This window comes from Streptomyces sp. NBC_00390 (assembly GCF_036057275.1).
GTDB lineage: Bacteria > Actinomycetota > Actinomycetes > Streptomycetales > Streptomycetaceae > Streptomyces.
In genome coordinates this window covers 8459981-8517651 of the sequence record NZ_CP107945.1, presented here as the reverse complement: position 1 = coordinate 8517651, position 57671 = coordinate 8459981, and the positions used below count along the sequence as shown (strand labels likewise).

Here is a 57671-nt window from a genome sequence, read left to right as displayed (position 1 = left end):
GATGAGGTGGACGTCCGACAGGCAGACGCCTGCGGCCTTCACCTCTATGAGGACCTCGCCCGGGCCGGGCACGGGGACGGGGACCTCCTCCACGGCGAACTTCTTGCTGTCCAGGTGGAAGCGTCCGGCGAGCATGGTGTCCATGGTGCTCTGCTTTCTGTGAGCGGCACTCCCGGCGGTTCGGGCCGATGGGTGCCGTGTGGTGCCTCGCGGGTGAGTGGTGGCCGGGAGGGTGCGGGGTGTCAGGACCGCCGCACCCTCCCGGCGCCTGGGGGTCAGGCGAAGACGTCCTGCTGGTAGCGCTCGTCCGCTTCCAGCTGGGCGAGCCACTGCTGGGCGGCCTCGTCGTCGCTGCCGGTGTGCTTGCGGTAGATGGCGGCGAGCGCCTCGCGCACGGCGGGTGCCATGCGGCGGCCGTCACCGCAGACGTAGATGTACGCGCCGTCCTGGATGGCCTGCCACACGGTGTCGGCGGCGCCCGCGATGGCGTCCTGGACGAACCGGGCCGGGTGGCCGGTCACCGCGGAGTAAGCGGTGTGCACCTGGGCGATCCCGGCCTGCTCCCAGTCCTGCATCTCCTGCCGGTAGAAGTAGTCGTGCTCCGGGTGGCGGCAGCCGACGAAGACCTGGGACAGGCCCGCCTGGGTGCCGTTCGCGTGCTGGTGGGCACGCTCCTCGAGGAAGCCGCGCAGGGGCGCGATGCCGGTGCCGGGGCCGATGAGGATCAGCGGCGTGGCGGGGTCGGCCGGCGGGGCGAAGGTCGGGGAGGGCACGCGCACGTAGCCGTAGACGACGTCTTCGGGCTCGAGGCCTGCGATGTAGGAGGAGCAGGTGCCGCGGTACCGGCCGTCGCCGGACAGGGCCGGGCCTTCCAGGAGGCCGACGGTCAGGCGCACGTGGCGCGGGTTGGCCAGCGGGGAGGAGGAGATGGAGTAGAAGCGGGGGCGGATCGGGCCCATCATCTCCAGGAAGACCGCCAGTGGCAGTTCGACCGCGGGGAAGCGCTCCAGCAGACCCAGTACGGAGACGCGCTTGCCCAGGATCTCGGCCTGGTAGCGCTCCTCGGCTTCGGCGGTGTCGGCCGTGTAGGCCTGCAGCTGCGGCCGGGTCCACGGGCACTGGGTGTACTCGGCCAGCGTCTGTATCTGGGAGCGGGTGGCCACGTCCTGCAGCTCCAGGAACTCGGTGAGCAGCAGGCCTGCGGTGACGGGGGTGCCCACCGGGAGGTGGGTGCGGCCGCCGGCGGGCTGGTCCAGGCGCAGGGCCTGGTCGCGGTCGACGCCGAGCCCCGCGAGGGCGCGGTTGACCAGCGCGGGGTCGTTCTTGGCGAAGACGGCGAGGTGGTTGCCGGTGTCGTAGGTGACACCGTCGGGGAGCTCGATGGTGATGGACTTCGCGGCCGGGCGCGGCGGCTCGATGCTGAAGTCCCACAGGCCGGTGGCGTCTGCCACGAGTTCCTCGTTGGCGATCACGGTCAGCGGGTAGGCCTGCTCGGAGACGATCGCCGGGCGCACGTCGGCCTCGGTGAGCATCTGCACCTGGAAGCGCGGTCCGCTCGCCTGGGAGGTGTCGGCGGCGTACTCCTCGGCCAGGGTGGTCCACAGGGTGTCCATCCAGCGGGTGGCCATGCCGTCGAAGTCACCGGCGGCATCCGCGATGCCGCGCTCGATGACGGGGGTGGCGCCGGCGGCCAGCAGGCCTTCCTCGATCCGCTTGGGGAAGGCCTGGTAGGTGGCCACCCACTGGGTGTTGCCGGCACCCAGCAGCGCGAACCGCACGTTGGACAGCGAGCCCTGCGGGAGTCCGGCGGAGAGCAGGTCGTCGAAACGCTGCGCGTTGTCCGGGGCCTTGCCGTTGTAGCTGGAGGCCACGACGGCGAGCAGTCCCTCGGTGGGCAGGTTGTCGCCCAGCTCGTCCAGGCCGACCAAGGTGGTGCCGAACCCGGAGCGCTCACCGCGGTCGGCGATGGTGCGCGCGAGGTCCTCGCTGCTGCCCAGGCTGGAGCCGTAGGCGACGGTCAGGTTCACCCCGACACCGCTGACCGCGGTCTGCTGCTGCGTGCCGTCGGTCTGCAGGTCCGCGGCGCCGAAGACGGTGCGCTCGTGCTCCTGACGGGTGCGCACGTGCAGTTCGAAGCCGCCGGGCTTGCGCGTCAGCGCCTCCTTGACGTCCATCTTGTAGTCGGTCGTGTCGGAGAACTTGAACTTCTGCAGCACCAGCGCGAGGGCCAGACGGGCCTCGGTGAGCGCGAACTGCCGGCCGATGCAGGCACGCACGCCGTTGCCGAACGGCTTGTAGGCGTGCGGGTGGTGGTGGACCCGGTTCTCCGGCAGCCACCGGTCGATGTCGAACTCCTCCGGCCGGTCCCACGCCTTGGGGTGGGTGTGCAGCGGGCCCATGAGGAGGTTGACCCGCGTTCCCTTCTTCAGCTCGTAGCGGTCACCGATGACGGTGTCCTCCAGCGGCGCCTTGGAGATCGCCGGGATGGGAGCCCACAGGCGCAGGGTCTCCTCCAGGATGCGCGGGATGACGTCCAGCTGCATGATCGTGTCGTAGTCCGGGACCGTGTCGCCGGGCAGCAGGCGGTCCACCTCGGCGTAGGCCTGGGCCAGCACGTGCGGGTTGCGCATCAGCGAGTACGTGGCGAACGACAGCAGGCCACTGGTGGTCTCGTGACCGGCGATCAGGAACGTCACCACCTGGTCGCGGACATTGTCGTCGTACAGCCGTTCGCCGGTCTCCGGGTCGGTCGCTTCCAGCATCAGGCCCAGCAGGTCTTCCTCGGCGCTGCCCTTGCCCTCGTGGCGCTCCTTGATCACACTGCCGACCAGGTCCTGCATCAGCTGGATGTTCTCGCCGTACCTCTTGGCATCGGCCTTGCGGAGCTTGGTCATCATCGGCAGCTCCTGGGAGCGCCGCAGCGACTCGATCAGCGACTCCAGCAGCGCGTTGAGGAAGGGGTGCAGCTCCTCCTTGGCGAAGGAGTCGAACCGGTAGCCGAATCCCGACAGGGCGATGGTGTCCAGGGTGAGCCGTGTGTAGTCGTCGGTGATGTTGACCGGCCGGCCCTCCCGGCTCTCCCACTTGCCCACCAGGTTCTGGGCGATCTCCAGCATCTGCCCGTAGTAGGCCTTCATGGCCCGCTGGCTGAACGCCGGCAGGAGGATCCGGTGCGCCATGCCCCATTCCTCCTCGTGCTGGTGGGCCGTGAACAGGCCCGCGCCCGTGAAGTCCCGCACATGGTTCAGCGGCGTCTTCTCGATCTGCTTGAAGAACCGCGTCTCGTCGCAGACCTCGGCCACCAGGTCCGGGTCGGAGACGAAGACCTGCTCGATGCCGGCGATCTCCATGCCGTAGATGCCCTCGGGGAACTGCTTGGACAGCTCGCCGAAGTACTCCACCGGGTTGGTGCTGGGGATCTGCGGCGTGTGGCCGAGGAAGGGGACCCCGCGCGGAGACCGGATGGGTCGCAGGTCGTTCTTGGACTGGGTGGACATGGCTTGCTCCTTCAGGCAGGGGAGGGAATCGGGCAAGGGCGCCGGTCGATGCGCGGTGCACCACGGAAACATACGCCGTATGGAATTAGTACCGTACGCCGTATGGAAAGCAACTGCAACCCCGGGGCCGCACGAGCGGCCGCCATGCCGCCGTGTGGCCGAGGTCATTTCCATACGCCGTACGAAACTGATAGCGTCCGGGGCATGGAAAAGGTGAAGCGTCCCCCGCGGGGAACCAGGAAGAGGGAGGTGCCTCTGACCGAGGCCGGGATCTATGCCGCCGCCCTGCAGCTCATCGACGCGGAGGGGGTCGAGGCGCTCACCATGCGCAAACTCGCGACCGCGCTCGATGCGAACCCGATGTCGCTGTACCACCACGTGCCGAACAAGGACGCCCTACTGCGCGGCGTGGCGAGAACGGTCGGCGCCCAGTTCCGCACCGTGACACTGGAGGACGCTCCCTGGCAGGAGCGCATCCGCCTGCTCGCCACGGATTTCCGGACGCTGGCGCACCGCCACCCCAACCTGATGGCCTACTCGTTCAGCCACCAGGCGGACTTCATCCAGCCCGAAGACCCGTTCTGGGTTGCGCTCGCCGCGATCCTGGACGCCGCCGGGGTGCCGCACTCCGAGCTCCCGCAGATCGCCGCTCTCGTGTGCTGCGTCATCACCGGTGTCCTCACCGCCGAGCTCAACGGCGCGCTCCACCGGTGGTCGCGCCTCAAACCCCCCACTGTCGGCGAAGACGGGCTCGCCCATCCAGGCCGTGACGAGAACCGCGTCTTCCGCCTGGCGCTGGACGCCACGATCGTCGGCGTGGAGAGCCATATCGCACAGACCCGCAAGCGCTGACGGAGCGGAGCGGCCGCCACGGGCTCCGCCGACGAACACTTCTTCGCCGCCTGAAGCGCCTGGGCGCAAGGGCGGCGAGCGGCGGACGTGCGCGGCGACGTTGCGTGCCTGGTCGCTCACGTGCGCAGGTTCGACCGCATCGCGGCCGGAGGGCAGACCTCCGCTTGCCGGGTGCTCGATGCCCTCACCGGGCCGACCTGATGCCCCTGCGATCGGGAAGGACCACAGTAGAGGCAGGAGCACAGGGAGGCTGCTGCGATGTCCGGAGCACCGACACAGCACACTTCAGCGCCGTATCTCCCGATCGCCGAGCACGGCCTGATCGGGGATCTGCGCACGGCCGCCCTGGTGGGCACCGACGGGACCATCGACTGGTACTGCTGCCCCTCCTTCGACTCCCCGAGTGTGTTCGCCGCGATCCTGGACGCGGACCGGGGCGGGGCGTTCGAGCTGTCCGCCGCCGTGCCGGCCGGCACCAAGCAGTTCTACTTCCCGGACACCAATGTGCTGATCACCCGGTTCTTCACCGAGGACGGGCTGGGAGAGATCCAGGACTTCATGCCGGTGGCGGAGGCCGGCGAAGCCGAGCGCCACCGGCTGATCCGGCGGGTGGTGTGCGTCCGCGGAACGATCCCGTTCCGGGCCCGGGTGGCTCCACGGTTCGGCTACGGCGCCCACCGGCACACCCTGCGGCTCCTGGAGGGGGCGGCCCTGTTCACTTCCGAGGCGCTGACACTGACGCTGACCGCCACGGTGCCGCTGGAGTGCGACGAGCAGGACGTCCGGACGGAGTTCACCCTGTCCCGGGGCGAGACGGCGGTCTTCGCCCTCGACCGGGTCACCGGGGAGACTCCGCCGCACGGCTGCCCGCTCGCCGAGGCCGAGCACGAGTTCACCGCCACGGTCGCCTTCTGGCGGCGCTGGCTGCAGCAGTCCCGCTACCGCGGCCGATGGCGGGAGATGGTGCACCGCTCCGCCCTCACCCTCAAGCTGCTCACCTACGCCCCCACCGGCGCCATCGTGGCAGCCCCCACCACCAGCCTGCCCGAGCAGATCGGCGGCGGCCGGAACTGGGACTACCGCTATGCGTGGGTGCGCGACTCCGCGTTCGCCGTCTATGCGCTGCTCAGGCTCGGCTTCGCCGAGGAGGCCGAGGCGTTCATGGGCTTCCTCACCCACCGCAACGACCGGCGCGAGGGCCCCGCCGGACCGCTGCAGATCATGTACGGCATCGACGGACGCGCCGAGTTGCCCGAACGCGAGCTCTCCCACCTGGAGGGCTACCGGGGCTCGGCGCCGGTGCGGGTCGGCAACGACGCCGTCAACCAGCTGCAGCTCGACATCTACGGCGCCCTGATCGACTCCGTGTACCTCTACGACATGTGGTGCCGGCCTCTGACCAGCGGCCAGTGGCGCGCGGTGTGCGACCTGGTGAACTGGGTCTGCCGGCACTGGGACCAGCCGGACGAGGGCGTGTGGGAGACCCGCGGCGGGCGCAAGAAGTTCCTCTACTCCCGCCTCATGTGCTGGGTGGCCATCGACCGCGCCATCCGCATCGCCCACCACCGCGGCCTGCCCGCCGAGCTCGTCCGCTGGGGCCCGGTCCGCGACACGATCTACTGGCAGATCATGGACAAGGGTTGGTCCTCCGCCCGGCAGGCGTTCGTCCAGTACGAGGGCGGCGACGTGCTGGACGCCGCGGTGCTGATGATGCCGCTGACCAAGTTCATCGCTCCCCACGACCCCGTGTGGCTGTCCACCCTCGACGCCCTCGGCAACGAACTGGTCTCCGACTCCCTGGTCTGGCGCTACGACCCCGAGGCCAGCCCCGACGGCCTGGAAGGCGACGAAGGCACCTTCTCCATCTGCTCGTTCTGGTACGTCGAGGCCCTCACCCGCGCCGGTCGACTGGACGAAGCCCAGCTGGCCTTCGAGAAGATGCTCACCTACGCCAACCACCTCGGCCTGTACGCCGAGGAGATCAGCCACACCGGAGAGCAACTGGGCAATTTTCCGCAGGCGTTCACCCACCTCGCCCTCATAAGCGCCGCCTTCAACCTCGACCGCGCCCTGGACTGACCGCCGCCCTGCGTGGCAGGAACTGCACACGGCCCTCCGTCCCGCAGGCGCGGCGCTCCGACACGAACGAGAAGGTCGCCGCAGACTTCGAGCGGCCCGGTGCCTGTCACCGCAAGGGTGAGTCGGCGGTGGGCGTCAGCACGGACTCGGCGACATCGACGATCTGACCGATGTCGAAGCCCTCCATGTCTGCGCGGAATTCGGGGCTGGACAGGTACGCCTCCAGCCGCTCCTGAACGTCGTCGGCGTCCCGGTAGGAAACGAGGGCGTACAGCTGGGACGCCGCACTCCCGGGAGCTGCCGGCCCCGTCCACACGCCGTGTGTGGTGATCCTGTGCTGGGCCATCCCGGGAATGTGCCTGGACCAGATGTCCCCGTAGGCGACGAGCGCCTCAGGGCTGCGCAGTGTGTAGACACGAAGCTGGTACTGGGACATGAACTCTCTTTCCTTCTCTTCTGTGGCCAGGGCAAAGACGCCCCTCCGCAAGGCAGTCGGGAGGCTTCTCTCAGCCTTTCGCGAACAGGTTCGCCAGTTCGACGTTCCAGTCGATGTGTCCGGACTCGGCACCCCGTGGCACCAGCGCCTCCGTGTTCTCCAGGAAGGTCCTGACGTCCTGCACGGGAACCTCGAGCAAGGCGGTGCCCGCGGGGGACCCGAGGACGATGTACATCGCTTGGTCACCACGGCCAACGGCCGGCCAGATCCGGACGTCCCCACTGCCTGCGGAACCCCTCAGGCCATCGGCCAGAAGATCACGCCCCAGGACCCATTCGACCGGCTCGTCAGCGTCGGTGGAAAAGGCGGCACGTAGGGGTCAGTGGGCTCGTAACGCAGGCTCATGCACATGGACAGCGAGGAGGTGCGCGAGATGACAAGCTGCACGGCCACCCCCTGCATCACGGTCTTCAAAGGCTCCATCGGCTTTCACTCCAAGGTGTCTCTGCCTCGGCTGCGCCCCGCCGCCGGACCGCCGCGGGCCGGCAGCGAAGAGGCAACGAAGGCCGAGGCGTTGCAGCAGGGCCCGGGCGCCGGAGCGCCGGCCGCCTGTGCGGCGGTCAGCGGCTGCCGGTCTCAGCCCGGCCGTCGTGGTGCCGGCCACGGATCTCGTCCCAGGAGCAGCCCTGCTCGAGCAGGTAGCCGACACCGTGGTCCCAGCGGTAGTCGTCGGCGTTGACGCTGACGGCCGGGCGTTGGACGGGTGCGGATGCAGAGGTCCCGGCCGAAGCGGCGCCCCCGGCACCGAGTACGGCGACACCCGCGACCGCCACGGAGGAAGCGGTGACGGCAACGCGCCTCGTGAGCTTCTTCATGGTCTTTCCTTCCCGATCGGTGCGAGCTGCACCATCGACTGCATGCAGGCGATGGGCGGCGCGCCTGGCGCGGCCAAACTTTTCCATACGGCGTATGGAAGTGCCCTCCCAGGATTACCATACGGCGTATGGAACTGTCGAGGCGGCGGAAATGGTCCGCACGACCGGCGGCGACATGAACACCTCGACGTGCTCGCCGAGGCCGCATCGGCCGCCTGGACGAAGTCCGCCTGGCCTTCGAGAAGATGCTCACCTGCATCGGCCATCCCGGGCCCTGCACCGAGGACATCAGTGACATCGGCAGACAACTCGGCAGCCGTTCCCGGGCGTTCACCCACCTTTCCCTCATCGGAGCGGCCTTCGGACTCGACCACGCCCTGGGCCGAGCCGTCGCCCTGGGCGGACGAGGTGCCCGCGATTTCCGTCTGAGGAGCCGTGGCGTGCGGGCGCCCGAGTCCGGCCCCGCCGGAAACGAGGGGGTGAGACGACGGAGGGAGCGGTGAGGATGCAGACCGTTGTGGATCTCACGCAGAGCCAGGGCCATGCGCAATGCGTGTTCCTCGCGCCGGAATGTTCCAACTGCACGGGCAGGAGGGGTTGCCGCACGCCACGGCCGTCCCCGACAACCAGGCCGAGCGCGTGCGCCAGGCCTCGGCGGCGCCCGGTGCAGGCGATCCTTGGTGCCGCTCGGCCAGGCCGAAAACCGCCGCGCTGCTCTTCATCGCCGGACACGGGACCACGGTCAACCCGATACCAACGGGGTGCTCACCCCGCTGCGCCAACCCGAGCACCTGGACCAGCTGCGCCGTGACCCCGGCCTGCTGCCGCAAGCGGTGGAGGAACCACTGCGCCACGAACCTCCCATGCCGAGGCTGCGGGGCGGCGACAGCAGGCGAGAGAGACCAGCCACCCCGGCACCTTGCGCAGGCCGCGGGAACCGGTGCGCAGCCGGCGACAAGATCCTCTTCACGCTGCAGCAGGAAGGGACCGCCGGGCAAGGTCACGGGCCTCATCCGGGGAGAGGCCGAGCATGTGCAGGATCATCTCGGCCATGATGCCTGCGACCTGGCCACTGTCGGCCTCGGGCCGGCTGCACCACAGCTCCAGGAGCGCCAGCAGGCTGCCGTTCAGCGCGGTCAGGGCGATCACCGGGTCGACCACGGTGAACCGGCCTGCGGCCATGCCCTGCTCGACGTCGCGCTTCGCGCGCGGAGCCAGCCCGTCGCCGGCGCATATCCGACCGAGCTCGCTGTGGCACAGGATCTGCATGATCTCCGGGTACGACCCGGCCATGCGCGCGCTGAGCCGCACGCCCCCGGCGAGGCGCTCGGCGGGATCATCGAGGCCGTGCAGGCGTTCGTCGACGGCCTGGGCGTACTCCTCCAGCGCATCGGCCACGGCCGCGTCGAACAGGTCCGGCTTGCCCGTGAAGTGGTTGTAGAAGGAGCCGAGGCCCACGTCCGCGCGCTCCGCGATGGCATGAATGCTGGCGCTGGTGCCACCGGACTCGGCCAGGATCTGCCGCGCGGCGCAGACGAGTGCATGGCGGGTCTCGGCACGGCGGCGTTCGAATCGGTTCCTGCGTGGGGCCGGCATCGGCATGCTCCATGAATAAGAGCAGCAGTTCTGATCAGTTCATCATTACATTGCCCGCCCCGGCTGTCCACCGTGGCCCACCCGTCCCGACGCCGCAGTGGCGAGATGCGACAGCACACGGCCATATCTGACCATTTCATCAGTTTCAGGGACTTGACGATAAAGCGATCGTATTTGACTATTTCATCAGAAGTGGACAAAGTCGTCCAAGGTTGGCAGATGCTCGCGCCGGTGACCGTTCAACCGCCGGCGAGGCCGCTCGCTGCATCGCACGCCCGGCGCGGCCGGTGAGGCCGGAAGCCCCCGGCCCTCACCGTTCCACCACGGCTACGGACCGGACCGGCTCCGTGCCTGCCGACGCTTTCTCGCACCTCCGCACCGATGGGAAGAACCGGATGACGAAGACCGACCACGCGCCCCTCGCCGAGGCGGTGAGCCCCCGAGAGACACCCGATGCGGCCATAGCGATGCTCGATGCGGAGGGGACCGTGGTGGGGTGGACGCACGCCGCTGAGCATCTGGTCGGGTACCCGGCCGAAGAAGTGGTGGGCCGGTCCGCCGCACACGTGCTGCCGCCCGCACAGGACGCCCCGAGTGCTTCGGCGTTCGCCGAGCAGTGCCGTGACCAAGAGGGCTGGTCCGGCACCGTGACGGTCCGCCACCGCGACGGCCACGCCATCAAAATGACGCTGCGGATCTCGCTGCTGCGGGGCCCGGACGCCGGCACCCGGTGGCTGGTGTCCGTCACCGACATAGGCACCCTGTCCTCGGGGGCGTCGTCCAACGGAGCTGTGCGGGACTCGCTCCTGGCCCACGCACCGGTCGGCATCTCCGTCTATGACCCGCAGCTGCGCTGTACGTGGGTCAACGACGTCATGGAGCGCCACGACGGCACCCCTCGTGAGCGACGGTTCGGACGCCGCCTGCATGACTCGCTGCCCGCCCTCGAGGCCGAAGCACTCGAGGCGGTGATGCGGCAGGTGCTGGAGAGCGGCACCACCATGGTCCACGAGTACCGGGCGTGGTCGTCGGCGGACCGGCGCCGGGAGCACGCGTTCTCGGCCTCGTTCTTCTGCCTCCAGGACGCGGACGGCTCGGCGCTGGCAGTGTGCTCCATGAGCGTGGACGTCACCGGCAACCGGCGGGCGCGCGAGCGCCTTGCCATCCTCAGCGAGGCCGGCACGCGCATCGGCAGCACCCTCGAGGTCATGCGGACCGGGCAGGAACTGGCCGACCTTGCCGTGCCCCTGCTGGCCGACCACGCACTCGTGGACCTGGTGGAGTCGGTCCCGTTCGGCATGGACCCCTCGGCGGGGACCGGCAAGGCGAGCGGCCGCCCCCATCTGATGCGCCGTGCCGGTCTGGCCTCCATCGACCTGGGCCTCCTGGAGTTGCCGTGGGTGCGCGAAGAGGTGATCCACCCCTTCCCGGACTCGCTGTTCGACACCGCCCTGCGCACCGGCAGGTCCTATCTGGAACCGGTGCTGGACACCTATTCAGGCCCCTGGGTCAACCACGACCCGGTGCGGACGCAGAAGGTCCGTGCCTCCGGCGTCCACTCCTTGATGGTCGTACCCATCCGTGCGCGGCGCTGTGTGCTGGGACTGGCACTGTTCGGCCGCTCCGAGGAGCCGACGCCGTTCCAGGAGGACGACCTCCTCCTCGCCGAGGAGCTCGTCACCCGGGCCGCGCTCAGCCTGGACAACGCTCTCCAGTACGCGCGCCAACGCACCGCGGCCCTGACGCTCCAACGCGACCTGCTCCCCCACCATGTGGGAGGCGGCGCCGCCGTCGATGTGGCCTCGCGCTACGTGCCGGCTGACATGGACCACGGGGTGGGGGGCGACTGGTTCGACGTGATCAAGCTGTCCGGCGCCCGGGTGGCCCTCGTCGTCGGAGATGTGGTCGGACACGGCATCAACGCCGCGGCGACGATGGGCCGGTTGCGCACCGCTGTCCGCACGCTCGCGGACATGGAACTGCCTCCCCACGAACTGCTGACGCACCTCGATGACACGGTCAGACGGCTGAGCGAGGAAGATGCCGACGCTGCGGACGAGACCCCGGCGGTGGTGGGCGCCACCTGTCTGTATGCCGTCTACGACCCGGTCACCCGACGGTGCACGATGGCGCGGGCCGGGCATCCCCCGCCCGCGGTCATCGACCCGCAGGGCCGTATCACTTTCCCCGACATGCCCGCCGGGGCCCCGCTCGGCCTCGGCCTCGGCCTGGTCCCCTTCGAGTCCGTGGAACTGGAACTGCCCGAGGGAACTCTGCTCGCGCTCTACACCGACGGTCTGGTCGAGTCCCGCGACGACGACATCGACGTGGGCCTGGACCGCCTGGGCGCCGTCCTGGCACAGACCGGTTCGTCCCTGGAAGACCTGTGCTCCCAGGTGATCGACACCTTGGCGACCCAGGCCCCGGCCGACGATGTCACCTTGCTCCTTGCGCGCACTCGCGGACTCGAACCGGCCCAGGTCGCCTCCTGGGAACTGCCGCACGAGCCGTCCGCCGTCCGCGTCGCCCGGCAGGCAGCCGCCCGTCAGCTCAGCGAATGGGGGCTTGAGCATCTGGTGACCAGCGTGAGGCTGATCGTCAGTGAACTGGTCACCAACGCCGTCCGCCACGGCGGCGGGCCCATCCGCCTACGGCTCATCCAGCACCAGGTCCTGACCTGCGAAGTCTCCGACAGCAGCACCAGCCACCCACGCCCCCGTCATCCCCACCTCACCGACGAGAACGGCCGCGGTCTCTTCCTCGTCGCTCAGCTGTCCCGCAGGTGGGGCTCCCGCTCCGGGGCCAACGGCAAGGTCGTCTGGGCCGAACAAGACCTGCCCTCCACAGCCGTTGCGGTGTGACGCGCTGCCGACCGGGCGGCCGACGGCCGCCACAGCAGGCCGATCTCTCGGGCCGCAGCCTCTCGTAAGGAAGCCAGGGATGGATGTAGAGAATGTCAAGAACGCCTGCCCGGCAGGCGCCTCCTTCGACGGTCTGGCAGCCGCCGTGCTCGACGATCGAGGCGCGATGGTGGGGTGGACCGGGACGGCAGAGGACCTGACGGGGTTTTGCGCCGAGGAGGTCTACGGCCGCCCCGTGCAGGACCTGGTGGCCGGCCTCCCGGACGACCTGCGCGGCGCCGCACAGCTGCCGGAATCCGGCCGGGTACGGCTGCGGCACCGCAGCGGCAGCACCATCGATGTCACTTTCCGGACCACGAAGATGGAGGGCTCGGCAAAGGTCCTCGTCCTGGCGGCACCCACCCACCACGTCGCCGACCACGAGCAGGGCGCAGCGCTCCTGCGCGCACTGTCCGCACAGAACCGGATCACGATCGCTCTGCACGACACGGCTCTCACCACTGTGCAGACCAACGCCACGCCGGACATTCTCGACGGCCGTCCAGTGGCGCCCGGCACTCGGCTGGGCGACGTGCTGTGTGCCGAGGACGCCGAGAACCTCGAGGCAGTACTGCGCCAGGTACTCGAGAGCGGTGTCCCGGTGGTCCGCAGAAAAATGCAGGTGAGCTGGCGGCACGACACGGCGCGGCAGCACGCGCTGTCCCTGTCCGCCTTCCGTCTGGAGGACGCGCAGCAACGCCCCACGGGGGTCGCAGCCCTGTACATCGACAGCGCCGACGATCTGCGTGCCCGCCGTCATCTGGATCTCGCCCGCGAGGTGGCCGAGCAGGTGGGAGGATCCCTGGATGTCGTGCGCACCGCGCAGGACCTTGCGGACGTTCTCGTACCCGCGTTCGGGGATCTCGCCGCAGTCGACCTTGCGCACTGCGTTTTCGAGGGGGAAGAACCCTCGAAACAGCTGGGCGGCGGAGACATGGGCAACGCGGCCCTTGCGCCGGCCACCGCAGTGTGGCCGGCCGGCATCACGCGCGGCGACCCCGTCCCACCCTATCCCGACCACCCCCTGCTGCGCAGCTTCCGACACGGCGAGACACTCGTCTTCGGCCTTGACGACTTCATCGCCATGGTCGGCGACCCGCAGGTGGTCGAGTATCTCGTCCCGAAGGACGCCCATTCGGTGATGGTGGCACCGTTGCATGCCCGCGGGCTCACGCTCGGCGCCATAACGGCCTGGCGCTGCGGCCGGTCCGGCCCCTTCACCGAGGACGAGGCGGATCTCATGACGCAGATCGCCTCACGGGGTGCGCTCGCCATCGACAACGCCCGCCGTTACACGCGCGAGCACAGGGCGGCCGTGGCTCTGCAGCAGCGCCTCCTTCCCCCGGCCACGACCGACACCCCGGCAGCCGAGACCGCCGGCGTCTACCTGCCCGCAGGCGGCGGAGCGGGCACCAGCGGCGACTGGTACGACGCCATTGCCCTGCCCTCCTTCCGGCTGGCTCTTGTCGCCGGAGACGTCGTCGGCCATGGCATACCCGCAAGCGCCACCATGGGCCGCCTGCGCACCGCCATCCAGACGCTCGCCGACCTGGAACTGGAGCCGGACGAGCTGCTCACCCGGATCGCGGACCTGGTCCAGCGCCTCGCGGCCGAAGCACCGCCCGGCGACCACGACGACGTCGGCGCCACCTGCCTGTACGCGGTCTACGACCCGGTCACCAGGCGATGCGCCATAGCCAGTGCCGGCCACCCGCCACCCGTCCTGGTCCGGCCCGACGGGACCACCGAAGTCGTCGCGATCTCCCCGGGACCACCACTCGCCATCGGCGGCCTGCCGTACGAGACCACCACGATCGACCTCGAGCCGGGCAGCGTCCTCGCCCTCTACACCGACGGCCTCATCGAACACCACGACCGCGACATCGACCAAGGCCTACGGCGCCTGACGGACGCCCTCGCCGCGTCCTGCCGTCCCGATCGCCCTCTGGAGGAAACCGGCCGGGCTCTCCTCGCCGACCTGACAGACCGGGCGCCGCGCGACGACGCAACGCTGCTCCTGGCCCGCACCCGCGCCGTCCCGGCAAAGAACACCGCTCACTGGGAAATCCCGGCCGACCCTGCCGCCGTCCCCAAGGCCCGGGAATGGATAACCCGCCAACTCACCACGTGGGGGCTGCCAGACCTCCTCTTCACCACCGAACTCATCGCCAGCGAACTGGTCACCAACGCCATCCGCTACGGTCGTGCACCGGCGCAGCTGCGGCTCATCCACCACAACGTCCTGGTGTGCGAGGTCACCGACTCCAGCAGCACCCAACCCCGACTACGGCGCGCCCACACCACCGACGAAGGAGGACGCGGCCTGTTCCTCGTCGCCCAACTCGCCGAACGCTGGGGCTGCCGCCACAGCCACAACCGCAAGACCATCTGGTCCGAACAACCCATCAAGCACCCCCGCTGACCGCGGCCTGCTCCGGCCCCAGTCGACAACGTAGTGGGCGCGCCGGTACACCATGCGCGCTTCGCCAAACCGGCGAGCCCGGCTCCGCCCGTGCGCTCACTCGTGGCAGGCCGACCCCGGCCCGTTCCTCACCATGCCGCGCAGCGAAGAGCCTCCGCAGGCCTGCCGCACAGCAGCCACCGTGCCGCCGGCGATGCGCGTCGGGCTCGCTGCGCCGCGACGACCGCAAGCGCCGCGTGGCCAGAAGACGGTGGGCCCGGGACACCCGCCCGTCGGGACGGGCGGGTGGCGACTGGAACGCCGTGAGCGCGAAGGCCCGACATGATGCCCGGTGCGAGAACACTCCCTACGGCGGCCCGGTCGCCCCCACAACCGTGCGTGCACCGCAGCCAGTTGGCGCACGCCCCACACCCCCAGGGGCCATAGACCATCACAGGGTCTCCGGGCGCGAACCCCGTGACACCCGGTCCCAATCTCTCCACCCATCCCGCATTCTCATGGCCGAGCGTGAAGGGCAGCTCCGTGGCGAAACCGGGTGGGGGTCCGGATGCCTCCATGATGTGCAGATCCGAGTGGCACGCACCGGCACCCCCGACCTTCACCAGGACCTGCCCCGGCCCGGGCTCGGGCACCGGCACCTCGCGCAGCTCGGGCGGTTGCTGCCATCCGACTTTAGTAGGGTCCTGGCGTGCCGTTCTCTACTGCCCCGAAGCAAGCCTCGTCTCGGGGCGTGCTTTCGTCGCTGCCGCGACCGCGTACGGGTCGCGGCAGGCTGGCCGCCGCCATCGGAGGCGGTCTCGTCGTGATCGCCGGTGGTACGTGGCTTCTGCTGGTCACCGGGCCCCAACCCGGCGACCACGCCCCCATGGCCATATGCGCCGCCGACGGCTTTACCCTGCGCGCCGACGTAGACGCGGACGGGCACCTGGACGAGATCAACGAGGGCACCAGCTCAGTGGTCTTCCGAAGAGACGATCACCGGACCGCTGTCAGAGTCGACGATGCCCGCGGGTTTTGGCAGAAGCTGCGCGGCGCATCGAAGGAGGACATGTCGACGCGGGGAGCCTTCGGCGACTTCGACGGCGACGGATACCTCGACTTGGCCGTCTTCTACAGTCAGCGCGACGAGGGCGACTCAACGCGGGACAACATGGTGGTGCATGAGGTGCATTACGGGCCTCTCGCCCGCGACCTGAGCAGCGACCGGATCGGCACCATCCGTATTGGGTCATCGTCGTTCGTGTACGAAGCACGGGCCATCGACACCAATCACGACGGCCGTGCCGAGCTGGAGGTCTTCCAGTCGGGCGGGGACGGCTCCGTCTCCCGCTACCTCGGCCGGCAGGACAGGGGCGGCGTGTCCGTGAGCCGTGAGGACACCGACGCCTACGGGGTGGCGGACCGGCCCTACCGCGAGCCCGACGCCCTCGGCTACGGCGCCTGCGAAGATCGCTAGTGCGCCAGTTCACGGACTCCCATCATGGGGAGCTTCAGCGAGCAGGTCTGTCCTACCCATGAGCGCCAGGTAAGGAAATTCAGAGAGCCTCATTCGTCGAAACAGGGGTCTCGCCGGTGGTGCCGAGCGACGGTTCTGTCATGTTGAACAGGACGTTCACCCACAGACGCCACCTGGCCGTACTTGTACGAGAACCGGGCCGTCCTTGCCTTCCACTGCAACGCGGGCCGGGCGCCTGCCGAGCTTAGTGCGTTGTGGCTAACCGGATTTCGTTCGAGGCGTGCGGCGCGGGTGATCATCTGGACAGAGGTACGGGTGCGGTCGCGGGCATGAAAGAACGGGCCCCTTGGTAGTGACGCGGTTACGACACCAGCACGACCAAGGAAGCCCGTTGCCCGATCAGTTGAGCAGTACCACTGTGCCTGCGTCCACCGCGGTCACCCCTGCGTGTGACTGCTACGTGCACCGGTTCGGTTCGATCGCTCCGGGGCTGCGGGCAGGCTGCTATCCCAGTGACATGACGGATGCGGAGTGGGCCGAGGTCCGCTCGGCGATGCCGGTTCCGGCCTGGCTGCTGAAGCGGGGCGGGCGTCCGGAGGCGTACTGCCACCGCGAGATACTCGACGCGGTGCGCTACCTGGTCGACAACGGCGTGAAGTGGACGGCCATGCCGGTCGACTTCCCGTACTGGCGGGCGGTCTACGACTTCTTCCGCCGCTGGCGGTCCTACGGCTATGTGCGTGAACTGCACGAACGCCTGCGACGTTCGGCGAGGGAACGCTCGGGCCGCAACGCCGAGCCCAGTGCGGGAGTCATCGACAGTCAGTCGGTGGACGCCTCCGAGACCGTCGGCGAGGACAGCCGCGGATACGACGGCGGCAAGTCACGTGACGGCCGCAAGCGTCACATCCTGACCGACACCGAGGGCCTGCTCCTGGAGGTCACCGTGACCACGGCCGATGTGCACGACTCCAAGGCCGCCCCCGCACTACTGGAGACGTTCATGGACCAGCCCGGCCGGCTGCTGAAACTGGTGTGGGTCGACAGTGCCTACCAGGGTCCGGCGCTGGCCAAGGCGTTCGCCCGCCACGGAGTCCGGACCGAGGTCGTGCGCCGCTCCGACGGACAACGCGGATTCGTCGTCCTGGCCCGCAGGTGGGTCGTGGAGCGCACGCTGAGCTGGCTGGCCCGCTCACGCCGCCTCAACCGCGACCACGAACGCCGCCCCGACCACCACACCCAGATGGTGTGGTGGGCCGCCGTGATCAGGCTGTCCCGGCGCCTGGCCGCAGACGCTCCGCGCTGGCCGGAGAAACGCCCCGCCCGACTGCTGCGGGCACGGGCATGAACCGTCCGTCCTTCGCCCGCACCAGCCAGCCCCGCTTCTCCAGCACGTAGGCACGGTGCCGGATCCTCTCCACCTCGTTCTTGATCTCCGCCTCCCGGCCCACCGCCCGCGTCAGCTCCACCCCGTTCACCGGCCCCGAAGCAGCCACCACCGCGGCGAACACCTCCCGGTACAGGCCGCTGAGCACCTCCTCGCCCATGCCCGACCGCCACACCGGCGGCCGCTCGCCATGCCCCGCGCCGGGGCCGCCCGATCCCACGGCAGCAGCCATCCCACCACCGGACAGCACGGAAACCGGCGTATTCACCGCGCCCTCCCCGGCCAGCACCGACACGAGCTCCTCACGCCCCACCCGGGCCCGCTCGACCCGCTCCCGCGCGGCATCCACCTCCGCCTGAGCCTGCTCCAGGACCTCCGTCCAGGACTCCAGATCCTGCCTCGCCCGCGCCTCACGCTGTTCCATCAACCCCAGCACCGACGGCATCGCACCCTCCTCGATCCACAACAAGCCGTCCGCTGCCTGCCCCTACCCCTCCGCGATCATGCCCCGCACACGACGAAGCCCCTGCTCATCGAACAGGGACTCCCTTTGCCACAACGCACTTACTTGAATCGGACTGGCCGTCAGGCGACGCTCACCAAAGCGAAGTGGTCAGTGCAGGTCGAGTGTCAAGGGCTGCTGCGCATCGGCCATGCCGTCCGCCCTGAGGCGGACGCTGGCGGTGCACGCGTTACCCCGGGTGCTTACAGTTCAGGCTGCGGCTCGCAGGATCGCCCAGTACCCCGCGCCCCTTCGGCGCTTTCGAACTGCGGCCGACTTTGCCCGACCGGCATGGGCGCTTCCTCGGCACGCCGCCCAAGACACCCGAGATCCCCTTTCATGCCGCGGTGGGCCGGCTGACAGGGGATCCGGTCAACACCGCCCGTTTTGGCCCGCAACCCTACCTGTTCCTCAGGGGTCTCCCAGATATCAACCAGCCCACGCCGCCGGGTACATGTGCGGCGTACTCGGGCACTTCTACTGATTTCGGGATGCCATGGCATCCGCGGGGAGACTTCTGCATGCATCAGCGCCTTCGTGTGGCTCTGGCCACGGCCACCGCCGCCGCGCTCACTGGTGGCCTTATCACGCTGTCTGCGCCTGCGGCGGTTGCTGCCCCTGCGAAGTACGCAGACGACTTCAACGGCGACGGATACCGGGACCTTGCGATCGGCATGCCCGGAAAGAGCATCGTCGGCAAACGCGGTGCGGGGGCTGTTCTGGTGACCTTCGGCTCCTCGTCCGGTCTGACCAGCAAGCGGGTGTTCGTCAGTCAGAACTCCTCCGGCATCCCCGGCAGCGCGGAAACCGAGGACTCTTTCGGGTCGAGCGTCACCAGTGGAGACCTCAACGAGGACGGCTTCGCCGACCTCCTCGTTGCGGCCGAAGGAGAAGGGGTGGGCGAGTACTCGACGCGGGGCAGCGTGACCGTCCTGTGGGGCGGGGCCAATCCCTTCCGCACGGCCACCACCCTGGGCAACAGCTCCTCGTTTGACGGCCAGTTCTATGGTTCGGACATCGCCGTCGGCGATTTCGTAGGCGACGAGTCCCTGGATGTGGCCGTTTCCGACGCCACGGGGCTCTGGATGTACCGAGGCGGGATCAGGCCCTCCTCCATCCCGGCCCCCACCGAGATCCCGGCGCCGTGGGACAGCGCCCGCCGGATCGGCTCCGCGAGGCTGGCCGCCGGTGACCTCAACGGCAAGACCAAGGACGAGCTGGTCGTGACGGGCACCAGCCAGGCCGACAGCAAGATGCAGGCCGTGGTCTACGGGGACAGCGTCGACGAGCCGGGCGGCTTCCTCGACCGCGGAGCGCTCCCGGGCGGCAAAACAGTGGCCGTGGGCGACCTCAACGGTGACGGCCTCGACGATGTGGCCATCGGCCTGTCCCCTCCGGATCTCGACCGCGGCGAACTTGCCGACCCCAGCAGCAAGGCCGGCTACGTGATGGTCTACTACGGCGACGCCAACGCGTCGGACGGGCTGGGCAACACCCGCCATACCTACCATCAGGGCACATCCGGCGTCCCGGGCAGCAATGAGAGCCTGGACCAGTTCGGGGAGGATCTCTCCATCGGTGATGTCACGGGTGACGGCCGTAGCGAACTCGCGATCGGCGTGTCCTACGAATCGCTGGACGGCGTCTTCCGCGCCGGCGACGTCCTGCTGCTGCGCGGAACCTCCGGCGGGCTGACGACCACCGGCGCCAAGCGCTTCTCCCAGAACTCCCCCGGGATACCCGGCGTCGCAGAGAACGCCGACGAATTCGGCGGCCAGGTGCGCCTCGCCGACTTCAACAACAACGGAAAGGCCGAACTGGCCGTCTCCGCTCCGTACGAAAACGGCGGCAGCGGCGCGATCTGGCAGCTGCGCGGTACGAGCACAGGCCTGACGACCAGCGGCGCTCTGGACTTCGGTCCCGCCGACTACGGTCTCGCCGCAGGCTCCGGCCTTGGTGATGCCCTGAACGACTGAGGCAGGGGCGGGACCGGTGCGCTTTCAGCACAGCCGCGATCGACCATCGAGAGCCTGTCACCCAGCACGTCCCCGCTTCGTCGTGAGGCGCCCGGTCCCGCCTATTCGCCCAGCCCCACCACGCCCCAGCCCCGCCGATCGGCTTCGGTGAGCACACGCCCCCAGTCCTCCAACAGGTCGGTGAACTCGTCGAAGTCGCCGACCCGCCTGTATCTGGCCTCCGAGGCCGAGGCGCTGGGGCACGGCGGGATCGCGGCGGTGGCCAGGCCGGCGAAGGTGTCGGAGTCGACCGTCGCCCGGGGATGCGACGAGCTTGCCGACGGGGCGGAGGTGCTGGGACGGGTCCGCAGGCCCGCCGCGGAGCGCGACCCGGGCCTGGTGGCGGCATTGGAGTCGCTCGGCGGCCTCCTGGATGAGGGCATCCGCCGAGGAGAGCGGGGAGGCGTAGGGCCCGTTGCCGGTCCAGGACTCAGGCAGGTTGACGAACGTGCGGGCTGCCTCTCGGCCATCTACGTGGTAGATCATGATGACGCGGCAGCGCAGTTCACTCGGCTCGATCCGCACGGTGAGCTGTGAAAGGTCCGGCTGCTCGTGCAGACCGTCGGCATGAACACTGCCGGGAGGCAGCAGCCTGGCGCAGTCGCCAAGGAGCCGGTTGAGCCCTTCAAGCAGTGTCCTGTCCGGCACCTGCTCGGGCAGCGAGCTGAGCGGGCCGCAGCGGCCCGCCGGCAGTGCCGACTCTGGCTCGCATTCCAGGATCCGAACAGCGTGCATCCATCGCTTGTGGCCGTTGCGGAGAACGGCGATCACTCTGCCGGACAGGTGGGGGTTCGTCTCCAGGGCGAGGGTCAGATCGCCTCCGGCGTCAAACGTGCAGAGTTCGGTGAACGGCGGCATGTCAGCCTCTCGAGAAAATGGAAGGGGTGGGTGCCAGGCCGGTGGGGCGGGGGTGGGCACCGCTGCTCCGACCCCGGCGGCTGAACCATGACCGGGCGGCCGGCTACCGGCGCAACACGGGCAGTCGCAGGCTGAGTACGCGGCCGGGCCACCCGGCCGAAGATGGCGCCAGGAGTAAGCCCGGGAAGAGAGCGGGCCGCAGGGGGGTCAGGTGTGCAGGGGCGGCAGGAGCGTCAGCGGTTCCGCAGCCCACACGTTGCAGCCGGGGCACTTGAACACCATCGCGTCCGGGTGCTCGTCCTTGCGTACGCAGTCGTAGCTCTCGCAGCCCTTCGGGCGAGAGAAGAACGCACTGTCGTAGAGAAGGCGGCCCTCGTCGTCGTCGACCGCGTAGAGTCCACGACGAATCCCGTGTACTCGTCACGGTGCCGTACCGGCTCGCCCTGGACGTCGCCAGGACCGTGTGCGACGAAGAACTCCATCCATGCGCCCGCGAGCCAGCCCAAAGAGCGGGAGCGGTCGTGACCGGGGGCGTGCACAAGAGCGCGCGGCATTTGACCCCCTTACCGGAGCGGCCCAATGCCAGGGGGATCTACCTTCCAGCCGCCCAATAGATCCAGCCCAGATCGCGGGCGGGTATGAACACGATCGCCTTCCACGGGAGGCGTTCAACGTCAACGGTGAAGCGCATTTCTCCGGGTTGGTCTCCGGGATCGAGCGCCGTCAGGAAGATCCGAAAGCGGCAGCACCGGGATGCGGAGCTCGTCGTCAGGGGTGACGACAGTCTCCGGCTCGGTGGTGCGCCGGCGTCGTTTCGAGGGGTCTTTGGGGCGGGCCCTCGTCCGGCCATGCGCAACGCCCTTCCCTCTAGCACTAGGGCGCGTATCGAGGCGTGATCATCGGGTGGTCCTGGTGAGGTCTTTGATCCAGATCATCGAGGCGTGCAGGTGGAGACTGGCGAGGTAGCTGTCGGGAGTCTTGTCGTATCGGGTGTCTCACCGTCCCAGTTCCGGCCTCCTGGTACGTCACGCTCTGGGGCGGGTGAGGCACGTGGAGCCGACGTGAGCCGACCGGTGCACTGATGTCCGGGCGGGGACTCATGGGACATGGCCCGGCACCCGGCTCAGGTTCCGGGGAGGATACGGCGCGTTTCGTAGGCCCACATCGCGATCTCGACCCGGTTGCGGGCGCCGAGTTTGGCCATCAGGCTGGCCAGATGCGTCTTCACCGTGCTGAGGCTGATGTGCAGTGCATCGGCGATCTCGGTGTTGGTCAGCCCGCGAGCGACGGCGAGGAGCACCTGCTCCTCGCGGGCGGTGACGGGGGAGACCGGCTGGGCCACGGGCCGGCCGGCGGGCAGGTCCGCGAATGCCTGGAGCAGACGGACGGTGACGCTCGGTGCGATGAGCGCCTCACCGTCGGACGCCGACCGTACGGCCTGCGCCAGAAGGTCCGGTCCCGTGTCCTTGAGGAGGAATCCGCGGGCGCCGGCACGCAGTGAGCCGTAGACGTACTCGTCGAGGTCGAACGTGGTGATGACGACCACGGCCAGCGGGTCGGCGACGCCCGGGCCGGCGACCAGCCGGGTGGCCTCGAGCCCGTCGAGTACGGGCATGCGGATGTCGAACAGGCAGACGTCGGGGCGTAGTTCGCGGGCCAGACGTACCGCTTCCCGCCCGTCGGCGGCCTCGCCGACCACCTCGATGCCGGGCTGGGCGTTCAGCATGATCCGCAACCCGGTGCGGATGATCGTCTGGTCGTCAGCGACGAGGACGCGAATGGACACCGCTCTCGCTCCTCGCTCTCGGCAGTTCGGCTTCGACATGCCAGCCCCGGTCGGTACCCGGGCCGGCTCGTAGTGTGCCGCCGAGCAGAGTCGCGCGCTCGCGCAGTCCGGTAAGTCCGTATCCGTCGCGACCCCGGCCGGTGCGCCGGCCGTTGTCGCGCACGCTCACCCGTACCGTGTGCCGTTCCGCGGCGACCCGAACGACGAGCTCGGTCGCGTCGACCGCATGGCGCAGCGCGTTGGTCACCGACTCCTGCACGATCCGGTAGACGGCCGCGTCCACGGCCGGGGGCAGCGCGTCCAGTTCGCCGTCGAGCCCCAGGTCGACCCTGAGGCGACCACCCGGGGTGCGCGCCAGGCGCTCCAGCTCCGCGACTCCGGCAGGGGGCGCCAGCTCGGCGCCGACCCCGCGGTCGCGCAGCGCGGCGACCATGGCGCGCATTTCCTCCAGCGTGCGCGCCCCTTCCTCCTCGACCCCCTCCAGCGCCTCGACGGCGGCGGACGGGTCGGTGCCCGCGAGCACCCGGCCCGCCTGGGCGATGATCACCATGGCCGACACGTGGTGGGCCACCGTGTCGTGCAGTTCCCGGGCGAGCTGCTCGCGCTCGCGGGAGCGCACCTGCTCCAACTGCCGCTCGCGAGCGGTCACCCGGAACCGCACGGCAGCCCCGACCACGCCGGGCAGCAGCAGGAAGACGAAGCCCACGATATTTTCGAAGACCGGGGTCTCGTCCGTGACGGAACACAGCGCGCCGGCCGCGAGGATCATCGCGCCGCCCAGCACGATCTCGCGTCCCGATCCCCACCGGGGCAGCGCGTACACCAGCACGAGCACGACCGAGCCGGTGTACAGGCCGACGGGCTCGCGCGGTGCGGCGACGAGCGAGGCCACCTGAAGCAGGATCACCGAGCCGAACGCCAGCGCCACCATCGCCAGCGGGCGGGTCCGGCGCCACAGGGGCAGCAGGCACAGCCATACGGCGAACACCACCGCCACCGGCCGCCACACGACGTTCTCGCGCAGGGTGGCCTCCAGCGCCACACCGGCAAGGCCCGCGGCGAGCAGCGCCCAGTCCCGCCGCACCCGGGCGGGCGCGTCGGGCGGCCGGGGTTCGGTCCACAGGGTTCGCAGGTCGTCTCGGAGCACGGTTCTCAGCCTAGGGACCGCGGCGTGCCGCGCATCGGCCGAAAGGACGGGTCGTCACTCCGCCCCGGGGCCGACGGATCCGCGGCCCGCGGGCCGATGCCGCGGAGCGCCCTGGCGACGAGCCTCGGCATCGGCGGCCGTACAAGGACGGCCGACGAGGTGGTTGGAGGACCCGATGCTCTCGAAAGCCCTGTTGTGCCTGGGCGCAAGCGCCGCCCGCCATCCCTGGCGGGTGATCGCGGCATGGCTGGTCGCCGCCACGCTCGCCGTCCTCGCCGCGATCGCCTTCGGCGGGCGGACCGCGGATTCGATGACCGCTCCGGGACTGGACTCCCAGCGGGCCGCGGAACTGATCGAGCGGGCCGGCACCGGCCAGGAGGGGATGACCGCCCAAGTGGTCGTCACCCCCCTCGACGGCGCTGCGACGTTCTTCGACGACGACGGCGCGCGCACCGCTCTCACGCGGCTGCGGGCCGAGGTGAAGCGGCTGCCGCACGTGCTCGGCACGAGCGACCCGGCGGGGGCACTCGACGCGGGCGGGGACACCGCCGTGCGCGGCGGCCTCGTCTCGGCCGACGGGCGGATCGCGGTCGTCCGGGTGCAGTACCCCGACCAGAGCCGGCTGTCGGCCGAAGACCTCGACGCCCTCGTCGATCTCGGCGACCGGCTGCGCCCCGAGCTGCCGCTGCGCATCGAGATGGGCGGGAACCTCTTCTACGCCTTCTCCGACCCCGACGGCGGCGCGAGCGAGCTGATCGGCCTCCTCGCCGCGGCCGCGATCCTGTTCCTGGCGTTCGGTTCGCTCGTCGCCGCCGCGCTGCCGATCGGCATGGCGGTCTTCGGGCTGACCGTCGGGGTCGCCACGATGACGGTACTGGCGGGGGTGACAGAGGTCCCCACCTTCGCACCGGTCCTGGGCAGCATGGTCGGGCTCGGAGTGGGCATCGACTACGCGCTGTTCGTGCTCGCCAGGCACCGGGAGTACCTCGCGTGCGGGCTCGATCCGCAGGCGGCGGCCGGACGAGCGGTGGCAACGGCGGGGCGGCCGGTGGTCTTCGCCGGCGGCACCGTCGTCGTGTCGATCCTCGGCCTGGCGGTCGCGAACGTGCCGTTCATGACGGTGGGCGGGGTTGCCGTCTCGATCGTCGTCCTGACGATGGTGCTCGCGTCGGTGACGCTGCTGCCGGCCTTCCTCGGCGCGGCGGGCCCGCGGCTGGGCCGGGCCGGCCGGATCGGCCGGGCTCTGCAGACCAGGAAGCTGGGCCGACTCGCACGGCGGCGGGACCCGGCGGCAGGCGCCGCCCACGCCGCCGGGTGGCGTCGCTGGATCGGGCACGTCGGCCGGCACCCGGTGCCGTACGCGGTCGGCGCGGCGGGGCTGCTGCTGACCGCCACGCTGCCCGTGCTCGGCCTGCGCGTCGGCCTGCCCGACGACGGCTCACTGCCCCACAGCCGTACCGAGCGCCGGGCCTACGACCTCGTCGCCGAGGGATTCGGCCCGGGCACCAACGGTCCCCTCGTCATCGCCGCGGACCCCACCGGTGATCCGGGAGTGCTGGACCGACTCGTCGCAACGGTCGCGGCGGATCCGGGCATCGCATCCGTCGCGCCGACGCACATCGATCGGGCCACCGGCATCGCGACCCTCGTGGTGTTCCCGACCACCAGCCCTCAGGACAAGGCCACGGCCGACACCATCGTCCGGCTGCGCACCGACATGCTGCCCACGGCGATCGGGCACGGCCCGGCCAGGGCCCACGTCGGCGGCGCCGCCGCGAGCCTGTCCGATGTGGGCCAACGCACCAGCCAACGCCTGCCGGTGTTCGTCGCCGCCGTGCTGGCGATGTCGTTCCTGCTGCTGATGCTGGTCTTCCGCTCGATACTCGTACCGCTGAAGGCGGTACTGCTGAATCTGCTGAGCATCGGCGCGGCCTACGGCATCATGGTCGCGGTCTTCCAGTGGGGCTGGGGAGGCGCACTCATCGGCCTGGAAGCGACGGTTCCGATCGTGTCGTTCATCCCGATGTTCCTCTTCGCCATCCTGTTCGGCCTGTCGATGGACTACGAGGTGTTCCTCCTCTCCCGCGTACGCGAGGAGTACCTGCGCACCGGCGACAACGGCACGGCGATCGTTGAGGGCGTCTCGGGCACCGCCCGGATCATCACCTCGGCCGCCCTCATCATGGTGGCGGTCTTCCTGTCCTTCGCCGTCGCCGAGGACCCCTCCACCAAAATGTTCGGGCTCGGCCTGGCCACCGCGATCTTCATCGACGCCACGGTCGTACGCATGGTGCTGGTACCGGCGACCATGACACTCCTCGGCCGGACCAACTGGTGGCTGCCGAAGTGGCTAGAGTGGATGCTTCCCCGCGGCCCGGTCGGCACCGACGACACCGACGCGGAATCCACGGGTGAGGCCCCGCGTCCACGGCTGGTTGACCGTTGACTCAACCCCTGCCCGCCCTTGGCGTCCGGCACCTCAGCGCGTCACCCAGGGGCATATCGAGTCGTGATCATCGGGTGGTCCTGGTGAGGTCCTTGATCCAGATCATCGAGGCGCGCAGGTGGAGACCGGCGAGGTAGCTGTCGGGAGTCTTGTCGTATCGGGTGGCGATGCCTCGCCATGCTTTGAGCTTGTTGATCAGGCGTTCGACGGTGTTCCGCTCCTTGTAGAGATCGGCGTCGTGGCTGACGGGTCGGCCACCTCTGGAGCCCTTCTTCTTCCGGTTGGCGGCCTGGTCCTTCTTCTCCGGGATGACCGCCTTGATACGGCGTTTGCGCAGGTGGGCGCGGTTTCCGCGGGATGAGTACGCCTTGTCCCCGGCGACCGCGTCCGGCCGGATGCGGGGTCGGCCGACGGGCCCGCGTACCCGTACCTTCTTCAGGACGGGGATGAACTGCGGGCTGTCCGCTGCCTGGCCTGTGGTCAGGATGAACGCCAGCGGGCGGCACTTGCGGTCGGCGGCGAGGTGGACCTTGCTGGTCTGCCCGCCTCTGGAACGTCCGAGGAGGGCGGCCTTCAGCCGGAGTTTCCGCCGACGCCGGATGCGTCGTCGTTCTTCCAGCGCGGGATCACTTTCGGTCTCTTGCCCGTTTTGCTCTTCGAGGCCGCCCCCTTTGACCTGGCCTTCTCCTCCTCGGCCGCGGCTTTCTCCAGGGCGGTGACGACGTCCTCGTCGAGGTGCATCCCGGCCGCGTCGTGGTGGGCTCGGGCGGTGGTGGAGTCGATGCTGACCAGGGACAGGTCCACCTCACCTCGCTTCGCGGCTTCCGTGATCAGGCCCTCCAGCAGGGCCTCGAAGACGCCGGCGTCACGCCACTGCCGGAAGCGGTTGTGGACGGCCGACCAGGCGCCGAACTCCGTCGGCATCTCCCGCCACTGCCCGCCCGTCTTGAACCACCAGATCACGCCCTCGAACTGCTGCCGCAGTCGCTCGGGGTACGGGCCGTACTCGCCGATCGGCAGGTACGGCTCGATGAACTCCCAATCCGGATCGGTCAGTTGCACTCGCGTCACGTAAGACCGCCTATCGGACCGGACCGTACCACGAAGGCACATCCCGCAAATTGATCACGACTCGATACGCGCCCTAGTTGGCTGCCAACTCGTATGAAGTTGGACCAGCTTGACCGTGGCCGACAAACACTTTGCCCATAACTGCCTGGCTGGAAGTTGTAGCTTATGAAGCACGAGGCGTCAGGCAGGGGGTGTCACGCCTCCTACGGCATGCCGTTTTCCACAGCCAGCGAGTTATCCACCAAGATCCAACTACGGATCAGCCTCGGTGTTTCCTACCGATGTGCACTCAGCGGCCACACCTGCTGAGTATCTCCGGATCCACCTCGTCGAAGGTAGGTCATTGTGGACGCCGTTCAATGGGGCGCAGCAGCGCTCGTAACACTCACGCTCGTCGGAGCCATTGCCGGACGGGCGTTAGACAGGGTGCCCGCCCTCTCGAAGAAGGCCGTCACAGCACTCCGAGCCGGGAGGGAAGTGCGCGAGGAGCTCCACAAGCTCCGAGCCTCGTCCCCGGGATCAGCGCACAAGGGCCGCGACGAGCGCGGACAGGTCACCAAGCAGTGAGGGGGTGTCACCATGTCGGCGTCCCGTCATTGCGATGTAGCGACCGGTTCCGTAGATCTCTACGGCCGTACCGTCGGGGCGCCGGATCTTCCGTCCCTGTCTCTGGGCCGGCGGGTACTGCCATCACTGGCCGAGGCACGGCACTGGGGCGCCGATACCTGAAACAAGCGCATTCGCCCGTTTCTCAGAATCTGCATCCCCGCAGTTCACGAAGGCGCCCGTCCCACAGCGCACGCACATCCCGTGAGACGGCACAACCACCCCGTACTACTTCCTCGACCAGCACGCGGCCTGACTCTCATACCGGCGCGCGACCACGGCCGGAGTCCACCGCGTTGCAGCCCCCGGCAATACGTGGCGCGACCTGTGATCGACGGCTTGATCAGGCCCCGACGTCGGCGAGACGCCCACGCCAGGCAGCATCAGTGCTGGCATACCGCGGGAACCGCTCCTGCAAGGACGTCAGGCGCAGCAGCCGGCCGATGGGAGCCTGGTCATAGACCACCCGAGTCCACCGGCCCGTGGCCCGACTTCGGTCCCAGGCCCTGCACAGCTCGTGCAGAGGACTGCAGTCCATGAAGGTCACGCGGCTGAGGTCGACGATCAGCCAGTCGGCGCCGGCCTCAAGAGCCGTCCCCCACAGCAGGAAGGTGAAGTCCAGGGCCGTGGCCAGGTCGAGCTCCCCGGCCGGGCAGGCCACCCGACAGTTCTCCAGTTGCGCGGGCCATCGGTCTTCCATATTGATCCAGCTCCTTGGGCCGGTACCGTATGAGCAAGGCCCTGCGGAGGAAGCCCGGAGCGTGGAAGCCGCGTCCCCAGCCTAGAAGCGCCGGCACAACAAACGGACGGCCGCCTGATCTTGCCCCAAAACCTGACTCCATGGCCGTACTTGTCCGCGCAATGACGCCCGATGCCACAATCGGGCCGTTCGCCACACCCCCAGGCCCCAGGACCGAGCGTCACGGGCGCTGCCGTCGGCAGCCGTACGCCCGGCACCTGGAGCACGCGCACGGCGTGCACCGGTTCGAGCTGGAGTGTGGCTGGCACATCATCGGGAAGTGGACGAAGGACGTCACGGCGGCCGAGGCCGCTGTTCTCGTACGAGCCTTCGTCGACAAGGCCCTCGCCGCGGAAGGAGCTCCAGCGGAACCTGATGCTGGATGACCCAGGAGATGTCTCGGCGTCGCCCGCTCCGGTCCTGCCCCGGGCGCGGCCAGCCCGCCCGGGGGGCGGAGTTCGCCGGACAGGGCTGCGGATACAGTCGCGGGGGGCGTCCGGAGTGGGATCGACGGATCGCCTCCAGGTCCTCGCCGAAGCGGGCACGGCTCAGGTCCGCCGACACCTGGGCAAAGGCCGAACCACGCTCACCACACGCCCTGCCCGCGTCGCGAACATGCAGGCCCCACCGTCCGTGATCACCTGACGCGACGCCAGACGCTCATGGAAGACGCCCAGGTCACCTGCCGCACCATGCGGGCCACCGACAGAATGCTGTGACCAGCCATTTCACTCCGCCTCGTAGATGAGGATCCCGTGACTGTGTCCGGACAGTCCCTGAAGCTGCGTCACATGGTCCCGGTCGTGACACCGTGCCTTGCGCTGGGCGGCATGCCGTTGCCTGCCGCGCGAGGATCGACACTGAGCACTGCTCGGCGGAGTCTGACGGCCCCGGGGGGAAGAGCGATGACGGGTGGCATTCAGCTGTCGGAATTGATCGGACCGTTCGCCTGCTCACCGACTCGGACACTCTCACCGCGATCGGAGAACCGACGAAATGCGCTTCGTGAGGTGACGGAATGGCCTGGAGCGGGTCAGCGGGCCGGGGCCGCAGCCACCCCGACGACGCCCGCCTCGCGGCCGGTTCCCGGTTTGGGAACGCGTCAATTGCATCGGCCACCCCGCAGCACCTTCGCGCCGTGGCGATCTCGATGCGCGAACGCCCGGCATGGGAAGTCCCGCGAGGGAATTCACTTGAGGGCCATAAAGAGTAGCCGCTATTTCTGCGGGAGGGCGTCTCGATGCGGTGGGTCACCGATTTCAGGATGGAGGCCGATACTCTACGCCGGAACCCCGGCCCGATTCCGGCGGGCCGGGGCCCAGGCCACGCACAGGCGTGCCTGTCGCTGTTCTCTCGCGTCAGTTGCCCTCGTCGACCACCCGGAAGCTGCCCACGGTCCCCGCCGGCAGGTTGAGGAGGCCTCGAACGAAGACAGGTTCAGTGGTGACCGTGGTGCTGGTACGGGGTCCGACGCGGGCAGCAGCGGCCCCACTGTCGCAGGTGAACCCGTTGAAGAACTCGACGGTTCTCCTGGTGTCGTTGCGGATGTTGAAGCCGAGTCTGAGGGTGAAGTCGGTGTTGAAGACGGTGATGCAGGCCCCTGGGTTGGCCGAGTAGGTCCGCTCGTTGACCTGGATCTGGCCGTAGTCCCTCGCGTAGCCGTACTGGTCGCCCCCGCCGCGGCTGCCTGTGGCAGCGGCAGGGACGTAAGTCATGCCGGTGACGGCCGCGGCCGCTGCGCCAACAGTAGTGATGATGGCAACGGTACGTTTACGCATTCCATCTCTCCTTCTCTAGAGATGTCGGCTGAGCGGCCGACCGAGAATGAACGTACTGGCGCCACTTTCTGTTGTCATCTCGGGAATCTCTCATGGTGTAACGGAAGGACTCCAAGCGGGCCTACATGTTCGGATCGATACCCCTGGCGTCATATCAAGTGGCCTTAATACAATGTAACTTGACAGCGGATTGAGCCGTCTCAGCGAGAGAATCTGATATCCATCACCCTGTCAGTTGCGTGTCGCTGATTGACACAACACTTGACGACCTTTCAGCCACTCGGCGACTGCCGCCATGCTTCGCCCCGCACGTCAATGTCAGGCTCGCCCCCGGTGCACCAGCAGATACCGCCGGAACAGCAGCCGACGCAGGGTCGAGCCCGGCAGGAGGCGGGTGGTTCCGGCAGGGATCCGTCCGTACAGGTCCCGGTCCGGACCGCCCCCGCCGATCCCGCCAGGTACCCATGGCGACCGGCGCCGTCATGAGCGGAGCGGGCAGCGAACCTCTGATCGCCCTGGCCGGTGGAGAGCAGGCTCTCGGACGGGGAGCCGTCGCCGCGCCGCTCGCGCTCGACCGGCTCGGCTGCCGGATCGTGCAACCGGTCGGAGCCTGATCCCATCCGAGTCGGCGGACGATCGCGGTGTTCGCGTACATGCAGCATCGAGCCGCACAGCAGGAGCCGGACACCGTCGCACGGCTCCTCCTGGGGGCAGGGTCCGCCTTCCAGGAATGCCGGCGAATACTCCCCGGTCGTGCAGTCCGGGGTCGCTCAGGGCCGCCCCGTACCGGAACCATCCCTTGAACTCCAGCCAGGCATCCGTCCCCAACTCGTCGCAGAATCCGGGGACTCGGTGTGGGCCCAGCATGCTCCCCTCAGGTGGGCCAGTACCTGCTCCAGCCGCTCTGCCTCGGTCGGCAACGACGCTGCGCCTTCCCCGATGGCGAAGCGGGAGCCCGGGCCGAGGCCGTTAGCCTCCACTTCGACGGACCGCTGCGTGAAGCCGGCTCGTGGGGTTCCGCAGAAGTCATCGAGTCCGGCTGTCGAAAGGTACTGCAGTTCTCTCACGCGCATCCCCCGGCTCAAGGTTCCCCCACACCTGTGTACCTCTTTCGGCCGATCGGATCGGTTCACCAGGGGCTCGCCGTAGGAGCAGAAGCTCTCCTGCGGTCCGGAACAGCGCGCCGTGGCGACCGGTACGGATCACGTCACCTCCGCACCAGCACGTGACGGGACGTCCCTCGGGTCTGCGGAGCGGACACCTGCCCGGCACCGGCACCGTCCGGACCCTTCCCAGGAACTCAGGCCGCCACGGCTGTCGGAGTTCCGAAGACTTCCTCGAAGGCATGGGCCTGGTGCGTGTCGACCAGGACCCAGGCACCGCTGTGGTGGCGCCTGGCGTGGGAGGTGTAGTGGTGAACTTCGGAGGGGGTGAGGACTTTGAGGTCGCCGAAGACGTAGTACAGCGGGGTCGGTGCGTGGGCGGCGGTGAAGAGCAGGCCGGCGCGCAGGGTGGCAGTGCGGATTGCGTACCGGTCGGAGTGGGTGGACGGCATGCGGTGAATCTTCACCAGCCCGGCGTGAGAGTCCTCACGCGGGGGCAGCGGCGCCGGATGCGGCTACAGCAACAACATCCGGACGCGGCCCCGAGCCGTGTCGCCCTGCCAGCAACGGGAGTTGCCGTGAATGGTCCCCTCCTGGGCCAGCGTGCCGCCGTCATCTTCCTCCTCGGCATCCTCGCCGCCCTCGCCGCCGGCGGTCTCACCGCCGCCAAAGCGGCACCCTCGCCGACGCCACCCTCATCGGCGGCGCCGCCTTCGCCGCTGCCGTCACCTTCTTCCACACCATCATCGAATGACCCGCCCACGCCTCAGGCCGAGTCAGCACCATCACGACTGACCACAGAGTGCGAGCCGGGCCGCAGGCAGCGGCCCGGCACACGCAGTGTCTACCGCCTCTCGCAGACAGCCGGCGGTCGCAACCCCTGGAGCTGGTGCTTCGCCGGGAGTGGTTCCCCTCGGGAACCCGCCCGGCGACGGCAGCGGGGGGTCACCACACGGGAGTGTCCAGGCGCCTCTCAGCATTCATGAGGGACTCGGCATTCAGGCAGACACCGCGTTCGGTGGGGGGGTTGGTCACATCCCTCTCGGCAGCCTGCCTGCTGCTCTCGCTCTCTGGAATGATGAGGCGGTATCCCACGTTTCGTACGGTTTGGATGAGCGACTCGTGCTCCGGGCCGAGTTTGGCGCGCAGCCGCCGCACATGGACGTCGACCGTGCGCATATCACCGAAGTAGTCGTAGCCCCACACCTCCTGCAGCAGCTGCGCCCGGGTGAAGACCCGGCCGGGGTGCTGCGCGAGGTACGTCAGCAGCTCGAACTCCTTGAACGTCAGGTCCAGGACCCGGCCCTTGAGCTTGGCGCTGTATGTAGCCTCGTCGATCGAGAGCTCACTGAAGGTGCTCGGTTCACCGGTCGGCTTCGTGGCGGGGCCTGGGCTGCGGGGGGTGCGGACCCTCGCCAGCCGTAGACGCGCTTCGACCTCGGCCGGGCCTGCAGTGTCGAGCAGGACGTCGTCGATGCCCCAGTCCGCGGTGACGGCGGCGAGGCATCCCTCGTTGACCACGAGGAGTATCGGGCAGCGGGGTCGGGCGGCGCCCAGCCGCTGGCTCAGCGAGCGCACCTTCGGCAGATCACGCCGGCCGTCGATCAGGACGACGTCGGCACCGGGGGTGTGCGTGAGTTCGGTCTCGTCGGCAGACGTCACCCGCACGGTGTGCAGGAGCAGGCCGAGCGCGGGGAACACCTCCGTCGAAGGCTGGAGGGCATTGGTCAGCAGGAGCAGGTTCAGGTGTGCAGTGACAGTCTGCGGCCGAACAGGTTGCGCTGCCCGCCTGCCAGCTTGCGGCGGTTCGGATTGTGCGCGCTCGCCCTGCCCGCCGGGCACGTCGTCGTCATGGTCCAGGTGGGCGATCGTGCCCGGCAGGTGGTCGGTGGGCGGGTGGTGCATGACGCGGTCCGCAGCCGATCCGGCGGGAAGGGCCGTACGCAGAAGGAGGCCGTCCAGATCCTGCTCGGCTCCGACAACCTGGCAATGCGCTGCGACCTGCAGCCAGAAGGCGGCTGATTCGTACTCTCCTTCCTCAAGCTGCTCCCTGCCCCACCGATACACCTGCTGGTGGTCCAGGGTGCGCTCTGCCTGCTCCAGTAGCTCGCGGCGTTTGGAACCGTTCAGGTCGCGCAGCCGGTCCATCACCGCGTCGAAGCCCGCCGACAGCTGCTCCGAGCTCTTCGTGAAACGCGCGTCGCGCTCGTGATGGCTCACTTCCGCACCTCCTGCGGCTGTGTCGGGACGGGCACCTGATAAGCAGTCATGCCTGGTGACATGCGCAGTTTCTCGAGAGCGGTTTTCAGAATCCTCTTGACGTTGTCGACTCCGGTGCCCATCAACTGCGCGCACACAGCAACCGTCAGCCCCTCGAGATGATGAAGTTGCAGTGCTCTGCGCTCTCGTGCGTTCAAGTCCGCCAAGGCGCGATGTAAGTCCAGGCGCAGGTCGACGACGCTGAAGGCGTCTCGATGGGCTGCCAGCGCACAGACAACGAGGTCCATGTCGCCTCCCTCCGCCGACAACCTGCGGCCTTGGGCGCGAAGATGGTCCACGGCCCGCCGCTGCGCAATCGTGTACAGAGCCGCCGTGGGGGCCGGGTGATCGGGGTGAGCGGGCCACCAGACGAAGAAATCCAGGAATGCCTGGCTCCTCACCTCCGCGGCATCGGCCTCTCCTATGCGACGAGCGAGAAACCTGTACAACCGCTCGCTCTCACCGAAGTAGAGGTCCCGCAACATGCCTTCGGTGATGACGCCTGGGTGGTCGTCCTCATCCGCTGCAGCCGGGTTCGCGTCCTGGCCGGGCAGGGGGTGTACCACGCTCATCGGCGCCGCCCGGCAGGCGGCGTCCCGCGTCGTGCGCCCTCCGCCCCCTTCACCTCGTGCCTCACCGGCAACGCGCCGCCGGTCGCACCACCGCTTTCTACACACCACTCGCCCGCCTGGCCCTGCTGGCGCAGCCGCACCGGACCACGGGCGGCCGCCGCAGCATTCACCGCCCGCTCCATCATCAGCCGATGCTCGCGAGCGAGCCGCACCCGCGCCCACACACGTGCCCACACGGACAGCAGGACCACCACCGCGGCCGCCACCTCTCCAGGCCCCGCCGAACCCAGCACCCGCCCTCACCGCCCCATCTCGCTCTCCAGCACGTTCATCCCTACATCCGTTCAGGACGGCGATTCGGGTACAACCGAGCCTGAAAAATTTTCACTGTTCGCCGCGCCGGGCCGGTCGCGTTCACGGAGAACCAGGCGGCGCAGGTTGTCCTGTGCATACCGAGGGCCAGGCCGGGGCCGAACTCCGCCGAGGACTGCCAGGAGCTGGGTGGAGTCGGTGTCTGTGCAGCTCAGCACATCCAGAAGCTTCTCTCTTCCGGTCAGAGCGAGTCGCTGACCGCGCTGGACAAGCACTGGTCGAAGGTGCAGGGCAAGCACTAGGATCTGGCGAAGGCCGCCCGGCTGGTGGCGGGTGCGCTCGACCGGGTCGCGGACATCATCGTCGCCCGGAAGATCACCTCATGGATCATGCGGCCCCGCGAGACCCTCACCGAGAGCCAGGACAAGCGGCTGCTGGAGGTCCGGCTCGCCTGCCCGGACATCACCCGTGCCTGTGACCTGGCCCGAGCCTTCGCCGATCTCGTCCGTCACCTGCGCGGACACCTGCTGCTGGAGTGGATCCGCCAGGCCGAACAGGACGCCCCGAAGCCGATGCAGGGCTTCGCCAGCTTCCTCCGCCAGGACCTCGACGCCGTCACCGCCGGCCTCACTCTGTCGTGGAGTTCCGGCGTCGTCGAAGGCCACGTGAACCGGGTGAAAACACTCAAGCGAGCCATGTATGGCCGGGCCTCGTTCGAACTCCTCCCCACTCGCATCCTCACCCAGCCGTCGATGCTCCTTCAGCAGGCCTCTTGGTGGTGAGGAAGGTTGAGCTGTTCATGCAGGAGAGCCGCCGCCTGGAGGTCATTGGTGACCATCACCTGAGCCAACCTGCCTGCGACTGCGACCACGTTGCTCCATCCTGGAGCATCTAGATAGACCTCGTCCGGAGCACCGCGACCTACCGCTTCCTGCACGGCCGAGCAACCCTCACCCAGCTCCTTCATGAGCGCGACTTCCAGGCGGAGAAGGCACCGCCCTTCAACGCCGTCTTCTACACCCTCGACCTGCTCGTCCCGATTACCGCCTTCGGACAGGAAGCTGCCTTCGCACCACGAGACACTGGGCAATGGCTCGCCTACGCGCTGACCGCTGCCGGATGGATCCTGGCCACGACCGTCGCCGCCGGCATCTCACGTGCAATCAGCCGCCAGTAGCGAACCAGACGGCCCGCGAAGTGACTTCGGCATTCACGGAACTGCGGACAGAACCCCGAATCTCCCCACCCTGCGCTCAGGCGTTCGCCAGACCTGCTCGGATTACTTCCCCACGTAGCGGAGCGTTTCGCGCCTGGCTGCAGCCTCCCGGACCTACTGCGGCAGGCAGTCACATAAGGGGCGGTTCAGCCAGCAGTACGACGCGATCGGCTTCAACCTCGAATCCGAGCACTGGATGGCCGTAATCGCCCTCTGGATCCATCAGTACCGGCTTGCCCAGCCGTCGACCGATGTCGCGCAGGAAACGGCAGGAGACGTCGAGTTGCTCCTGGCCCTGAAGCTCTCGCAGGTCCACATCGAAGTCGATCTCCTCGGCTGCATGGAAGCGGAAGATCGCCAGTACATCGGTTGACGGCCAGACCCGCAGCTCGGGGCACTCGGCGTCGGCTGGACGGGAGAGCACTGTCTGCGCTGGGGGCACTGGCAGCACGATCTCGCCCTCGGAGTACTGGTACTTCCAGCCGCGTTCAGCGACAAGGTCGAGGAGTGCCTGCCAGTCCTCGAGTGAGGCATCCGGGACACGCGCGTCGGGAAGCGCACCCATCAGGTCAGAGTCGAAGAAGTACGCAACGTCAGCCCACAGCAGATCAGACACCCCGCCATGCTGCCCGGCAGCCGATCGCGACGCAGCCCGATTTCCTTGACGGGCCGCATTGGGGCTCGTACTCGCGGCATGGGGCAAACCCGCTGCATCGACGAGCTGTCGGCGCCTCGCGGCCTGAGCAGTTGGCACGTGGAGCCGGAACTCAACCGCGTCGTGGTGAGCGTGGTCTCCGCCTACCGGAAAGACAACGATGTCCGCGCCTTCGTCGCCCGCGCCCTCAAGGCCGGTCCGGTGACCGTCGAGGAGATCGCCGAAGCGCCGCGTACCACGGCGGCGGGCACCGTCGGCGGCGACCCGTATTACACGGGCAACGTCCGGTGCTCCATCGGCTTCTCCGTCCACGGGGGCTTCGTCACCGCCGGGCACTGCGGCCGGACGGGCGCCTTCGTGACCGGCTGGGACCGCTCGTACATCGGCAACTTCCAGGGATCGACGTTCCGGGCAACGACTACGCCTGGGTGAACGTCGGCAGCGGCTGGTGGACCGTACCCGTGGTGCTGGGCTGGGGCACGGTCCCCGACCAGCTGGTCCGCGGGTCCAACGAGGCGCCGGTCGGGGCGTCCGTCTGCCGTTCCGGTTCGACCACGCACTGGCACTGCGGCACCATCCAGGCCAAGAACATCACGGTGAACTACAGCCAGGGCGCGGTGTACGCGATGACGCAGACCAGCGTCTACGTCGAAGGCGGGGACTCGGGCGGCTCCTGCATCAGCGGTGACCAGGCACAGGGGATCACCTCGGGAGGCTCGGGCAACTGCACCAGCGGCGGCCGGTCGTTCTGCCAGCCGATCAACCCGGTGCTGAACCGCTACGGACTCGGGCTCCACACAGCTTGAACCGCCACTCCCCCAGTCCCATGGCGGGGCCGGAAGCAGGCGACGGGCGCCACCACCGTGGGGCACGTCGCGAGGTTCCCGGCCCCGCACGCAGGTTCCCATGCTGCTGATCAGGACGTCGTGCCGCCGGGTGGGCCCTGGGCCGTTCCCCGTTGTGATCAACGTGGCGCCGGCTCACCGCTGTCGCGCAACCGGCGCCCCGGTCACGGCGGCAACTCGGCTGCGCGGGCCCGCACCCGGTCGCGGTCGTACCGTCCGCCCGGCCGCGAGAACCCGCCTACGAGTGCCCGTGTCAGAGCGCTCCGCTAGGGTGCTCGCCATCGATACGACACACGAACTCATGTTCCTCTCGCTGCGCGGCATGCTGCTCCCTGGCGGCGACGAGCGACCTGCTGACGCCGCGACCGCGCGGCAGGAGATGGACGCCTTTTTCGGAAGGCCGGACGCTGCAGACGGCGCACCCTTCGGGGAGCTCGCCCTGATGCAGCTGCACCTGATTCTCTCGTTGTGGCGTCGCGCGGACGGGCCCGGAGCGCTGGAAGCCCTCACCGTCGTCGCCGGTGTCCGCGAGGAGATGGCCGCCTCGCGGGGGCCGTACGCGACGGCGGTGTGCGTTCTCCAGGAATTGGTGGAACGGCTCACGCCGGACGATCCCGACGGCCGGGCCCCGCAGCCCCGCGACAGAGCGGCCCGCCACTGGGTCAAACTGCTACAGGCTCCTGACGGGCCGTCACGGCTCGTACGCACTCTGGGCGACCGACTCGCGGAGCTGGTGCCCGTCCTCTCCACGCAGGACAGTGAGGACGAGGCGGTACTCGCCGCAGAAGCGGTCGTGCTGCTGCGGCGACCGCTGACCGTCCAGGCGCGAGACGACGTACACGAACTACGCGCCCTGCGGGAGGCGTTGCTGGCCTACGAGAGCGCCTTCGAAGCCGCCGGCTGCTACGGCGCGGCGTCGGCAGCGCGGAAGGACGCGGGCTTCGTCGAGCCCGGCCGGGACCTTGTGCCCCGTGAGGCATGTCGAGGGCTGTGGGCCCGGGCCCGGCTGCTCGGCCTTCTGGACCGGCCTGCCGAAGCCACCGGCGCGTATGCCGGCATCGTCGCGGCCCACCGGAGGCAGGCGGCCGGAGAGGACCGGGAGCAGAGCCCCTTCGAGATCGCCGGATCCCAGGCCCAGCTCGCCTGGGCCGCGGTGACCGCGGCCCTGGCGCTCTCACCGGGCGAGGGCGCCGAGGCGCGCGCAGCGGCGGAGGAGGCGTTCGGCCGGCTGGAGTCGGTCCCGTACCGCAAACCGCTCACCGCGCTGGTGCGTGCCCTGTACCGGGAGGCGCTGTGGCGGTCCGACGCGCGGTCGGCGGACGGCGCGGAACGCGCCCGGGCAGCGGGCTTCCTGTCCGGCCTCCACGCGCTCATCGCCAGTGACACCACCGTTCCGATGGGCGCCCTGGGCCATGCCCTCGTGCTCCTCCTCACTCGTACGACCGTCAGTGCCCTCCACGGCACGGCCGGCGAGGAGTCCCTGGCCTTCGAGCGGTCGCTGGAGCACCCCTTCCGCCACAAGCTCCTTCTCGAACTCGCCCAGGCAGCCGACTCCGTGGCGGACGGGCAGCCGCCGCGAGAGCAGACCCTCGCCATCGCCGAGGCCGTTGTGGGCGCCCACCGCTGGATCGCCGGAATTCACGGCACATACGGTTTCGGGTACGGCGGCGATGGCGACGACTGCCTGGAAGAACTGCATGGCTCCGACGCGAGTACGCCGTACGACGACCTGAGCGGTTTCGCGCACTGCCTGTCCCGCCTGGCCTCCCGTCTCCACGACAGTCCGGAGCGCCGCGGGGAGGCCGTCGCCCCCATGACGGAGGCCGTCGCCCTGTACCGCGATCTCACCGGGGAGCGCTGGGAGCGGGCATGGCTCAGCGAGGAGTCTTCGCTCCATCAGCTGGCGAGCGGACTCAACAGCCTCGCCTTCTACCTCGATCAGGCACACCGCCCGGAGGAGGGTCTTCCCCATGCCCGCGAGGCGGTCGCCATCGTCGAGTCCAAGGGCCTGCTCCCCGACTACGCGCGCAGCCACGCCATCTATCGCGAAACCCTGAACGACATCCTGGAACACCTGGGCCCGGGGCCGGCCGACGGCGGCCCGTCGCGATGACCGGACGCAGGAGCCGTCAGGTCATCAGAGGCTCTGTTCCCTCAGGCGCAGTTCGATGGTGCAGCGGGGCGGCGGGGCGGCGGGGCGGCGGGCCAGATGGTCGCCGGCATTCCTTCGCCATGAGAGCGCTGTAACGGCAAACCTCGTACCAGGGCGTGTTTCAGAAGTGACCTGAGATGCTGTTGGTTCGTCACTTCTGATGCAGCTCGGAGAGCCAGCGGTCGTCCTGGAATTCGGCAGGAACCTCGTGCTCCCACGGGTCGATCCCGCGGTGCTCCAGCTCGTCGAGCCACCGGCCCCGCTGCGACTCGGGGAGGCGTCGTCCGCACCAGGGGCAGGCGATGATGATGCTCGATGTGCCGCAATGGGCCTCGACACCGCCGCCGCATACGACCACCGCATGCAAAACACATACCTGAACTGAAAGCAATCAGGGTGCCAGCATCCCGGCCGGCTCACCGCAGCAGCCGGGCCCCGCGACGGTGCATCCACCGGCGGCCGGATCCTGGAGACGGTGCCCCACTCTCGATCTGCTCCTGCAGACCGCCCAGGGCCCGGCGCCGGATCGGCCACGGCAAGGCCGATGGTGGCGCTCTGCTCACCGAGGAAGGAGACCAGTGGCCCCGCCGTCGCTCACACGCTGGTGAGACCCGGTGCGCTCAGCCTCGACACAATCGTCGCCCACCGACCTCGTGCCCCCTCATGCACCACGGCGCGGGAGCAGGCACCTTCGTCGCTACCCCGGTCTCACCGAACGGCGGACACGGTTGATCACATTCTGAGCGTCTGCTCCGAATGCCGCTGACTCCTTCAGCGTGTGCCAGACCCGAAGGTACGTGGCCACAGAGTGCGCGTCATCGAGCCACAGTTCCGCGTGCCAGTCCTCGGCAATCACCAGCCGTTCGTCGAGGACCCAGAACCCGTTCGCGGTGGGGATCTTGAGCGACGCGCCGAGAGGGACGATTCCCAGCTCCACGGTGTCCATCCCGGTCACCCCGGTGAGCCGGTCGAGCTGGCTGACGAGCACGGACGGCGGACACACCAGCGCGTGCAGCGCGGCCTCCCACACCAGGGCGTGGAACCTCCGGCCGCCCTGGTAGAGCCATTCCTGCCGCTTCATCCTGGCGCGGACCGCCTCGTCGGTGTCACGCACGCTGCCGTGAAGGTCGGCGTACCGCACAAAGATGTGCCGTGCGTAGTCGGCGGTCTGGAGCATGCCGGGGATGACGGCTTCCTCCCACGCGTAGACGGCCGTGGACCGATCGACCTCCAGGTTCCAGCTGTCCTGCACCGGCCGGTGCCCCGCGGCCAGTTGGCGCCGCCAGGAACGGATGCGGGACTCGAACCCCTTGAGGCGGGCGTCCAGTTCATCGAGGATCTCGGGCCGGCCGACGGCGCCGGCCCAGGCCCGCAGATCTTGCGTGGTTGCGGTCTGCCGTCCGCCTTCCAACTTGTACACCTTGGAGTGCGGCCAGCCCAGCCGCTTGGCGAGCTGTGTACCGGTGAGCCGGCCTCCTGGGGCCGAGAGGCGCAGTCCCCTCAGGCGTGCTCCGAGGGCCTCCCGAGCCTGCTGGTAGTCCGTGCTCACCGGTGCCGGCCCTAGCCCTTCGAGTCGAGTTGCGCCGCGAACCGGTCGTACGGGACGGACGCGTGCACGGCGGCGTCACGCACCTGGCAGAACCACAGCACCTGCGCCGGCTCCGTGATGATCTCGACGTCGTGGAGGACATCCGCTTCGTCGAAGCGGAGCACCGCCACCAACCGACTGTCGAAGATCCAGAAGTCCTCGGCAGGAAGGTGCGCACGCTCGGCGTCCTCGCGCCACAGGTTCCGCACGTCCTCGCCCGTGGCCGCGTTGCACCGCGCATAGCCGAGCAGGAACAACTGCCCCTCGGTGGGCGGGTTGTCGGCGACGCGGACACGGCCCACGTACTTGCCGCCGGACGTCTGCCGGCGGATGTTCGCGCACCACTCGCTGTCGAGGTCGCACGGGGCCGTACCGGTCGTGAGGAACTCCGCGTACGCGGTGTCCTCTCGGTCCGACGCGTAGCCACGTCGGGTCTCCAGGTGCCAGGCCGAGTGCTCGAACGTCTCGAAGAGCCGACCGAACTCCTCCAAGTCGATGATCCTGTGCGCGCGTTCCATCTCTTTGGGGCCGTGGTTGACGAGGAGTTCACGCGGCACGGACACGGCCGCGTCACCGGGGCCGAAGTGCTGGAGCCGGGCGAGGTCGTCGGGATCGGTCAGCGGCGTGCCCTGGACGATGATCTCCCCGGAGTCCAGGTCCTCATGGACCGCAGGGCATCCACCGTTCTTGCTGTCCGTTCCGATGAACCGCAGTCGTCGCGACATGTCGTCTCCCCCTCGGTGTCGGGCTTGTCGCCACCAGCATCACCAGGCCGACGGTCCTGATCCACAGCCTGCACCCTCTCGCACGAGACCACAGGAGAACATTCGGCCAGAAGACAAGAACATTCGAGAACATTGCGTGATGCGCATCAACAGGTCCTCCCTACGGTCCTGGACATGGCGACAGGAAATCGGCTGCCCGCGGCCGTCAACGCGGCGAATCCAGGCTGGTGTCACTGGCACGTGGGCTCGTCGGGGACAGCCATGCTGATTCAGTACGGTGAGCGGTCCTCCGGGCCGCCGGTGGCCTTGTACGCGTGCGCGCCCTGTCGGGAGCAGCGCCGCCTCACCCCGATGAACGAGGCGTCGTGAAACCGGCACCAGTCACGACCCCGGACCCGATGGTCGTCTCTTGCCACTGCCGGGTGCGAAAGCCCGGCACCTGGCACCGCCGCACCGAGGACCCGGGCCGAGGAGGCGAGCACGTCGAACGGGCATCCACGCAAACGTGGCCGAACCGCGGACCGGAGCCGCAATGACCGCGCCCGCCGCCGGGCCGTCGGCCGCAACGACGCCCTGCCGGGAAAAGCCCGTACCCAGCGCGCTGGATCTCGACTGGGAGCAGTACGCCGGCCGCTCGTGCTGCGCCTGCGGCCGCCCCTCACGACCGGCGCGGTGTCACGCGGCCGAGCCCGCGGGCGACAGGGTGCTCACGTGCTGGACGTTGAGGTGTGGTCCTGCCATGAAAGCCGCATGCGCGTCGTCGGCGAGGGCACGCATGCGGTGAAGCGGGTCGTCTGACGGCGAGCAGTCCCGGGCGTGGCCCTGGACAGTGATATCGCCGTCGGAGAGAGCGAACGTGATCAGGCGCTGAAGGGTGCCTGAGTCGCCTTCGAGGCGGGTGATGCCCGATGTGGGCCGCGATCTTCGAAGCTCGCCCCAGCACTCAGGGGCGAGTTCAAACGCATCGTGTGGGTCCTGATCAACGGCGCGTTGAACGCAGGGATGTAGTCCTTGGCCCGGCTCGACTGGACGCAGGCGAGGATGTCGACGGACCGATTGCCGAGCTCGAGTCCGTTGTCGACGTCGCGGGCCTGGAGGTGGGCGGTCCCGACGATGGCGAGCCGCATGCAGCCCCGTCGGCCCGCTGGCCGGTGGGCATCCCGTCACGCTGTCGAAGACCGCAAGCTGCGGGCCGACCAGGCCAAGGACTACACCGACACGATCAAGCAGCCGAGGTCTTCTGAGACGCTGTTGGCGTGATGGACAAGCGCGATGCTCTCGCCGGTCGCTAACTCCTCGTTCAGCCGACGCCGGCATGTGCCGCCACGTAGATGGCATGTCACCGGGACTTCCAGACCTTGACCCAAAGGGTGAAGGAGCCGGTGTTGTCCCTGGAACTCCTGGCTGATCTCGGCCTGGTGCACTGCGAGGAGGGGCGAGTGCGAGCCGGCCGCCCATCCACCGCGATGGTCCGCCTGGTGCGGGACCCCGCACCGCCTCGCGTGCCGAAGGCCGCGCTCTGGTGGTTTACATGTACAACGCCGAGAACTGGCACTGACGACCAGCGATTCCGGCGCCCCGTTCTGGCGGGAAGTTACCGAAGGGCCGTGGCTGGAGCAGCGGCTGGCCACCGTGGAAACCGCCAAGAAGTACGGCCCTTTGGCGAATCTGACCGCGTAGGAGTCGGCCGTGTGCAACCAGCTCTTCATCCGTATGCCCGGATGGTGGAGTGCCGGGGCGTGCCGTCTGGCGGTTGTGCGAGCGGCCGGCGGATGCCCTTGATCTCCTCGTGCCAGCACCCTTCAACTCTCCACCTCCGAGCGAATGCGCCTGGCAGAAATGCTGCTGGGGTGGCCCGCTTCGGCGACGATGCTGAGCAAGGAGTGGTGCGTGACGACAGAGACCATCCCGAGATCAGCGATCGGCAGGTCCGCGTCAGCGTGATCCACCTCGGCCGCCTGCGCTGAGCGATGACTACGCCTTGCCCCTCCTCCCGCTGTGCTGCCGGTTGGGGGGACTTTAGTGCGTTGTGGCAAAGGGAGTCCCTGTTCGATGAGCAGGGGCTTCGTCGTGTGCGGGGCATGATCGCGGAGGGGTAGGGGCAGGCAGCGGACGGCTTGTTGTGGATCGAGGAGGGTGCGATGCCGTCGGTGCTGGGGTTGATGGAACAGCGTGAGGCGCGGGCGAGGCAGGATCTGGAGTCCTGGACGGAGGTCCTGGAGCAGGCTCAGGCGGAGGTGGATGCCGCGCGGGAGCGGGTCGAGCGGGCCCGGGTGGGGCGTGAGGAGCTCGTGTCGGTGCTGGCCGGGGAGGGCGCGGTGAATACGCCGGTTTCCGTGCTGTCCGGTGGTGGGATGGCTGCTGCCGTGGGATCGGGCGGCCCCGGCGCGGGGCATGGCGAGCGGCCGCCGGTGTGGCGGTCGGGCATGGGCGAGGAGGTGCTCAGCGGCCTGTACCGGGAGGTGTTCGCCGCGGTGGTGGCTGCTTCGGGGCCGGTGAACGGGGTGGAGCTGACGCGGGCGGTGGGCCGGGAGGCGGAGATCAAGAACGAGGTGGAGAGGATCCGGCACCGTGCCTACGTGCTGGAGAAGCGGGGCTGGCTGGTGCGGGCGAAGGACGGACGGTTCATGCCCGTGCCCGCAGCAGTCGGGCGGGGCGTTTCTCCGGCCAGCGCGGAGCGTCTGCGGCCAGGCGCCGGGACAGCCTGATCACGGCGGCCCACCACACCATCTGGGTGTGGTGGTCGGGGCGGCGTTCGTGGTCGCGGTTGAGGCGGCGTGAGCGGGCCAGCCAGCTCAGCGTGCGCTCCACGACCCACCTGCGGGCCAGGACGACGAATCCGCGTTGTCCGTCGGAGCGGCGCACGACCTCGGTCCGGACTCCGTGGCGGGCGAACGCCTTGGCCAGCGCCGGACCCTGGTAGGCACTGTCGACCCACACCAGTTTCAGCAGCCGGCCGGGCTGGTCCATGAACGTCTCCAGTAGTGCGGGGGCGGCCTTGGAGTCGTGCACATCGGCCGTGGTCACGGTGACCTCCAGGAGCAGGCCCTCGGTGTCGGTCAGGATGTGACGCTTGCGGCCGTCACGTGACTTGCCGCCGTCGTATCCGCGGCTGTCCTCGCCGACGGTCTCGGAGGCGTCCACCGACTGACTGTCGATGATTCCCGCACTGGGCTCGGCGTTGCGGCCCGAGCGTTCCCTCGCCGAACGTCGCAGGCGTTCGTGCAGTTCACGCACGTAGCCGTAGGACCGCCAGCGGCGGAAGAAGTCGTAGACCGCCCGCCAGTACGGGAAGTCGACCGGCATGGCCGTCCACTTCACGCCGTTGTCGACCAGGTAGCGCACCGCGTCGAGTATCTCGCGGTGGCAGTACGCCTCCGGACGCCCGCCCCGCTTCAGCAGCCAGGCCGGAACCGGCATCGCCGAGCGGACCTCGGCCCACTCCGCATCCGTCATGTCACTGGGATAGCAGCCTGCCCGCAGCCCCGGAGCGATCGAACCGAACCGGTGCACGTAGCAGTCACACGCAGGGGTGACCGCGGTGGACGCAGGCACAGTGGTACTGCTCAACTGATCGGGCAACGGGCTTCCTTGGTCGTGCTGGTGTCGTAACCGCGTCACTACCAAGGGGCCCGTTCTTTCATGCCCGCGACCGCACCCGTACCTCTGTCCAGATGATCACCCGCGCCGCACGCCTCGAACGAAATCCGGTTAGCCACAACGCACTAGTCCAGTGTGCTGATGTCCCCGCATGTTCAGATCGGATGTAGCGCTTCATTCAGCGTGGGTAGGTCAAGCTCGTGACCGGGACTGGGGAATTCTTCAGCCGGTTTGAGCAAGGAGTACGTACATGGGTCCTGACAACAGGACAGGTTCCCGACTGGGACCTCTGCCCCGTCGAGCCAAGTGGACGGCCGGCGGCACGATCGCCTCACTCACGCTGGTCCTGGCGGCCGGGGTAGTCAGTCCTGTCGCGGCCGCGGCTCAGAGCATGGGCGAACGCGTGAGCGCGACAAGCGCCCCGGGTAGTGGAGGCGACAAGTGTCAGGACGGGTCGCGTGGTGACAAGGACAAATGCAGGAAGGGCCCGAAAGGCGCGACGGGTCCGACGGGTGCGCAGGGTGACCCCGGCCCGACGGGTCCGACGGGTCCGACGGGTCCCCCTGGTGACCCCGGTGCGACGGGTCCGACGGGCCCGGCCGGTGCCACTGGCGCCACTGGGCCGACGGGCCCGACCGGTGCCACCGGTGCCACTGGGCCCGCCGCAGAGCCCATCGACGCCGGCGCCAGTATCTTCGCCACCGAGAGCACAACCGTCCCATCGGGAGCGAATACTCAAATCGCCTTCGGTGCGACCAACTACGTCAGCGGCATGACGTTTGATGATGCCTCCGACTCTCTTGTGGTCATCACTCCCGGGCGCTACCTGCTCAAAGGGAGCATTGTGTGGAGCTACACGCCTTCATCGGCAGCGACCCTTCAACTAAGCATCATCGTCAACGACACCGTTGAAATTGCGAACGTTGAGGACGCCGAAGGTTCCGGGACTAAGTCGCAGGACGTGTTCGGGATCCTGGAGCTGAATACCGGGGACGTCATTTCCCTCGAAGCCTTCCAGAACACTGGAGCAAATGCTCAATCGCTGCCCATCGACGACCGTTGGCCTCTGCTGCAGGCGGAGTTGGTCGAGCCGTAGGCAGCGCCACGGCCAGCGAAGTCCCCCTGGCGCGATCTACACCCCCCGCCCGGATCCGTCTCGGGCGGGGCCTGTCCCTCCCGACTCCCCCGTACGGGCCTGGGTCCGCCCCCGTACGGATCAAGCCGGAGAGCCGACGGCGCCGTACATGATCGACTGAGCTCGGCCGGTGTTCGTCCACCGCAGGCCGATCGTCCGGTGCTCAGGAGGAGTCCTCGATGACCCATCAGCATCTTGCCGCCGCTGCGAGAAAACCCTCTGAACCCGGAAGATCCGGCGGCCTTGACGAGCTCTGCACCCTTTGGCAGCACCACCCGGAACAACTCGTTGGCACGCGAGATGGGCGGTCGTGGCGACAAGACTGGCGCCGAGTCAGTTGCCCTGCGTGCAGCCAAGGCAGGCGAGGTAGATGGGTGGAGTGCACTCGTGGATCTCCGTCTGGAGACTGAGGATTTGGAAGGTACTGAGAAGTTCGCGCGAAAGGCCCTCGAAGCGGGCGACACGCTTGATCTGGTCGTCGTGGCCGATGCCTATGCCGAGAAGGGAAACCACGACAAGGCCGAAACATTGATCATGGAGGCAGCTGCTGCGGGAGGTGCGGGTGCGTTTCTGACCCTGGCCGAGTACAGGCTGGATGCTGGCGACGCGGCAGGCGCCCAAGAGTGGGCCGTGGAAGCTGGAAGTAGGGGGAGCACCGGGGCGCTGCTCTTGCTCGCCGGGCTGCGTGCGGAGGCCGGCGACATTGACGAAGCAGAGGGATTCGTGCGTCAGGCCGCTAACGGCGGGGCTTTCGGTGACTCCGCGTATTCGGACATCGGATACGGGCAGTGGCTGCCCGACCAGGTGGCAACGTGGTGGCCTTACGGCCTCGACGCCGACGGCGCGCCCTCCGGACCCTGGCGTCTTTCCGACTGATGCCGGGTACGGTCAGCCCAGCCAGATGATGGTCGATGACATACAGGCGCTGGGCGGGCCGGTTGATCCAGTAGACGGTGCTGAACTGTCCGACGGACGCGGAGCGGACGTCTTCGCCTTCGGGGTCGCGGCTGTCCCAGGCCGGGAAGGACCAGGGGTCGCGGGCAGCGATGTCGAGGACGTCACGGAGCATCTCGCGCGCATGGTCGGGCAGGTCTGCGAGCGCCTTGGCGGCGTGTGGGGACAGGCGGGCGGGCCAGGCCGCGTCGCTCACGGGCGGGCTCCGAGGGCGTCCTCAAGGGCGATGCCGTCGGAGTCGTCCCGGCCGGAGGAGAGGAAGGCGTCGACGGCTGGCGCGGAGGCGAGGCGGGCCTGCCACGTGGGCACTACGTCATGGAGTGGGGTGAGGCTGTAGCTGTGGCGGGAGTTTTCCAGTGCTGCGGCCCAGTCGCGCTCGAAAGCCGGTGCCCACACCGTGACACTGCGGTCGGACCGGATCCGCGCGAGCAGTTGCGCTGCGGCAGCCGGGGCCGGCGGGGGCGCGCTGGGAGCTGCGTGCTCGGGCTGGGCGCTCATGGTCTCCTCCAGGTGATGCTCGCCCTTCACGGTACGCGGTTGGCGGGCGCGCGGGCAGTCATGCCGCCGGGCCGGGGGTGATGCGTAGCTGGCGGGCCTTGCCGCCGATTCCGGTGCAACTGGTCACTCCGGCTTGGTGGAGTTCCCTTACGGCGGCTCGGATGTGCCTCTCACGTGCTTCGCCGAGGACGCCTTCCATCACCTCGGCCTGGTGGTCGTAGATGACGAAGGTGCCCTGCTTCTGGAGGATGCGCCGGATGTTGGCTCGGATCGTGCGCACCCATCCCTGTGCGAGGGCAGCCTCCTCCTCATCAAGGAGTCTGCGGGGTTCCACAGCATGCCGTCGTCGGCCGGGGGGAGCTGGGCGCGGCGCCATTCCACTTGGGCGCGGCTTACGGCTTCTCCGAAGAGCCACATGCGTTCGCCATGACGCGTGAACAGCACCAGGTAGTAGGCAACCTGGTGATGGGCGCGGTTGCGGACGTCGATTGCCCAGGCTGAGTGCCCAGTTCAGGTGGGCTTCGGAGTGCTGGGGGAGGCGTTCGTAGTCGCGTGCGTTGCGGCGGGCGTTCATGCACCAGCCGATCGTGCGCTCGAGCCCTCTACGCGCGTCTCCAGTCCTCGAACTCCAGCCGGAAGGCCCCGCGGGTCATCTCGTACTCCGTCCGGTCGAGCACCGCGAACACCACCTGGTCGAAGTGGCCCGCGAACCGCCCCGCTCCGGTCAGCAGCGCCCGGAAAGCCCCCGCGACCACCGAGGGGTCGTTGCGGAAGACCCCGCAGCCCCAGGCACCGAGCACCAGCCGCCGGTATCCGCAGTCGGCCGCCGTCTCCAGGACCCGCTCGGCGCGGACCGCGAGGGCCTCCGGGATGCGGTGGGCCTCCTCGGGCGCACGGCGCGTGATCACCCCGGCGTTCGGCGCCGCGGCCGTGAGGAAGCCCACGGTGTACGGGGTGTCCAGCAGGGCGCCGCGGTCGTCTCGGAAGACCGGGACGTCGGGCGAGTGGATGATCCGGTCCGAGTAGAACGGGGTGCGGTTGGTGCGGTGGTGCGCGTAGTACTCGGGGGCGCGCAGCAAGGTGGCATACAGCGCGGAGGCACGGCACAGCGACTCCTCCTGGGCCTGAGCCCCGTTGAGGAAGCCGCCGCCCGGGTTGCGGGCAGAGGCGAAGTTCAGCACGGCCACCGGCCCCGGCGACTCGGTCAGCCGCCGCGCCGCCTGGGTGCTGGACTCGCCGGGAACCTCGAACGCGGTCTGCCGGTCGGTGTCCACCACCACGTTCACCGGACCGGGCCCGTACATCCGGGTCCCCTCCAGCGACGCCTTCAGCTGCTCGGCGATGTCCACCCGGCGCCCGTCGGACGCCGGATAGTGGCCGGCCGCGACTATTTCCTGGGTGTGCCTTGCGATCCCCCGCAGTCGTGCACTCATGGGTCACATCGTGGTTGACCAGCAGCGGAAGGGGCAAACCGATTTTCATCGGCGCTTCACCCGCCACTTGCGCATCAGGGGCACTCTGATTGGTGAGAGCGGGTCTCCTGCGGAGCGGATTGCTGGTGGTCTGGCTCTGGCGATCCATCAGGGTCTGATCTGTGGTGGCGAACGGCTGCCGTCTCAGACGAAGTTGATGGACTCCTACCAGGTGGCCATGGGCACCGCCGCGGCCGCACTGGCGATGCTGTCGGCGGCCGGTCTGAGCCGGGGTGAGCCGGGGCGTGGGACGTTCGCGGTGGACCTGGACCGTGCGCGGCCGATGCCAGTGCTGGAGGTGATGGCAGCGGCGTCCCTCTGCCGCCAGGTTGCCGCCGCCTCGTTCCCACCGGGCGCCGTTCCGACCGTTGGCGTCGGTGGCGACCCGGAGTGGAACACCGAGCACGCACACGAGAAGTCGGCGCCGCCCCGGCAGGTCGACGTCTCCGCCCTGGCGGCCCTGGACCGGCACATCGTGCGGTGGATGAGCGAGGCCTTCCTCGCGGCCGCGCGCCGCCTGGTCGCCTCCGGGCGCAGCGAGTCGGACGAACATCTGCTCGCGGCCGCGCGGTCACTCCTCGACGAGGGGGCCGCTGGCCAGGGCCAGCCGCCGATCGCCGTGCACGGGATGCGGAGTCCTGATGGTGAGGAGGTGGCGGTGCGGATCTGGCCGGAGCGCGGTTTGCCCGCCGATCCGCATGGTCCCCTGTAATGACGTCCTGCGCCGATAGCGGCCGGCGCGGCCCGGCGGATTCGCTAGCGTGGAATTGCCTCAGGGGAGGAAGAGCGTCGTGATCAAGCCGTGAACACCAGGTGGAAGCGAAACGCCGGATTATCAAGGCGGCCTCATTTTCTGCACGCAAGACGTTCCGGCCCGTGGGCGCCGGGCAACGGTCGTCATGGCCACCGGATCAGGCAAGACGTACACCGCTGCCGTCTCCATGCTGGATCTGCACCGGCACGGGCGGGTCCTGATGATGCTTCCGACGCTCGATCTCCTCGTGCAGGCCGCCGAGGCGTGGCGCAGGGTCGGCCACAGGAGCCCGATGGTCGCGGTGTGCTCGATCGAGAAGGACGAGGTCCTGGACCGGCTTGGGGTGCGGACGACGACGAATCCCATTCAGCTGGCGCTGTGGGCCGGATCGGGGCCGGTGATCGTGCTGGCGACGTACGCGTCGCTGGTCGACCGGACCGACCTCAACGATCCGTCCGGCGAGCGGAGGGTCCGCGGCCCGCTGGAGGCCGCGCTGGCCGACGGGGACGCGTTGTACGGGCAGAAGATGGCGCCGTTCGACGCCGCGGTGATCGACGAGGCGCACGGCACTGCAGGTGACCTGGGGAAACCGTGAGCGGCGATCCACGATCAGAACCGCATCCCGTGCGACTTCCGCCTCTACCTGACGGCAACGCCGCGGATCCTCGCGCCTGCGCGGCCGGTCCGCGGGCATGACGGTGAGGAGCTCGCGCTGGCGACGATGGCCAGTGATCCGGACGGCATCTACGGCGAGCGGATTTTTGAGCTCGGTCTGGCGGAGGCGGTGGAGCGGGGCGTCCTCGCGCCGTTCGAGATCGACGTGCTGGAGATCGAGGACCCGGACTATTACGTCGGGCTGTCCGAAGATGCGATGCGCGGCCGCCGTCTGGGGCTGCTGCAGGCAGCGCTCCTCGAGCACGCGGCGAAGCTCAACCTTCGTACGGTGCTCACCTTCCACCAGCAGGTGGAAGAGGCCCGCGCGTTCGCCGAGAATCTGCCGGAGACGGCAGCGGACCTGTATGACACGGAGGTGTCCGAGCACGCGTTCGCCGAAGCCGATGCCCGCCCGGCCTCCCCCATCCGGGCCGAGGCCGACGAGCTCGCGGCGGCCGGGGTGCGGCATGTGCCGCCGGACCGGGTCTGGGCCGAGTGGCTGTGCGGTGACCATCCCATCGCCCACCGGCGTCCGGTGCTGGACCAGTTCGCGAACGGCATGGATGCCCGGGGCCGGCGCGTGCACCGCGCGTTCCTCGCGTCCGTTCGAATTCTCGGCGAAGGTGTCGACATCGTCGGCGAACGCGGCGTGGAAGCCGTCTGCATCGTCGGCGCGCGGGGGTCGATGGTGCAGGTCGTGCAGAACATCGGCCGCGCCTTGCGGCCGAACGCTGACGGCCGCGCCCCGAGCAGTACGTGGGCGGCGGTGCGGTCGCCGGTGTCCGCGGCGGTGACCAGCACGCCCAGCAGCAGGCCGAGCGTGTCGACCACTACGTGCCGCTTGCGGCCGTTGACCAGTTTGCCGCCGCGGTGTACGAGGCGCTGCTGGCCGACCTCGACGCCCGGCTCGGCGCGGCCGGCGACCACGGCGTCATCGTCATGGACGGGGACGGTTCGTCAACGAGCTTCTCGTCACAATGGACGCGGCACGATTCGCCAGCTGCACCATGCTGTACTTCGATCCATGCGACGGACAGTTCACCGGTGCCAGCGCAGGCCAGGTGCCGTTGCTGTGCTTACGCGATGAGGTTGCCAGTTGAGGCCGGAGGCCGCGCTCCGGCCGGTGTACTGCTCGGGGCTATGCCGGTCCAGTACTGTCGCCGGGTATGGCGGATCCGGCTGCGGGTGGCGGCACTGCAACGCGGCGAGGGCGGAGGATCTGCCCGGTCTGCGGGGCTGACTGGGTGGCCGGGGTGGATCGTCGCAGCAACGCGGTGTACTGCTCGCCGAGTTACCGGAAGAGGGAGCGGCGACCTGGTGCTCCTCGCCGACCAGGACCGCAGCCGGTGGGACCGGGAGCTCATCGCCGAGGGCCAGGCCCTGGTCCGTTGATGTCTGCGCCGCGGCCGGCTGGGGCTGTACCAGATCCAGGCTGCGATCAACACGGTCCACAGTGACGCTCCGACGGCGGACGCCACCGGCTGGGGCCAGGCCGTGCAGCTCTACGACCAGCTGATGGCCCTGGCCCCGACCCGGTGATCGCCCCTCAACCGCGCGGTCGCCGTGGCGGAGACCGTGGGCTCGGCGGCGGGGCTGCCCCTGGTCGAGGCCCTGGATTCTGGATGGCTACCACGTCTTCCACGCCGTCCGCGTCGACCTGTTCCGCCGCTTCGGCCGACGACGGAGGCGGCGGAAGCGTACGACAAGGCCGGGGAACACGCCGACGACGACGCCGAGCGGGCGTACCTGCACCGCGCCCGCGATGTCCTGAGCTGACCTCACCGACGGTGCCTTTCGGCTGTTCAGGGCTTGCGGCCGATGAAGGCGAGCAGGCGAGTCTGGACGTCGGCGCTCTCCGGCACCTCGACCCGCGGTCCGTACTGCCCGCTCGCACGGAGCACGTCGTCGAGCGGCAGCAACCCGTCGAGCAACTGGGCGCATTTGGCGGGATCGAGGTGTTCGTCCTGGCCGGTGGCCCGTGCCAGGTCCCAGGTGTGCATGAAGACGTCGGCGGTGTAGAACCGGTCGACCGCCTGGTCCAGTGGGATCTCTCCGATGTGCGGGTTCGACAGCAGCTTGTGTGCGGTAGCTGGATCGTCGAGGAGGGCCTGCACTCCATCGCGGTGCGTCGCCCAGGCGGCCACCGGGTCGTCGTCCACCGAGGGTCCTTTCGGCAGTTCGACTCCGGCGCCGGCTTTGAGGAAGGCGGGGAACCACTCGACGAGGTGACGGACGACGTCCCGGGCGGCCCATCCCTCGCACGGCGCCGGGTTGTCCCATGTCTCTGGATCCGTGCCGCGTACGCGGTCGGTGAATGCGCGTGCCGCGGTGCGGTGCTCGTCGGCTGCTGTTCTCGCCATGATCAAGATCCCGTCTCGGTGTGTCGGTCGACGCTGTTGTTCTGTTGACCGCCGATCAGCTCGTCAAGCCGCTCGTGGCCTTCGCGGACGCCGTGGTCCATGCCGCTCGTGAGCATCGAATCGCGGGCTTCTATGGAGTCCATGAGCGACTTGCCGGTGACCCGGGTGCGGCCACCGAGGTCCTCGAAGACGGCCGTCTCCAGGCTGACGCCGTCAGGAAAGCCCTCGTAGGTGAAGGTCTGCACGATGCGCTCGTTGGGGCGCACCTCGTGGAACACACCGTGGAAGCCGTACTCGGTTCCGTCGTCGTCGCGATGCACATAACGATAGGAGCCACCGCTGCACGCGTCGTAGTGGTCGATCCGCATCGTGAGCCGACGCGGGCCGAGCCACTGGACGACCAGATCGGGGTCGGTGTATGCCCGGAACACGCGCTCCGGCGGGGCGTCGAACTCTCGGATGATCAGGATGGTGGGCAGATTGGGGTCGGCCTCGATCCGCGTCTCGTTGCGGTGGGGCGTGTCGGTGGTGCTCATGATGCCGCCTCTTTCGTCGGGGTGCCCGTCGCCGGCTGCTCGCCCATCTGTTCAAGGAGGGCATCGAGACGGCGGAAACGGTCCTCCGCCTCACGCCGATAACGCTCGATCCACTTCGTCATCAGGTCGAAGACCTCTGCCTCGAGGTGGCAGGGCCGCCGCTGGGCGTCTCTGCTGCGACTGACCAGACCGGCGTCCTGCAGGACCTTGATGTGCTTGGACACGGCCTGCACCGTGACGTCGTACGGCTCGGCCAGTTCGTTGACCGTGGCGTCCCCGGCGGCGAGCCGGGCCACGATGTCGCGGCGCGTGGGGTCAGCCAGTGCGGAGAACACCAGCGACAGCCGGTCGTCGGTCACCTCACACCTCCCATATTCAACCGATTGGTTAAATACCCTACGGCCGGGGTTCCGGCTTGTCAACCAATCAGTTGAATAGCGGCGTGCCGTCCGCGCGCGGCGAGAGGCGTCCACTACCGGGCGTCAGCCGTCGGTGCCGTCGCCGGGCACTCGACACCCGCATCGGCGGAGACAACCGCTGACCGCCCCGCCGTCGCGGGCGCCGGCGAGCGGTCATTGTCCACGGGAGACCAGCGCAGGCGTACCACCTTCGCAACGGTCTGCTCGCTGTCCGGCGCGAGGGCGCACTGCAGGTGTTCGGTCCAAAACCGAACGGCGTCCACCCGCTCACGCCCGGCCTCAACGATGACCTCGTCGGCGTCCGTGCAGACTTCTTGGAGGACGTGGCGGCCCAGTTGGCGTCCCAGGCCTTTGTCCCCTACCCGCCGGTCGGCCACCAGGTATTCCAGCACAGGGTGACAGGGCCACTGACCGTCCACCGTATGCGCGCGCTTGAACCCATTCGCCACGACAGCAAGCCCGGCCAGGCCGCTGAAGCCCGGGCAGGTCATGGTCCAAAACCGCGGCTCGTCCACGGCCCCAGCTCTGCGGCACCGAGTACACCGAAGAAGACAACAGGCTGCAGCCCCAGCCCGTCCGAGATCCAGAGCAACTCGACGCACGCCGCGCCGCAATGGACCTCGACACCGCCGCCGCATACGACCACCGCATGCGCAACACAGACCTGAGCTGAAAGTATGCGGGCTGCCATGCCCATGCATGAGGATCAGCCGTACCAGTTGGTCGCCCGTCTCATTCAATCGAGTCGGACCACAGGCGGTTTCTACATGACGGCGAAGTACGGCTTGAACCGCTCCCCGAACCGGTAGGGGCGGTTGCCCTTCGCGGAGGGCCGCGCGGATGCTGATTCTGCGCTGGACGTAGACCAGTTCGGGCAGTCGGCCGGCCTCGCGCAGTCCCGCCGCCTCCGTTTCGAGGGACCCTGCCCTGGAACTCCGGCGTTGTCGACGGCCACGTCAACCGGATCAAGATGCTCAAGCGCCGGATGTTCGGCCGCGCAGGCTTTCGACTTCCACGCAAACGTGTCCTGCAGTCGTGCTGACGTCGAGACTCGTCGGTCGACGGTCGAGGGCTCTTTGACACCGCTGTGTTCAACAGTCGGATGTCGTACTCGGTCCAGCAATCGGAGATCTCGATGCCGACCTCACTGTTGCAGCGGGCGCACAGCAAGTTCGGCCCGTTGAGCCCGTCCAGTCTGCAACACCCGTAAAGCCGAGACGGGTCCACATGGGGCCGCAGCAGCACACCGTCCAGCGGGTTGATCACCCAGGTGGCGATCGAGCCGGCGGGACCGTACGAATCTGGGTCACCGGAGAAGAAGCCGACCCGCACTGTCGACGGGCCGTACGTGTAGTGCTCTCTTCCCCTCACTGACGGCAGCGGCGTCCACTCACATTGCTCGAGCGGATTCGACAAGGGAGCAGTGCACGACTGACATCTGAAAACGATCAGCACCCTCGACACCCCTCCCGTTCGAACCGCATCCACTGTTGGCATCCACACTCAAGCCAGCCGAGACCAGATCCAGCTTCACACGTACGTCACGCGGTGTTCCGAACCGCAGGTACTGCACAGAAGTTGAGCCAGAACCACCATGGAAGTCGGACCAGAACCGCTTGAACTACGCAGCCACCCGGCCGACCAGGTGACCGGGCGGCGGTCTAGAAGTAGCCGGCGCGCATGTGCTGCGTGAGGTTGTCGAGGATCTCGCGCAGCCACGGGCTGCGGACGTCCGGCAGCCGGACCAGGGTATGCCGGAGGGTTTCCGGGTCAGCTCGGAACAGGTGGCGGGGGCGCGGCGCGGGTGGGTCGAAGTCGTCGCGGAGGACGCCGTCGGGCAGGCAGCCCGACGTGGGGACGGGCGGGTCCGGCTCGGGGAAGGCCAGCCGCAGCCACACCCCGAACGGCAGCGGCACCAGGTACGCCGCCGAGTCGGCCGGGGCCCAGGTCTCCCCCGTCTGCGGATGGGACGGCACGAGGAGGATGTCTGCGTTCCCGTCGGGAGCCGGCCGTCCCGGTCCGGCCAGGACGGCGCGCCGCGTCTGCGGACCCGCGGGCAGCATGGCGTCGAGCGCGCGTTGGAACACCTCCGCGGCCAAGCCGTTCGGGACCATCACGGGCCGACCCTCCGAGGCAGCCAGCAGGTGGGCGAGTGCCCGGCCGGCCGCCGCCTCCCACTCGGGGCTCCACGACCACCAGTGGTTCGACCAGTGGCCCGCTCCCAGCCGCGACCCCCACGCGGCGATCGGCTCGTACGGGGGCGTGCCCCGGCCCTCTGCCATCAGCTCCGCCCAGGAAAGCGGCGCGGCGCCAGCGCCGTCGACGGGGAGGCGACGTACGGCGTTCGGGGCGAGCCACATGGTCTGCCAGAGCGAGCAGTCGTCGATCCGGCTCCCCACGGGCAGGGCGCAAGCCACGCAGGCCACGTTGGGGCCGGCGGCCCCGTCGAGGCCGCAGCAGTAGCCGCCTCCGTGATTTTCCGGGATCAGTACGGTGCAGTGTGCGTCGCCGGGTGCGATGACGGTCGCGCCAGGCGCGCCGTCAGACAGGGCGTAGACCGGCGCGTAGACACCGCGGGCGGCTGCCTCGTCCGGATGGATCTCCTCCCACTTCCGCCACGGCGGCCCCCAGGGCTCCGGGTCCACGGCGAACGTGCCCGACTCCATGAGCACCGGGAGCTGAGTCCCGTTTCCGTACTTCTGATGGGCGTGGACCGGCAGGACGACCTGGGACAGCGGGATGGTCAGCTCAGCGCCGCACCCCGCACACACGAAAACGAACAAATGTCCTCCGCCTGGGAAACAGAGGCATCATCGCAGCCCGGCAACAGCAAGCCAACCAGTTTCGGGCGGGCCGGAGGACGGTCATCTGTCACACAGCATGCGTGTCCACAGAAGTTGAGCCAGAACCCGACTTTCGACAGCATCTGGGCCTGCTGGGGCGTTCCCCATTGATCAAGGACGCGAGGCCGGTAAGAGCCCGCAGCCAGGCAGGGGCGCGCCCCGCTGGGCTACGGGTGCACCTGCCACCAGCGGTCCGCTTCAGCGCGAGCCACTTCGGCGTCGTACTGACTCGCGTCGAAGTGGAGCTCTGGCGAGGGGTGCTCCTCAATGAGTCTGCGCGATCTCTGGGGCGGACCCGCGACGGGCCGTACGGCCGGACGGAGGTGGGCCAGGGCTCGTCGGGTACTCGCCAGGTCGGCGCGCATGTGTCCTGCCGCCCGGTGGCAGGCGGCCCTGATGCAGGCCGCGATCAGGTAGGAGGTCGGTGCCCGGGAGCGGGCGCGGTCCGCATTGTGGACCCCGCTTCCCGTGCCACCTCGCCGGATGCCCGGCCTCCGGTGACAACCTCGGTGCAATGTCCCCGCACCCGGTTCCCCTCCGCAGGCCGGGGGCCCGCCCGGCTCATCCGTCG

General features: G+C 69.0%; 46 protein-coding genes and 7 pseudogenes (1 of these 53 cut by a window edge). 22 read left to right on the top strand and 31 right to left on the bottom strand.

Features of this window, described 5'->3' with window-relative positions; all coding sequences use genetic code 11:
• On the bottom strand, nt 1-144 hold the 5' end (the start) of the coding sequence (locus OHS70_RS38175) for a zinc-binding dehydrogenase (RefSeq protein ID WP_328392276.1). The gene continues 903 nt to the left of window position 1, outside the view; only the first 144 of its 1047 coding nucleotides appear in the window; its start codon is at nt 142-144; its stop codon lies beyond the left edge, outside the window.
• Nucleotides 145-275: 131 nt separating this feature from the next.
• Complete coding sequence (locus OHS70_RS38170) at nt 276-3497, bottom strand: bifunctional cytochrome P450/NADPH--P450 reductase (RefSeq protein WP_328392278.1); 3222 nt, start codon at nt 3495-3497, stop codon at nt 276-278.
• A 249-nt stretch (nt 3498-3746) separates the two neighbouring features.
• On the opposite strand from OHS70_RS38170, the gene OHS70_RS38165 reads away from it, so the two are divergent.
• Together OHS70_RS38165 and OHS70_RS38160 are read left to right on the top strand one after the other, a co-directional pair.
• The gene (locus OHS70_RS38165; protein WP_328392280.1) at nt 3747-4349 is read left to right on the top strand and encodes a TetR/AcrR family transcriptional regulator; all 603 of its coding nucleotides are present in this window, start codon (nt 3747-3749) and stop codon (nt 4347-4349) included.
• Between the two features lie 258 nt (nt 4350-4607).
• A complete protein-coding gene (locus OHS70_RS38160; RefSeq protein ID WP_328392282.1) occupies nt 4608-6428 on the top strand; it encodes a glycoside hydrolase family 15 protein in 1821 nt (606 codons plus the stop codon).
• Nucleotides 6429-6534: 106 nt separating this feature from the next.
• Here OHS70_RS38160 and OHS70_RS38155 read toward each other — a convergent pair whose 3' ends face one another.
• The 4 genes from OHS70_RS38155 to OHS70_RS38140 form a co-directional block, all read right to left on the bottom strand.
• On the bottom strand, nt 6535-6864 hold the full coding sequence (locus OHS70_RS38155; RefSeq protein WP_328392284.1) for an NIPSNAP family protein: 330 nt from the start codon (nt 6862-6864) through the stop codon (nt 6535-6537).
• Nucleotides 6865-6934: 70 nt separating this feature from the next.
• Nucleotides 6935-7177 (bottom strand): SsgA family sporulation/cell division regulator, encoded by a 243-nt coding sequence (locus tag OHS70_RS38150; RefSeq protein ID WP_328406181.1) that lies wholly within the window; start codon nt 7175-7177, stop codon nt 6935-6937.
• Nucleotides 7162-7347 carry a hypothetical protein gene (locus tag OHS70_RS38145; protein WP_328392286.1) on the bottom strand — a complete coding sequence of 62 codons (186 nt, stop codon included), beginning with the start codon at nt 7345-7347 and terminating at the stop codon, nt 7162-7164. Before OHS70_RS38145 ends, OHS70_RS38150 begins: the two co-directional genes overlap by 16 nt.
• 137 nt (nt 7348-7484) lie before the next feature.
• Nucleotides 7485-7739 (bottom strand): hypothetical protein, encoded by a 255-nt coding sequence (locus OHS70_RS38140; protein WP_328392288.1) that lies wholly within the window; start codon nt 7737-7739, stop codon nt 7485-7487.
• A 203-nt stretch (nt 7740-7942) separates the two neighbouring features.
• Between OHS70_RS38140 and OHS70_RS39265 the strand changes: the two are divergent.
• A pseudogene (locus OHS70_RS39265) lies at nt 7943-8122 on the top strand (hypothetical protein); the annotation flags it as partial.
• 583 nt (nt 8123-8705) lie between these two features.
• On the opposite strand, the gene OHS70_RS38130 reads toward OHS70_RS39265, so the two are convergent.
• Nucleotides 8706-9341: a TetR/AcrR family transcriptional regulator gene (locus OHS70_RS38130; RefSeq protein ID WP_328392290.1), complete on the bottom strand. Its 636-nt coding sequence runs from the start codon at nt 9339-9341 to the stop codon at nt 8706-8708.
• A gap of 389 nt (nt 9342-9730) precedes the next feature.
• Between OHS70_RS38130 and OHS70_RS38125 the strand changes: the two genes are divergently transcribed.
• Together OHS70_RS38125 and OHS70_RS38120 are read left to right on the top strand one after the other, a co-directional pair.
• Nucleotides 9731-12196 (top strand): SpoIIE family protein phosphatase, encoded by a 2466-nt coding sequence (locus tag OHS70_RS38125; RefSeq protein WP_328392292.1) that lies wholly within the window; start codon nt 9731-9733, stop codon nt 12194-12196.
• Between the two features lie 79 nt (nt 12197-12275).
• Nucleotides 12276-14657 carry an ATP-binding SpoIIE family protein phosphatase gene (locus OHS70_RS38120; protein ID WP_328392294.1) on the top strand — a complete coding sequence of 794 codons (2382 nt, stop codon included), beginning with the start codon at nt 12276-12278 and terminating at the stop codon, nt 14655-14657.
• A 128-nt stretch (nt 14658-14785) separates the two neighbouring features.
• Here OHS70_RS38120 and OHS70_RS38115 read toward each other — a convergent pair whose 3' ends face one another.
• Complete coding sequence (locus OHS70_RS38115; RefSeq protein WP_443062715.1) at nt 14786-15289, bottom strand: alcohol dehydrogenase catalytic domain-containing protein; 504 nt, start codon at nt 15287-15289, stop codon at nt 14786-14788.
• Nucleotides 15290-15387: 98 nt separating this feature from the next.
• Between OHS70_RS38115 and OHS70_RS38110 the strand changes: the two genes are divergently transcribed.
• Nucleotides 15388-16113, top strand: a complete 726-nt coding sequence (locus tag OHS70_RS38110; RefSeq protein ID WP_328392296.1) for an FG-GAP repeat domain-containing protein — start codon at nt 15388-15390, stop codon at nt 16111-16113.
• A gap of 517 nt (nt 16114-16630) precedes the next feature.
• Complete coding sequence (locus OHS70_RS38105) at nt 16631-17461, top strand: IS5 family transposase (RefSeq protein WP_328392298.1); 831 nt, start codon at nt 16631-16633, stop codon at nt 17459-17461.
• Here OHS70_RS38105 and OHS70_RS38100 read toward each other — a convergent pair.
• A complete protein-coding gene (locus OHS70_RS38100; protein ID WP_328392304.1) occupies nt 17379-17945 on the bottom strand; it encodes a hypothetical protein in 567 nt (188 codons plus the stop codon). The two genes, OHS70_RS38105 and OHS70_RS38100, sit on opposite strands and share 83 nt — an antisense overlap.
• Before the next feature lie 578 nt (nt 17946-18523).
• Between OHS70_RS38100 and OHS70_RS38095 the strand changes: the two genes are divergently transcribed.
• Both OHS70_RS38095 and OHS70_RS38090 read left to right on the top strand, forming a co-directional pair.
• Entirely contained in the window at nt 18524-19978 is a 1455-nt protein-coding gene (locus tag OHS70_RS38095; protein WP_328405324.1) for an integrin-like protein, read from the top strand.
• Nucleotides 19979-20125: 147 nt separating this feature from the next.
• Nucleotides 20126-20377 (top strand): annotated as a pseudogene (locus OHS70_RS38090) (hypothetical protein); the annotation flags it as partial.
• A gap of 1621 nt (nt 20378-21998) precedes the next feature.
• Here OHS70_RS38090 and OHS70_RS38085 read toward each other — a convergent pair.
• Both OHS70_RS38085 and OHS70_RS38080 read right to left on the bottom strand, forming a co-directional pair.
• Nucleotides 21999-22661, bottom strand: coding sequence for a response regulator (locus OHS70_RS38085; protein ID WP_150497990.1), 663 nt, complete (start codon nt 22659-22661; stop codon nt 21999-22001).
• Nucleotides 22636-23808, bottom strand: a complete 1173-nt coding sequence (locus OHS70_RS38080) for a sensor histidine kinase (protein ID WP_328405320.1) — start codon at nt 23806-23808, stop codon at nt 22636-22638. Before OHS70_RS38080 ends, OHS70_RS38085 begins: the two co-directional genes overlap by 26 nt.
• A 175-nt stretch (nt 23809-23983) precedes the next feature.
• On the opposite strand from OHS70_RS38080, the gene OHS70_RS38075 reads away from it, so the two are divergent.
• A complete protein-coding gene (locus OHS70_RS38075) occupies nt 23984-26254 on the top strand; it encodes an MMPL family transporter (protein WP_328405318.1) in 2271 nt (756 codons plus the stop codon).
• A gap of 67 nt (nt 26255-26321) precedes the next feature.
• On the opposite strand, the pseudogene OHS70_RS38070 reads toward OHS70_RS38075, so the two are convergent.
• Both OHS70_RS38070 and OHS70_RS38065 read right to left on the bottom strand, forming a co-directional pair.
• Nucleotides 26322-27325 (bottom strand): annotated as a pseudogene (locus tag OHS70_RS38070) (IS5 family transposase).
• A gap of 949 nt (nt 27326-28274) precedes the next feature.
• Nucleotides 28275-28631, bottom strand: coding sequence for an STAS domain-containing protein (locus OHS70_RS38065; RefSeq protein ID WP_328405317.1), 357 nt, complete (start codon nt 28629-28631; stop codon nt 28275-28277).
• Nucleotides 28632-28771: 140 nt separating this feature from the next.
• Here OHS70_RS38065 and OHS70_RS38060 point away from each other — a divergent pair, with 140 nt between their 5' ends.
• On the top strand, nt 28772-29056 hold the full coding sequence (locus OHS70_RS38060; RefSeq protein ID WP_328405316.1) for a hypothetical protein: 285 nt from the start codon (nt 28772-28774) through the stop codon (nt 29054-29056).
• A gap of 972 nt (nt 29057-30028) precedes the next feature.
• Here the strand turns inward: OHS70_RS38060 and OHS70_RS38055 are convergent.
• The gene (locus OHS70_RS38055) at nt 30029-30448 is read right to left on the bottom strand and encodes a hypothetical protein (protein WP_328405315.1); all 420 of its coding nucleotides are present in this window, start codon (nt 30446-30448) and stop codon (nt 30029-30031) included.
• A 464-nt stretch (nt 30449-30912) separates the two neighbouring features.
• Here OHS70_RS38055 and OHS70_RS38050 point away from each other — a divergent pair, with 464 nt between their 5' ends.
• A complete protein-coding gene (locus tag OHS70_RS38050; RefSeq protein WP_328405313.1) occupies nt 30913-31062 on the top strand; it encodes a hypothetical protein in 150 nt (49 codons plus the stop codon).
• A gap of 686 nt (nt 31063-31748) precedes the next feature.
• Here OHS70_RS38050 and OHS70_RS38045 read toward each other — a convergent pair.
• The 3 genes from OHS70_RS38045 to OHS70_RS38035 all read right to left on the bottom strand — a co-directional run bounded on the left by OHS70_RS38045 (nt 31749) and on the right by OHS70_RS38035 (nt 34382).
• A complete protein-coding gene (locus OHS70_RS38045; protein WP_328405312.1) occupies nt 31749-32003 on the bottom strand; it encodes a hypothetical protein in 255 nt (84 codons plus the stop codon).
• A gap of 493 nt (nt 32004-32496) precedes the next feature.
• A complete protein-coding gene (locus OHS70_RS38040) occupies nt 32497-33297 on the bottom strand; it encodes a winged helix-turn-helix transcriptional regulator (RefSeq protein WP_328406179.1) in 801 nt (266 codons plus the stop codon).
• A gap of 470 nt (nt 33298-33767) precedes the next feature.
• Nucleotides 33768-34382: an RNA polymerase sigma factor gene (locus OHS70_RS38035; protein ID WP_328405310.1), complete on the bottom strand. Its 615-nt coding sequence runs from the start codon at nt 34380-34382 to the stop codon at nt 33768-33770.
• Between the two features lie 638 nt (nt 34383-35020).
• On the opposite strand from OHS70_RS38035, the gene OHS70_RS38030 reads away from it, so the two are divergent.
• Nucleotides 35021-35476: a transposase gene (locus OHS70_RS38030; protein WP_443062714.1), complete on the top strand. Its 456-nt coding sequence runs from the start codon at nt 35021-35023 to the stop codon at nt 35474-35476.
• 197 nt (nt 35477-35673) lie between these two features.
• A pseudogene (locus OHS70_RS38025) lies at nt 35674-35871 on the top strand (oxidoreductase); the annotation flags it as partial.
• 169 nt (nt 35872-36040) lie between these two features.
• Here OHS70_RS38025 and OHS70_RS38020 read toward each other — a convergent pair.
• Nucleotides 36041-36526: a hypothetical protein gene (locus OHS70_RS38020; RefSeq protein ID WP_328405308.1), complete on the bottom strand. Its 486-nt coding sequence runs from the start codon at nt 36524-36526 to the stop codon at nt 36041-36043.
• Nucleotides 36527-36622: 96 nt separating this feature from the next.
• Between OHS70_RS38020 and OHS70_RS38015 the strand changes: the two are divergent.
• Together OHS70_RS38015 and OHS70_RS38010 are read left to right on the top strand one after the other, a co-directional pair.
• Nucleotides 36623-37371 (top strand): annotated as a pseudogene (locus OHS70_RS38015) (S1 family peptidase); the annotation flags it as partial.
• A 340-nt stretch (nt 37372-37711) separates the two neighbouring features.
• Nucleotides 37712-39523 (top strand): hypothetical protein, encoded by a 1812-nt coding sequence (locus OHS70_RS38010; protein ID WP_328405306.1) that lies wholly within the window; start codon nt 37712-37714, stop codon nt 39521-39523.
• 190 nt (nt 39524-39713) lie between these two features.
• On the opposite strand, the gene OHS70_RS38005 is transcribed toward OHS70_RS38010, so the two are convergent.
• The 3 genes from OHS70_RS38005 to OHS70_RS37995 form a co-directional block, all read right to left on the bottom strand.
• Nucleotides 39714-39920, bottom strand: a complete 207-nt coding sequence (locus tag OHS70_RS38005; protein WP_443062782.1) for a DUF6980 family protein — start codon at nt 39918-39920, stop codon at nt 39714-39716.
• A 339-nt stretch (nt 39921-40259) separates the two neighbouring features.
• Nucleotides 40260-41111, bottom strand: a complete 852-nt coding sequence (locus OHS70_RS38000) for a helix-turn-helix domain-containing protein (protein WP_328405301.1) — start codon at nt 41109-41111, stop codon at nt 40260-40262.
• Nucleotides 41112-41122: 11 nt separating this feature from the next.
• Entirely contained in the window at nt 41123-41875 is a 753-nt protein-coding gene (locus tag OHS70_RS37995; protein WP_328405299.1) for a DUF6879 family protein, read from the bottom strand.
• Nucleotides 41876-44016: 2141 nt separating this feature from the next.
• Here OHS70_RS37995 and OHS70_RS37990 point away from each other — a divergent pair.
• Nucleotides 44017-44583: a hypothetical protein gene (locus OHS70_RS37990; protein ID WP_328392304.1), complete on the top strand. Its 567-nt coding sequence runs from the start codon at nt 44017-44019 to the stop codon at nt 44581-44583.
• On the opposite strand, the gene OHS70_RS37985 is transcribed toward OHS70_RS37990, so the two are convergent.
• On the bottom strand, nt 44501-45331 hold the full coding sequence (locus OHS70_RS37985) for an IS5 family transposase (RefSeq protein WP_328401068.1): 831 nt from the start codon (nt 45329-45331) through the stop codon (nt 44501-44503). The two genes, OHS70_RS37990 and OHS70_RS37985, sit on opposite strands and share 83 nt — an antisense overlap.
• 916 nt (nt 45332-46247) lie before the next feature.
• Between OHS70_RS37985 and OHS70_RS37980 the strand changes: the two genes are divergently transcribed.
• Together OHS70_RS37980 and OHS70_RS37975 are read left to right on the top strand one after the other, a co-directional pair.
• Complete coding sequence (locus OHS70_RS37980; protein WP_328405297.1) at nt 46248-46571, top strand: hypothetical protein; 324 nt, start codon at nt 46248-46250, stop codon at nt 46569-46571.
• A 426-nt stretch (nt 46572-46997) separates the two neighbouring features.
• Complete coding sequence (locus OHS70_RS37975; RefSeq protein WP_328405295.1) at nt 46998-47486, top strand: hypothetical protein; 489 nt, start codon at nt 46998-47000, stop codon at nt 47484-47486.
• A gap of 270 nt (nt 47487-47756) precedes the next feature.
• Here the strand turns inward: OHS70_RS37975 and OHS70_RS37970 are convergent, their stop codons facing one another.
• The 3 genes from OHS70_RS37970 to OHS70_RS37955 form a co-directional block, all read right to left on the bottom strand.
• Nucleotides 47757-48062: a DUF6247 family protein gene (locus tag OHS70_RS37970; protein WP_328405293.1), complete on the bottom strand. Its 306-nt coding sequence runs from the start codon at nt 48060-48062 to the stop codon at nt 47757-47759.
• 58 nt (nt 48063-48120) lie between these two features.
• A complete protein-coding gene (locus OHS70_RS37965) occupies nt 48121-48342 on the bottom strand; it encodes a hypothetical protein (protein WP_328405291.1) in 222 nt (73 codons plus the stop codon).
• Nucleotides 48343-48664: 322 nt separating this feature from the next.
• On the bottom strand, nt 48665-49495 hold the full coding sequence (locus OHS70_RS37955) for a TIGR02452 family protein (RefSeq protein WP_328405289.1): 831 nt from the start codon (nt 49493-49495) through the stop codon (nt 48665-48667).
• Here OHS70_RS37955 and OHS70_RS37950 point away from each other — a divergent pair.
• On the top strand, nt 49494-50246 hold the full coding sequence (locus OHS70_RS37950) for a GntR family transcriptional regulator (protein ID WP_328405287.1): 753 nt from the start codon (nt 49494-49496) through the stop codon (nt 50244-50246). The genes OHS70_RS37955 and OHS70_RS37950 overlap by 2 nt on opposite strands.
• A gap of 187 nt (nt 50247-50433) precedes the next feature.
• Nucleotides 50434-50883, top strand: a complete 450-nt coding sequence (locus tag OHS70_RS39260; RefSeq protein ID WP_443062713.1) for a DEAD/DEAH box helicase family protein — start codon at nt 50434-50436, stop codon at nt 50881-50883.
• 818 nt (nt 50884-51701) lie between these two features.
• Here OHS70_RS39260 and OHS70_RS37940 read toward each other — a convergent pair.
• Nucleotides 51702-51806: pseudogene (locus tag OHS70_RS37940) on the bottom strand (transposase); the annotation flags it as partial.
• Between the two features lie 417 nt (nt 51807-52223).
• Here OHS70_RS37940 and OHS70_RS37935 point away from each other — a divergent pair.
• Nucleotides 52224-52718 (top strand): annotated as a pseudogene (locus tag OHS70_RS37935) (DUF6596 domain-containing protein); the annotation flags it as partial.
• Nucleotides 52719-52744: 26 nt separating this feature from the next.
• Here OHS70_RS37935 and OHS70_RS37930 read toward each other — a convergent pair.
• The 5 genes from OHS70_RS37930 to OHS70_RS37910 form a co-directional block, all read right to left on the bottom strand.
• Entirely contained in the window at nt 52745-53302 is a 558-nt protein-coding gene (locus tag OHS70_RS37930; RefSeq protein WP_328405285.1) for a TIGR03086 family metal-binding protein, read from the bottom strand.
• Between the two features lie 2 nt (nt 53303-53304).
• Nucleotides 53305-53838: an SRPBCC family protein gene (locus tag OHS70_RS37925; protein ID WP_328405283.1), complete on the bottom strand. Its 534-nt coding sequence runs from the start codon at nt 53836-53838 to the stop codon at nt 53305-53307.
• Entirely contained in the window at nt 53835-54197 is a 363-nt protein-coding gene (locus OHS70_RS37920; RefSeq protein ID WP_328405281.1) for an ArsR/SmtB family transcription factor, read from the bottom strand. Before OHS70_RS37920 ends, OHS70_RS37925 begins: the two co-directional genes overlap by 4 nt.
• Before the next feature lie 113 nt (nt 54198-54310).
• Nucleotides 54311-54772 carry a hypothetical protein gene (locus tag OHS70_RS37915; RefSeq protein ID WP_328405279.1) on the bottom strand — a complete coding sequence of 154 codons (462 nt, stop codon included), beginning with the start codon at nt 54770-54772 and terminating at the stop codon, nt 54311-54313.
• Between the two features lie 1146 nt (nt 54773-55918).
• Nucleotides 55919-57040, bottom strand: a complete 1122-nt coding sequence (locus tag OHS70_RS37910; RefSeq protein WP_328405277.1) for a hypothetical protein — start codon at nt 57038-57040, stop codon at nt 55919-55921.
• Between the last annotated feature and the right edge of the window lie 631 nt (nt 57041-57671).

What these genes read in the sequence shown, in the direction of transcription:
- OHS70_RS38035 (WP_328405310.1), bottom strand. Translation starts at nt 34,382, where the DNA reads ATGAGCGTGGTACACCCCCTGCCCGGCCAGGACGCGAACCCGGCTGCA.
- OHS70_RS39260 (WP_443062713.1), top strand. Translation starts at nt 50,434, where the DNA reads ATGGCCACCGGATCAGGCAAGACGTACACCGCTGCCGTCTCCATGCTG.
- OHS70_RS38170 (WP_328392278.1), bottom strand. Translation starts at nt 3,497, where the DNA reads ATGTCCACCCAGTCCAAGAACGACCTGCGACCCATCCGGTCTCCGCGC.
- OHS70_RS37950 (WP_328405287.1), top strand. Translation starts at nt 49,494, where the DNA reads ATGGGTCACATCGTGGTTGACCAGCAGCGGAAGGGGCAAACCGATTTT.
- OHS70_RS37995 (WP_328405299.1), bottom strand. Translation starts at nt 41,875, where the DNA reads ATGTCGCGACGACTGCGGTTCATCGGAACGGACAGCAAGAACGGTGGA.
- OHS70_RS38130 (WP_328392290.1), bottom strand. Translation starts at nt 9,341, where the DNA reads ATGCCGATGCCGGCCCCACGCAGGAACCGATTCGAACGCCGCCGTGCC.
- OHS70_RS38105 (WP_328392298.1), top strand. Translation starts at nt 16,631, where the DNA reads ATGACGGATGCGGAGTGGGCCGAGGTCCGCTCGGCGATGCCGGTTCCG.
- OHS70_RS37925 (WP_328405283.1), bottom strand. Translation starts at nt 53,838, where the DNA reads ATGAGCACCACCGACACGCCCCACCGCAACGAGACGCGGATCGAGGCC.
- OHS70_RS38060 (WP_328405316.1), top strand. Translation starts at nt 28,772, where the DNA reads ATGGCCGTACTTGTCCGCGCAATGACGCCCGATGCCACAATCGGGCCG.
- OHS70_RS38010 (WP_328405306.1), top strand. Translation starts at nt 37,712, where the DNA reads ATGTTCCTCTCGCTGCGCGGCATGCTGCTCCCTGGCGGCGACGAGCGA.
- OHS70_RS38125 (WP_328392292.1), top strand. Translation starts at nt 9,731, where the DNA reads ATGACGAAGACCGACCACGCGCCCCTCGCCGAGGCGGTGAGCCCCCGA.
- OHS70_RS38055 (WP_328405315.1), bottom strand. Translation starts at nt 30,448, where the DNA reads ATGCGTAAACGTACCGTTGCCATCATCACTACTGTTGGCGCAGCGGCC.
- OHS70_RS37980 (WP_328405297.1), top strand. Translation starts at nt 46,248, where the DNA reads ATGACGTTTGATGATGCCTCCGACTCTCTTGTGGTCATCACTCCCGGG.
- OHS70_RS38155 (WP_328392284.1), bottom strand. Translation starts at nt 6,864, where the DNA reads ATGTCCCAGTACCAGCTTCGTGTCTACACACTGCGCAGCCCTGAGGCG.
- OHS70_RS37985 (WP_328401068.1), bottom strand. Translation starts at nt 45,331, where the DNA reads ATGACGGATGCGGAGTGGGCCGAGGTCCGCTCGGCGATGCCGGTTCCG.
- OHS70_RS37930 (WP_328405285.1), bottom strand. Translation starts at nt 53,302, where the DNA reads ATGGCGAGAACAGCAGCCGACGAGCACCGCACCGCGGCACGCGCATTC.
- OHS70_RS38075 (WP_328405318.1), top strand. Translation starts at nt 23,984, where the DNA reads ATGCTCTCGAAAGCCCTGTTGTGCCTGGGCGCAAGCGCCGCCCGCCAT.
- OHS70_RS38050 (WP_328405313.1), top strand. Translation starts at nt 30,913, where the DNA reads ATGGCGACCGGCGCCGTCATGAGCGGAGCGGGCAGCGAACCTCTGATC.
- OHS70_RS37990 (WP_328392304.1), top strand. Translation starts at nt 44,017, where the DNA reads ATGCCGTCGGTGCTGGGGTTGATGGAACAGCGTGAGGCGCGGGCGAGG.
- OHS70_RS38160 (WP_328392282.1), top strand. Translation starts at nt 4,608, where the DNA reads ATGTCCGGAGCACCGACACAGCACACTTCAGCGCCGTATCTCCCGATC.
- OHS70_RS38100 (WP_328392304.1), bottom strand. Translation starts at nt 17,945, where the DNA reads ATGCCGTCGGTGCTGGGGTTGATGGAACAGCGTGAGGCGCGGGCGAGG.
- OHS70_RS38140 (WP_328392288.1), bottom strand. Translation starts at nt 7,739, where the DNA reads ATGAAGAAGCTCACGAGGCGCGTTGCCGTCACCGCTTCCTCCGTGGCG.
- OHS70_RS38145 (WP_328392286.1), bottom strand. Translation starts at nt 7,347, where the DNA reads ATGGAGCCTTTGAAGACCGTGATGCAGGGGGTGGCCGTGCAGCTTGTC.
- OHS70_RS38065 (WP_328405317.1), bottom strand. Translation starts at nt 28,631, where the DNA reads ATGGAAGACCGATGGCCCGCGCAACTGGAGAACTGTCGGGTGGCCTGC.
- OHS70_RS37955 (WP_328405289.1), bottom strand. Translation starts at nt 49,495, where the DNA reads ATGAGTGCACGACTGCGGGGGATCGCAAGGCACACCCAGGAAATAGTC.
- OHS70_RS37970 (WP_328405293.1), bottom strand. Translation starts at nt 48,062, where the DNA reads ATGAGCGCCCAGCCCGAGCACGCAGCTCCCAGCGCGCCCCCGCCGGCC.
- OHS70_RS38095 (WP_328405324.1), top strand. Translation starts at nt 18,524, where the DNA reads ATGCATCAGCGCCTTCGTGTGGCTCTGGCCACGGCCACCGCCGCCGCG.
- OHS70_RS38045 (WP_328405312.1), bottom strand. Translation starts at nt 32,003, where the DNA reads ATGCCGTCCACCCACTCCGACCGGTACGCAATCCGCACTGCCACCCTG.
- OHS70_RS38120 (WP_328392294.1), top strand. Translation starts at nt 12,276, where the DNA reads ATGGATGTAGAGAATGTCAAGAACGCCTGCCCGGCAGGCGCCTCCTTC.